The following is a 56818-nucleotide window of genomic DNA, read 5'->3' as shown; positions in this document are numbered from 1 at the left end:
GTAGCCACGCAGCCCGATCTGTAGGAACCGATCGCCCCGCACCGCCCCCGATTCGATCACCCGGCGCATCGGCAGCCCGTGCCCGTACAGCGAGCCGAACTGGATGTTGCCGGTGTCGGCGTGCGCGTCGAAGTGGATCACCGAGATTCGTCCGTAGCCGAAATGTTCGGCCATCGCTGTGATGTCGGGCTGCGCGATGGTGTGATCGCCACCCAGCACGACCGGGACCTTCCCCGCCCGGACGACGGCCAGAACCGCGTCCTGCAGGTTCGCCAACGATCGCTCGGTCTCGGTCGGGGCCATCTCGACGTCGCCGGCGTCCACGACGCCGGCCAGCGGATCGACGCGAAGCGATAGGTGCGGACGGGAGCCGGTGTGCTCGGAGTAGTCGCAACTGCGCAGGGCCATCGGGCCCATCCGGGCGCCGGCCCGGTAGGAGGTGCCCGCGTCGTAGGGGGCTCCCACGATGACGGCAACAGCGTCGGCGTAGCTCTCCGGGTCCGACAGGTCACATCGCGGCACCCCGGTGAAGGTGACATCGGGTCCGTACATCGAGCCGTACCTGGCCATGACCTCGATTCTCCCCCTGGTCGGCAGCGATGCCCGCGCACCGACCCGGCCCCGAACGAGGGCCGTCCTGGGCAGGTGCGTCACCGAACGGCATACCGGCGGCATGGGCTCGGCGGCCAGGTGGCTCCGTCCCCACGGCGCATAGAACTTGGTGCTGACGGTGCCCGCCGTCATGATCTGGGTGGGGTTGGTGACGTCCGGGTGGAAGGTACCCCCAGCATCCGCGTTCGACTGTCATGATCATGATCGTGATCGTCGAGAAGGACCGCCGGCGGCGGTGCGCCCGGGCCGGCGGGACATACAGGCAGGAGCACCGTTGACGACCTCCGCATCCGGCACCCCGGGGACCATCGCCAAGTCCAAGTGGCTCGCCCTGACCGCGATGATGTTCGCGGTCGCCATGACGTTCATCGATCAGACGATCGTCGCGATCGCCGCGCCCGAGGTGCAGAGCGAACTGTCGCTGACGGCCGGCGGCGTCACCTGGATGATCAACGCCTATATCCTCGCGCTGGCCGCCGGTTTCGCGCTCGGCGGCCGGATCGCCGACGTGTTCGGATCCCGCCTGGTGGTGCTGGTCGGGATCGTCGGATTCGCCGTCTCGTCGGGCCTGTGCGGCGCGACCCCGGCAAACTCGTTCGCCGAGACATGGATGATCGTCTTCCGGGTCACCCAGGGTCTGTCGGCAGCCCTGATGATTCCCGCCGCGCTGGCCGTGGTGGTGGCGGCCTTTCCGGTCGGCGAACGGGGCAAGGCGCTGGCCATCTTCTTCGGGGTCAGCGGCGGACTGACCGCGGTCGGACCGATCGCCGGCGGGTATCTGACCCTGTGGACCTGGCGGTCGATCTTCTGGATCAACCTGCCGATCGCAGTGATCGCGTTGGTGCTCACCGTTGCCGCCGGCATTCATTCGACGGCCCGGCGCGAACCCATCGACTGGCGCGGCGCCGCCCTGGTGGCGGCCGGCATGGCGTTGTCGGTGCTGGGTTTCGAGCAGGCGCGAAGCTGGGGCTGGGGCAGCCCCTGGACCTGGGCCTGCATCGTCGGCGGCCTGCTGGTGCTGGTGGTCTTCGTGCTGGTGGAACGGAAGATGGAGCACCCGTTGATCAAGGTGCGGATCTTCCGGGGCCGGGCCTTCGCCGTCGACAACGGGGTGCTGTTCTTTTCCATGGTCGCGTTCATCCCGATCTTCTTCTTCGCCTCCGTCTACGCCCAGGTCGCGCTCGGCTACGACGCGAACACCGCTGGTCTGTACCTACTGATGATCTTCGCCGGGTTCGCGCCCGCTGCCCAGTTCGGCGGGCGGATCCTGGACACCCGCGGTGCCCGGCCCGCGCTGATCCTCGGCAGCGCGATGTCCGCGGTTGGCTTCGTCCTCTGGGGCATGCGGGCCACCGAGCTGAGCCTCGGTGACCAGTGGTGGTGCATCGTGCTGGCCGGCGCGGGCCTGGGCCTGCTCGTCGGACCGGCCAGCACCGACGCGACCAACCGCGCCATCGACGCCTCGTACGGCGAGGTGACCGGCATTACCCAGACCGTGCGGAACTACGGCTCGGCATTGGGCCTGGCCGTTCTCGGCACGCTGCTCGGCAACGTCTTCACCAACCGGTTCACCGATTCCCTGATCGCCGCCGGGGTGCCGTCCGACCAGGCGGCCGCCATCGCGGCGAACGCGGCGAACAGCACCGGCGGCAGCGGCGGGGGGTCCGACGCGGCCGCCGGCGCACCACCGTCGATGGTCGCCCAGATCACCGAGTCGGTGCAGCATGACTTCGCCCTCGCCGTCCAGGCCGTGCTCTACGGCATGGCCGTCGCCCTGGCCATCTCGTTCGTCATCGCGCTGCTGCACCCCGGCGACCGCGTCGTCGACACCTCCGGCGCCACCGTCAAGGCCGGTCAGTGAGCATGGTCGGCAGCAGGGCACGAGACTGCCCAGCACGTCGTCATGTGCACTCATCGGCGACCGATTCCCGGCGACCGAGCCGGCGCGATCGTCACCAGGGAGAAGCGCGATGACCGAACGGAATGTGCTGGGCGGCGACCTGGAGCCGTGCGGGATCGACCCCGTCACCGGGTTCTACCGGGACGGCCGGTGCGCCACCGGTCCGGAGGACATCGGGCGACATGTCGTCTGCGCGGTGGTGACGGCGGAGTTCCTGGACCATCAGCAGGCGGTGGGCAACGACCTACGCACCCCCCGGCCGGAGTACCGGTTCCCCGGACTTCATCCGGGTGACCGGTGGTGCGTGGTCGCCGTCCGCTGGCATCAAGCCCTCGAGGACGGCGTCGCCGCGCCCGTCGTCCTGGCCGCGACCCATGAGCGGGCGCTGGACATCGTGGCCCTGGCGGACCTGCGGCGGCACGCGGTCGATGTCCCGCCGGACCTGAGTTCCCTGCTTTGACAGTGCCGGGCGTGCCCTGAGCCCGCACCGAATCAGTGGCGCGCGGCCGGCTCACTGACGCCGGTCGTGCGCCGGTCGCGCCGGGCGGTGTCGACCCGTCGACGGGTCAGAACCAGCGCTCGAGGATCTGCGCGACGGCGTCCTCGTGGTGCTGGGCGCCGACCTCGCTGACGATGGCGTGCACGTCCGGGTGCCCGTTGCCCATGCCGACGCTGAACCCGGCCCAGTGCAGCATCTCCAGGTCGTTGGGCATATCACCGAACGCGATGACGTCCTGACGGTTGATGTCCCAGCGGGCGGCGAGCTCGGCCAGCGCGGTGCCCTTGTTGACGCCGGCGGCGGCGACCTCGATGAGGCCGTCGTCCGTGGAGTAGGTGATCGACACCTCCTCGGCGCCGACGGCGCGGGCGGCCAGCGCCAGCGACCGGGAGTCCTCGCGTCCACGGACCAGCAGCTTGGCCGCCGGCTGGGCCAGCAGCTCGGCCCGGTCGGCCCGCTGGAAGTAGCCGAAGGCCCACGGGTGGTCGTAGTCGTGCTCGGCGATGCACGCCTGCAGGGTGATGCCCAGGCGTTCCACGGCCAGGGAGAACGTGTCGGTCTCCCTCTCGAGGCCGGTCACGAAGGTCTGCATGGTGTCCGGGGTCAACGGCGAGGCGGCGATGATTTCGTCAGCGGCGACGTCGTAGACCACCGCGCCGTTCATGCAGACGGCGATCCCGGTGAAGCCGGCCTCGATCACCGGCCCCAACCACCAGATCGGCCGCCCGGTGGCGATGACGACGTGCGCACCGGCCGCGGCGGCCCGGTTGAGCGCGTCCATGTTGCGTTCGCTGATCTTCATCCCGGACTCGTCCAGCAGCGTGCCGTCCAGGTCGGTGACCACCATCGCGGGCGCGTCCGGGCGCTTCGGGGCCGGCCTGGTCGGATCGGTGGAAGTGGTCACCCGGCCATTCTCCCCCGCGTTGCGGCCGCGGCCGACCGCTGCCCGGCGCCGGGACCGGCACCCCGCACCCGGCACCCGGCACCCGGCACCCGGCACCCGGCACCCGGCACCCGGCACCCGGCACCATGGTGGGCGTGGACGATCCGCCCCGCCGACCCCAACTGCGGCGGGCCGACCGGCTGGACCTGATCCTGGACCGGGACGGCCCACGGTGCGTCTGGTGCGGTCGGTCGTTCGCCGCGCTCGTTAGGCCGACCACGGATCACCTGGTGCCGCGGGTCAAGGGCGGCCCGTCCTGGCTGGAGAACGAGATCGCCGCCTGCGCCCGCTGCAACAACGAGCGGGGCCACCTGACCCCGGTGGATTGGCTCGCCGAATGTGAACGGCGGGGCTGGCAGCCCGACCGGACCGCCGTCGGCGCCGCGCTGACCCGCCTGCAGGACGCGATCGCCGAGCGGGGCGGGGCCCGCCGCGCGGCGCGGTACCTGGACGGTCAGTTGCGCCGCTGGTCGTGAGCGCGTGTGGTCTCGCCGGAAGCAGGGCCAACCCGGCCGTCGTCATTGTCCGAAGGGCGACCGGCGCCAGGCCTGCCATACCGCGTCCAGCCCGGACCGGCCGGTGTCGCCGGCGAGCACCCGGGCGATCGTCCCCGGCCCGGCCAGGTCGTAGCGGACGCCGGCCGGCAGGGCCGGCTCGGGCGGGGCGGCAGCGCCGAGCAGCAGCACCGAGTCGATGATCCGGCCGGGTCCGAGCATCCCGGGCCCGGACCGGACGCCCGGATCGGGCAGATCGAGTTCCTCGACGAGCAGGTCGGTCTCGCCCAGGCGGACTCGGGTGCTCGAGCGCAGGGCGCCGCCGGATTCGCCGGCCCGGCCGAACACCAGGGTTTCGCGCAGGCACGCGGTGGCGCCGGGCGCCAGGTCCAGCTCGGTGACCCGGTGCACGTCGGCCCCATCGGCGATGACGAATGGCTCCCCGTTCCAGGTGAGCCGGGCGCCCGGGCCGAGCCGGGCCCGCACCGTCCAGCCGGATCGGACACCCTGCGCGTCGTAGGCGACGGTGCCCGCGGTCTCCACGACGTCGAGCCAGCCGCCGGGGCCGACCCGCACGTCGAACTCGACGTGGTCGCCGCCCAGCAGCAGCGCGGTGGTGGCGACCAGCGCCACCCGGGCCCCGTCGGCGGCGACCCGCTGCACCCGCGCGGCCACCGGCCCCGGGGTATGCGTGACCCGGGCCCGGCCGGGGGCCGGGTCGACGGCGATCAGCGTCACGAGCGCGGCTGGGCCTCGTCGTGGGCGTGCCAGCGGTTCTCGTCGGCGTGGAAGTGCGGGGCCATCGGGCCGGGGTCGACCGGGACGTGGTTCCCGGAGCGGAACGAGTCCAGGGTGAAGCGGACCCAGGCGGTCAGCGCGTCGATCGACGTCCGGTCGGCTCGGGACAAACCGATCACCGGCCGTCCCTCCCGGGCAGCCTGCCCGTCGGCCACCATCTGCGGCACGTCGACGCCGACGTAGGGGCCTAGGTCGGTCTTGTTGACCACCAGCAGATCGGCCCGGCCGATGCCCGGGCCGCCCTTGCGGGCGACGTCGCCGCCGCCGGCCACGTCCAGCACGAACAGCTGCGCATCGACCAGCGCCGGGGAGAACGTGGCGGTCAGGTTGTCGCCGCCGGATTCGACGAGGACGACGTCCAGCGGCGCGAAGTCGGCTTCGAGGTCCTCGACGGCCAGCAGGTTGGCGGTGACGTCGTCGCGGATCGCGGTGTGCGGGCACGCCCCGGTCTCGACCGCCCGGATGCGTTCGGGATCGAGCACGCCGGCCGATCGCAGGAAGCGGGCGTCCTCGTCGGTGTAGATGTCATTGGTGATGACGCCGAGCTGCAGCTCGGCGGCCATCTCCCGGCAGATCAGCGCGATGATCGACGACTTGCCGGTGCCGACCGGGCCGGCAACGCCGAGCCGGAGGGTGCTGCGCGAGGTGGTGGCGTGGGGCACGGGTCAGCCTAACCCGGACCGGCTCATCCGCCGGACCCCCTTTGTGTACGGCAGGTTTCGGCTGCACCGGGGGCTGCCGGACGGGGTCGTCAGGCCCGGAACAGCCGTTGGGTGGTGATCGCGTGCACCTGCGCCCACTGCTCGATCAGCGGCGCGGCGGCGGCCGGGATGTCGGCGGCGACGGTCAGCGCGCCGACCGCCGCAGCCATCCGGTCGATGTCGCCGGCGACGCCGGCCACCCAGCCCGTGGCGACGACCGGGTCGAGCGGGTCCAGCTTGAGGGCGGCCGCGGCGACGGTCTGCGCGTCGTCGTAGCCGATCAGCCGGGCGACCTGCCCGCCGTCCAGACCGGCCAGCGCCCCGGCCACCCCGATCGCGACGGCGCGGGTGGGCCGGCGGACGGCCCGCAGCGCCTCGCTCGCGAGGGCGTCGGGCCACAGGCCGGTGACCAGCCGGGCGTATCCGCGGCCGAGCACCTCGGCGTTCTCCCGCAGCGCCGGGCTGACGGTGCGGGCCCGCCAGGCGTCGTCGACGGCGCGCAGCCCAGACGCGAGGGCTCCGACCGGATCGGCTGACACGTCCCCCGCCGCCTCGTCCCCCGCTGAACCGGCCTCCGCCGCCTCGTCCTCCCCCGCTTCGTCCTCCCCCGCTTCGTCCTCCCCCGACTCATCCCCGGCTGCCTCATCCCCCGCCGGCCCGGCCTCGGCACCGCCGACCAACCCGGCCGCCAGGTGCCGGGCCACCGCCGCCGCGCCGGCCTCGACGGCCACCACCGTGCGCAGCCGGGTCCGGATGTAGGCCGGCACGTCGGCGAGCGAGACACCGTTGCGCATCGCCGGTTCCAGCCCGGCCGACTGGGTGTGCGCACCGGTCGGCAGCCGCGCGTCGGCCAGCAGCATGAGCAGCACCTCGGACCCCCCGGTGCCGCCGCCCCCGCCACCCCCGCCGAGTGTGCGGAAGGTGCCCCTTCCCGCCCCGTTTGAGGGCACCTTCTGCACACTCGGCTCGGGATCAGACGGCATCGGGCTTGGCCTCCACCCAGACGGCCCGGCCCGATGCGACGATCTCGTCGCCGGCCAGCAGGGCGCTCGCGGTGCGCATGGACCGGTTGCCGATCGACTCCGTCCAGCCGACGGCGATGAGCCGCTCCCCCGCGACGACCGGCCGCCGCCGGTGCACGGCGAGCCGGCCGAGCAGCGCGAACCGTCCCCGCCGCACGGCCTCGGCCGGGTAGCTCGGGCAGTCCAGGGCGCCCCACACCGCGGGGGTCCGCAGTTCCCCGCGGTCGTCGCAGAATGCCTCGGGCACGACGAAAGGGCTGGCCATCATCTCGGGATGGTCGGGGATCGGACCGAAGCAGATCCGCAACCCGTCCAGCCGCTCCGCGCCGCACACGACGCAGTCGGACAGCGGCAGGTCCAGCCCGCGGAACGGGTGCGCGTCCCAGGCGGCCTGCGCCTCGCCGGGCGTGGGCCGGTAGGGCGGTTCGGCGACGAACGGCTCGGCGGGAGCCGCCTCGGCCACCACCTCGTTTCCCCGCACCTGCCGCAGCAGGAGCTCGGCGCCGCCGCCGAGGCGGGACTTCACCCCCAGCGGCACCCCGACCGGCACCGGCGAGCGCAACGTGACCTCGGCCGGGCCGTGGGGAACGAACCCGGCCAGCGCGCCGCAGGCGAAACCGCCGTTGGCGTAGCCGCGGGGCCCGTTCTCCCGCGGGTCCAGGACCAGGGTGCCGCGGCCCCAGCTCACTCCGGGCCCGCCGGCAGGACGACCACCCCGTCGTCGTCCGACCAGACGTGGTCGCCCGGGGTGAACACCGCGCCGCCGAACTCGAGCACCACGTCGCGCTCGCCGGCGCCGGTCTTGCCGCTCTTGCGCGGGTTGGTGCCGAGCGCCTTGATGCCGATCGGCAGGGTCCGCAGGGCGGCGCTGTCCCGCACCGCACCGTGCAGGATGAGCCCGGCCCAACCGTGGTCGAGCGCCAGTTGCGCGATCAGGTCACCGGTCAGCGCGGTGTGCAGCGAACCCTCGCCGTCGACGACCAGCACCCGACCCTCGCCGGGGGTGCCGAGAATGGCCTTGACGAGCGCGTTGTCCTGGAAACAGCGCACCGTGACGGCGATCCCGTCGAACTCGGACCGGCCGCCGAACTGCCGGAACTGGGTGTCGCAGGACTGCAACCGGTCGCCGTACTCGTCATACAGATCAGCCGTGCTCATGGCCGGGCATCCTCTCACGCGCCCGCCTCCCCTGAATTGATCATGAGAAACACGCCCTCAATTCGGCGGGACGGTGAGGGCGCGTTCTTCATGATCAATAGCAGGCCGGGGGGTCCGCCGGCCCGGTCAGAACAGCGAATACAGCTGGGCCAGCGGCAGGGTCTGCGCCGGGGCCGGCACGACGACCTCGCCGTCGATGGAGATCTCGAACGTGTCCGGCTTGATGACGATGTCCGGCAGGGTGTCGTTGTTGATCATCTGCGCCTTGCCGACGTCCCGGGTCGGCTTGACCGCCGACAGCGACCGCTTCAGACCCAGCCGGCCGGCCAATCCGTCCTCGATCGCGAGGGGCGAGACGAACGACAGCGACAGCTGCGCGCCGATCGCGTCGGTCAGCGCGGGCCGCATCAGCACCGGCTGCGGCGTCGGGATCGAGGCGTTCGGGTCGCCCAGCGCCCCCCACACCAGGCCGCCGCCCTTCAGCACCACGCTCGGCCGGATGCCGAAGAACTTCGGCTCCCACAGCACCAGGTCGGCCAGCTTGCCCGGCTCCACCGACCCCACCTCGTGGTCGATGCCGTGGGTGATGGCCGGGTTGATCGTGTACTTCGCGATGTACCGGCGGGCCCGGAAGTTGTCTGCGGGCAGCCCGCCCCCGATATCGCCCCGGCGGGCCTTCATCACGTGGGCGACCTGCCAGGTCCGGCAGATCACCTCGCCGATCCGGCCCATCGCCTGGGCGTCGGACGAGGTCAGGGACACCGCGCCCATGTCGTGCAGGATGTCCTCGGCCGCGATGGTGGTCGCCCGGATCCGGGACTCGGCGAAGGCCAGGTCCTCCGGCACTGCCGGGTTGAGGTGATGGCACACCATCAACATGTCCAGGTGCTCGGCGACGGTGTTGACCGTGTGCGGCAGCGTCGGGTTGGTCGACCCGGGGATGACGTTCGGCAGGCCGGCCAACGTCAGGATGTCCGGCGCGTGCCCGCCGCCGGCGCCCTCCACGTGGAACGCGCTGATCGACCGGCCGCCGATCGCCGCGATCGTGGAGGCGACATAACCGGCCTCGTTCAGCGAGTCCGAGTGCAACGCGACCTGCAGCCCCCACTCGTCGGCGCCGCGCAGCGCTGCATCGACCGCGGCCGGGGTTGAGCCCCAGTCCTCGTGCACCTTGAACCCACCGGCCCCGGCCAGGGCCTGCTCCCGCAGGCCTTCCATGGACACCGTGTTGCCCTTGCCGAGCAGCAGCAGGTTGATCGGGTACGGGTCGATCGCGCCGAGGGTGGTCAGCCCGGTCGCCAAAGCCTCGACGATCTGCGACGGCGAGATCAGGTGCACGTGGGTGTCGATGCCGCCCGCGGTGAGAATCTTGCCCTCGCCGGAGATGACGTCGGTCGATGGCCCGATCTGCAGGCCGGGGTGCACGCCGTCGGCGATGTCGGGGTTGCCGGCCCGACCGAGCGCGACGATCCGGCCGTTCCGGATGCCGACGTCGGCCCGGACGATGCCCCAGTGGTCGAGCACGATCGCGTTGGTGATGACGGTGTCCGGAGCGCCCTGCGCCCGGGTGGTCGAGCCCTGGGCCATCGACTCGCGAATCGACTTGCCGCCGCCGAACACCGCCTCCTCACCGCCGGCGGTGTAGTCCTGCTCGATCTCGATCCACAGGTCGGTGTCGCCCAACCGCACCTGATCGCCGACCGTCGGACCGTAGAGGGCGGCGTAGTCCGCGCGGGAAATCTGCACCATTGAGGGGCTCCTGTCAGTCCTCTTGCGCGGCGGGCTTGATCTGGATCCCCGGCACCCGGCGGGCACCCCGGAACGCCACCGCCGAGACCGACCGGGACGCACCGGGTTCGAACCGGCGCGAGGTACCCGACGGGATGTCCAGCCGGAATCCATGCGCCGCGGCGCGGTCGAATTCCAGCGCCGTGTTCACGTCCGCCAGGTGGATGTGCGAGCCGATCTGCACCGGGCGGTCGCCGGTGTTCAGGATCACCAGCTCGATGCGTTCGGCGTCGGTGCGGTCGGCGTTGAGCTCGATGACGCCCTCCGCGGTCCGGATCGCACCGGGACCGCTCGACGGCCCTCCGGCCATGATGTGCTCCTTCGTCAGTCGGACTCAGACGGACACTGCCGGGATCGGACCGGTCAGGCGATCGGATGGTGGATGGTGACCAGCTTGCGGCCGTCCGGGAAGGTGGCCTCGACCTGCACGTCGGGCAGCATCTCGGCGACGCCGTCCATCACCTGCTCGCGGGTCAGCACCTCGCGTCCGGTGACCATCAGCTCCTCGACCGGCTTGCCGTCGCGGGCCCGCTCGATCACCCAGGTGGTCAGCAGGGCAACGGTTTCCGGGTAGTTGAGCTTGACGCCGCGCGCCAGCCGGTCCCGAGCGACCATGCCGGCGACGGCCAGCAGCAGCTTCTCGGTGTCGGACGGGGTCAGGTGCACCACTGCCTCCTGGAAGGGTGGGTCGGGCCGGCGAGCCGCATCATGTCACGGCATCAATTCGTACGCGGGCACGGCGATGAAGTCGGTGAACCGCAGCGCGGTGGAGGCGTCGTAGAGCAGGTTCCGCGCGCCGGCCAGCAGCTCCCGGCCGCCGGGTCGCTCGGCCCACCGATCCGCCAGCCGCTCGGTCGCCTCGTCGAGTTCGGCGACCACCAGGTACCCGGTGATCCGCCGGCCGCCCTCCAACGACGCCCGGTTGCGCCGCCACTGCCAGAGCTGGCTGCGGCACAGTTCCGCGGTGGCCAGGTCCACCGGCCGGCCGTCGATCGTCACGGCGGCGCTCCCGGCCAGCCAGTTGACCAGAAATTCGAGGGCGACCTCGACGGTCGAGCGCAACCCGTCGAGAGTCACGGTCAGCGGGACCGAGCGGATGTCGAGCAGGTCCTTGCCGGTGACCGGCACGCCGCTGCCCGGCCCGCCGAGCCCGCGCCGTTCCGCGGTCGCCGCCACCAGCGCCGCGTAGGCATGCAGGAACGGGGCGCTGTCGTCCAGCGCATCCCACTGCGGCAGGACGTAGTCGGTGCCGGCCCCGCGGAACGTCTTGACCAGCGAGAAGAGATAGGCACACCGAGCGATCGGCAGGCCGACCGCCCGGTCCCTGAGCTCGTAGAGCACCTCGTCCATCTCGAAGGCGACCCAGATCGTCTCGACCGGCACCGTCACCGTCACCCAGCCGGCGGGCCGGCCCAGGGCACCCTCGACCCAGGTGAGCAGGTCGGCCCAGAGCCGGGCCTCCAGGTGCGATTCGAGCATCGGCAGCGACAGCCGGGGGTGCGGCGCGTCCGGGCCGAGCCGGGCCAGGAGCAGACCGACATCCACGAAGGTGGCCACCGCCGGGACGCCGTCGATCGTCAGGTGCTTCTCGGACAGGTGCAGGCCGCGCGGTCGCAGCAGGACAGGCTGGTCAACGGCCGACCGTTGCGCGGCCAGCAGGTTGGGCCAGGTCGGTGACGTGCCGTCGGCCAGGTCGAGCACGGGGCGGTCGGGCGGGTCCGGGGCAGGGGCGGTGACCCGCCAGCCGCCGGCCCGGATCGCCGCGGTCTCCGGCAGGAAGTCCAGCGGCTCGCCCACCGCCACCATGTCCTGCCGCCGCTGCCGCTCGGCCAGCAGATGCTCGCGACGGATGGCGAAGCGGTCGTGCAGGTCGACGACCAGGGCGAGCGCGGCCGGGGTCAGGATCTCGGCGGCGCCGTCGACCGGCGCCGCGAGCACCTTCGCCCTCCTGCCCACGCCCGAACTCCCCTCCTCGACCGACCGTCCGGTGACCGCTATTGTTTCGCCTTCCACTTCTGTGCCTCCGCGTCGGCCTCGGCGAGTTCGGCGGTCACCTCGGCCGGGTCGACGGCGGTCACCTCCCGGTTCGCGTCGTAGCCGGCGCCGCCGTGCGGGTCGGCCACGGCCTGCGCCTCCGCCTTGGCCCGCACCGAGTCGGAGTTGAGCAGCAGGTTCAGCAGGATCGCCACGATCGCCCCGGCCGAGATGCCCGAGTGGAAGATCGTCTTGAACCAGTTCGGGAAGTCGTTGTAGAAGGAGTCCCGCACGATCGGGATCATGGCCACGCCGATCGAGATGGCGACGACCAGGATGTTCTTGTTGTTGAACCTGACGGTCGACAGGGTCCGCACACCGCTGGCCGCGACCATGCCGAACAGGGCGATGCCGGCGCCGCCGAGCACCGGCAGCGGGATGCCCTCGACGATCGCGCCCATCTTCGGGGTCAGTCCGAGCAGGATCAGCACCCCACCGGCGAAGGTCGCCACGTACCGGCTGCGCACGCCGGTGATCGACACCAGGCCGACGTTCTGCGCGAACGCGGTGTACGGGAAGGTGTTGAACACGCCGCCGAGCACGGTGGAGAAGCCGTCCGCGCGCAGCCCGTCGGCCAGCCGGCGGCTGTCGATCTTGACGTCGACGATCTCACCGATGGCCAGGATGTCGCCGGTGGTCTCGGTCATGATCACCAGGGCCACGATGCACATCGAGACGACGGCGGCGACCTCGAAGGTCGGGAAGCCGAAGTGGAACGGCGTGGTCACCCCCGCCCAGGGCGCGGACCCGACCTTGTCCCAGTGCACCAGGCCCATCGGGAGCGCGACGAGCGTGCCGATGACGATGCCGAGCAGGATCGAGATACGGGCGAGCACCGGCGGGGCGAACCGCTCGATCAGCACGATCAGCCCGAGCGTGCCGGCGGCGAGGGCGACGTTCTGCATCGGCGCCCCGTCGTTGGTGATCGTGCCGCTGCCGACCCAGTTCGCGGCGACGCCCATCAGCGACAGGCCGATGATCAGAATGACGGTGCCGGTGACCAGCGGTGGAAAGAACCGGACGAGTTTGGCGAAGACGGGCGCGAGCAGCATCATGAAAATGCCCGAGGCAATGACCGAGCCGTAGATGGCCGTCACCCCGTACTGCGAACCGATGACGATCATCGGCGAGACGGCCGCAAACGTGCAGCCCTGCATGAGGGGCAATCGCACGCCGAACCACTTGAAGCCGATCGACTGGATCAACGTGGCGATGCCGGCGACGAAAAGGTCAGCCGTGACGAGGTATCCGAGATCGTCCGGGTTCAGCGTGCCGGCCGCGATCAGCGCTCCACCGACGACCAGCGGGACCGCGACCGCACCCGCGTACATCGCCAGCACGTGCTGCAGGCCGAGCGGGATCAAATGCTTCCACGGCGGCAGTTCGTCGACCGATTCCAGCAGCTTCCCGTCGGCACCCACTCTCGGACGAATGCCCATCTGAGTCCTCCCCTTGGTGGCGACCGGCACTGGTCGAGCGAACGCGATCGTGGGGGACGATCCTGCGGCGACGTTTCCGGCGCGAACGAGGGCGGTAAACGCGCGGTTAATCCCGGTGGCCGAGCATGCGCCGGCGCAAGGAGTCGTAGACGGGCGGGTTGCGCAGCAGGGTGGCGGTCAGCGTGGCGGCGAAGCAGGCGGCGAGCATCGGCACCGTCACGGTGGCGATCGTGGTCATCTCGACGATCAGCACGATGCCGGTGAAGGGGGCCCGCACCGTCGCGGCGAAGAACGCGGCCATGCCGACGAGCGCGAAGGGGATCGGTGAGGGGCCGACCCCCGGCAGCAGCGCCGCGCCGGCGTGGAACAGCACCCCCCACAGCGCGCCGAGGGCCAGCAGGGGTGCGAACAGGCCGCCCGGGGTGCCGGCGGCATAGGACAGCGGGCCGGTCACGAAGCGGACGAGGAAGTACCCGAGGACGGCCGGCAGGAGCACCACCGAGCCGTCGGTCAGCAATTGCTGGGTCAGCACGTCGCCACCACCGACGGCGAAGGGGCTGACGTACAGCGCGAGGCCGACGAGCGCGCCGAGGACCGCGGCGCGGGCGGTCGGTGGCACCCGGTGCAGCCGGTCCGCCGCCGCCAGTGCCCCGGTGACCAGCTTGTTGTAGACGACCCCGACGGCTCCGGTGAGCAGTCCGAAGACCGCGAACAGCACGATCATCGGCAGCCCGGCGGGCTCTTGAGGGGCCACCAGGAAGTCGGGATGATCGCCGACGAGCAACCGCGAGCAGCTGACCGCCACCGCGCAGGCGATCGCGGTGGTCAGCACCAGCCGCAGGCGAGCGGTCCGCGCGACCTCTTCCAGGACGAACAGCGCACCACCGACCGGCGCGTTGAACGCCACCGCCAGCCCGGCGCCGGCCAGCGCGGCCTGCAGGACCCGCACGTCGTCATCGGGCACCCGTGCCCGGACCCCGGCCGCCGCGCCGAGCGCCGCGCCCATGTGCACCGTCGGACCCTCCCGGCCGAGCACCAACCCCGATCCGATGGCGATCAGCCCGCCGAAGAACCGGGCCGGCAGCACCCGCAGCGGCGGCGGGTCAGCTTCCTTGCGCCAGACCGCTTCGACGTGCTGGATGCCGCTGCCGCCGGCCAGCGGGACGAGCGTGACCAGGGCCCGGGCGATGCCGGCCCCGGCCGCCACGATCAGGATCGGCACCAGCCAACTGGGGCCACCGGCCGCGTTGGCCCAGTCGACGACGCCGATGCGCACCCGTTCGGCCCGCTCCAGCACCCACCGGAACGCACCGCCGACGAACCCGATCGCAACACCGGCGATGGCGGCCAGCGCGGACAGCCGGACCAGACCCGAGCGGTCCGATTCGGCGATCACACGTGCCACTTCATCAGGTGCCCGGCCGCGCGGCCGGGCCGGGGTCACGCGCGGTCCTGCCGGGTGATGGGGTACCCGTCGAGATGGGCCGGCGCGCAGGTGCGACCGAACGGCCGCCGGCGGGTGGCCGTTAGCCGAGCTCGGCGGCCAGCGCCTGCCCGGCGGCGGTCAGTAGCGGCACCGCCCGCTGCACGGTCTCCGGCGTCATCCGGCCGGCCGGACCGGACACCGAGACGGCGAGGTGCGAGCGGGTACCCGGCACCGCGACGGCCACACACCGCACGCCCAGTTCCTGCTCCCCGTCGTCCATGGCGTAGCCCTGAGCGGCCGCCTCCCGCAGCTGCTGGGCGAACACGTCGGGATCGGTGATGGTGTGTTCGGTATGTCGCGGCATCCCCGTGCGGTGCAACAGATCCCGCACCTGGCCCGGCGGCATGTGGGCCATGATCGCCTTGCCGACGGCGGTGCAGTGCGGCAGCACGTGCCGGCCGACCTCGGTGAACATCCGCATGCTGTGCCGGCTGGGCACCTGGGCGATGTAGACGATCTCGTCCCCGTCGAGGGAGGCCAGATTGGCGGTCTCGCCCAGGTCGTCGACGAGCTGGGCCAGGTGCGGCCGGGCCACGCTGGAGAGCATGCTGGACGCGCTCTCGGCCAGCAGCAGGATCCGTGGACCCAGGGCGTACTGGCGCGAGGGCTCCTGCCGCATGTACCCCAGGTCGACCAGGGTGCGCACGAGCCGGTGGATCGTCGGCAGCGGCAGGCCGGACTCGGCCGCGAGCGCCGACAGGCCCATCACCCCGCCGCCGGTGGCCAGCGTCTCCAGGATGGTGAACGCGCGCTCGATCGACTGCACGCCACCGGAGCTCCGCTGCTTGCCCTTGGCCGGGGCGGCCTCGTTGTCCGGTCGAGCGTCGTCGGCCAGGGCTGTCATCGCTGCTCCTCCACCACCGGGACACTTCCGATATACGGAATTCTAAGGTCACTATGCGGGCAATCGTGACCCGGCCTACGTTGACTTGGGCGGATCACCTACTAATATCCACCATACAGAAAGTCAGTTCCGTAAGACAGAAGATGGAGGCCAACGATGGCCAGCGTGAGTCCGGGCTACTCGATCACCGTTCGTGTGCAGGCGCCGCCGACGGTCGGCGCGACCGCCGACCTCGCGGCCGCGGTGCTGTCCGCCGGTGGCGCCCTTACCGCGCTGGATGTGGTGGAGTCCAAGCCGGACGGCATCGTCGTCGACGTCACCTGCAACGCCTCCGATGCCGACCACGCCGACCAGATCAGCGATGCGATCGCCCAGCTGGCCGGCGTGACGGTGCGCAAGGTCAGCGACCGGACCTTCCTGCTGCACCTGGGCGGCAAGATCGAGATCCAGCCCAAGGTGCCGCTCAAGCACCGCGACGACCTCTCGCGGGCCTACACCCCGGGTGTCGCCCGGGTCTGCCTGGCCATCGCGAAGAACCCGGCCGACGCCCGCCGGCTGACGATCAAGCGGAACACCGTCGCCGTCGTGACGGACGGGACCGCGGTGCTCGGCCTCGGCGACATCGGTCCGGCCGCCGCGATGCCGGTGATGGAGGGAAAGGCAGCGCTGTTCAAGCACTTCGGCGGCGTGGACGCGTGGCCCGTGGTGCTGGACACCAAGGACGTCGACCAGATCGTGGAGATCGTCCGGTGCATCGCGCCCGGGTACGGCGGCATCAACCTGGAGGACATCTCGGCGCCGCGCTGCTTCGAGATCGAGCGGCGCCTCAAGGAGTTGCTCGACATCCCGGTGTTCCACGACGACCAGCACGGCACCGCCATCGTGGTGCTCGCCGCCCTGACCAACGCGTTGCGGGTGGTCGGGCGCAAGCCCGAGGACCTGCGGGTGGTGGTCAGCGGTGTGGGCGCGGCCGGGCACGCGATCATCCGGCTGCTCGCCGCCCAGGGCTTCACCGACATCATCGGCTGCGACCGGCACGGCGCGGTCGACCCGGGCAAACAGGGCATGGACGAGTTCCGCCGGTGGATCGCCGACAACACCAACCCGCGCGGCCTGCGCGGCCCGCTGGCCGAGATGATCGCCGGTGCCGACGTGTTCATCGGGGTGTCCGCGCCGAACCTGCTGACCGGCGACGACATCGCCCGGATGAACGACGGCGCCATCGTGTTCGCGCTGGCCAACCCCGATCCCGAGGTCGACCCGTTCGCCGCCGCGCAGCACGCGGCCATCGTCGCCACCGGACGGTCGGACTACCCGAATCAGATCAACAACGTGCTCGCCTTCCCCGGCTTCTTCCGCGGCATGCTCGACGCCGGCACCCATGAGATCACCGAGGCGACCATGCTCGCCGCGGCCACCGCGATCGCCAACTGCGTCTCTGCCGACGAGCTCAACCCCAGCTACATCGTGCCCTCGGTCTTCGACCCGGACGTCGCACCGGCCGTCGCCGACGCGGTGCGTAAGGCGGCCCTAGGCGGCTGACGGGAATCGAAGTTGATCATGGCGATCTCTGCCCGACACACCGACGACACGCCGGTGTACTGACAGAGATCGCCATGATCAACTCTGCTTGGTCGCACCGGTCGTACCCTCGACGACGTGCGGGTCGTCGCCGAGTTCACCACCGAACCCTTCTACGGGGAAGGCGAGCCGCCGGACCATGCCCGGCTGGCCTGGCAGGTGGTGCAGGAGGCCGGACTCAAGGGTGATTTCGGGCCGCTCGGCACCGAGATCGAGGGCGACCGGGACGCGGTGCTCGACGTCCTGCGCACGGTGATGGCGGTGGCCCTGAACGCCGGGGCCACCCGGATCACGTTGCAGTTGCACACGGAACTCTGATGGCCGGCGTTCCCACCCCGCCCGGTGACGACGGCCGTGAGCTCATCGAGGCGGTGCGGCCGCTGGTCGACCGGATCGGGGGGCGGCTGATCGAGCCCGCCGACGTCACCGCGGGCGACGTCGCACTGGCCTGGCGCGGGGCCGTGGTCGCGGCGGTCCGGCTCACCCCGGCCGGGAACGGCGGCGCCGATGCCGACGCCGAGCCCCGCGCGGACGAGGGCGGGCTGACCGGGATCCTCGCCGATGTGCAGCGTGAGTTCGCCCAGCCGCTGGACGAGCTGCCCCGCCCGGAGAAGCAACGCGCGGTCCGGCTGTTGGAGGAGGCGGGGGCGTTCTCCTACCGCAAGTCGGTCGAGACGGTCGCCACCGCGCTGGGCGTCAGCCGGTTCACCGTCTACAACTACCTCAACCGAGACCGGCCCTGACCAGCGCGGACGTCGCACCGAAGACAGCCTCAACAAAATGTTGACGTGGCCTGAGTCACGAAGTATATTTCGATCTGCGGAAGAACGCTTCCGAAATGCGCGAAGGCCCATCCGCCGCACCACAGCTCAACGGAGAGCAGGTACTGCCATGTCGATGCCGTCCAGCCGTGCCTGCCGTCCGATCGGCCCCCATCCCGACGGCTGATCCCCGACGCCCCACCCGCGCCCCACTCGATCGTTACCGGGCCGACCGCTGTCGGCCACACAATCACAATCCGTCTCCGGAGCATGACGATGCATGCTCCTCTCCCGGACCAGAGAGGCCTGAAAATGGCATCTGCACCGACGGCGAGTCCCGCCCGCACCAAATCCGTCAAACACCCGGTCGACCAAGTCCTGCCGATCCCGAAGCTGGCCGTCTACGGCATCCAGCACGTGTTGGCGTTCTACGCCGGCGCCGTGGTGGTGCCGATCCTGCTGGCCAGTGCCATCGGCCTGACCACCGAAGAGCTCATCCACCTGATCAATGCCGACCTGTTCACCTGCGGCATCGCCTCGATCATCCAGTCGGTCGGGTTCTGGAAGATCGGCGTCCGGCTGCCGTTGCTGCAGGGCGTGACCTTCACCGCCGTGTCCCCGATGATCGCCATCGCGATGGCGGTCGGAGGCGGCACCGAGGGCCTGCTCTACATCTACGGCGCCGTGATCATCGCCGGCCTGTTCACCTTCTTCATGGCGCCGTACTTCGCCAAGCTGATCCGGTTCTTCCCACCGGTGGTCACCGGCACGGTGATCACCATCATCGGCATCGCGCTCCTGCCGGTGGCCGCGCTCGACGCGGTCGGCGGCGGGGCCAACCCCGACCCGACCAGCTCCAAGAACCTGGCCTACGCCATGGGCACCCTGCTGGTCATCGTGCTGATCCAGCGGATCTTCAAGGGCTTCCTGGCCACCGTCGCCGTGCTGGCCGGCCTGGTCATCGGCACCGCCGTCGCCTTCTTCCTCGGCGACGCCAGCTTCGGCAGCGTCGGCGACTCCGCCTGGTTCGGTGTCACCACCCCGTTCTACTTCGGCATCCCCAAGTTCTCGGCGGCCGCCATCATCTCGATGATCGTGGTCATGCTGATCACCGCGGTCGAGACGACCGGTGACGTGTTCGCCACCGGCGAGATCGTGGAGAAGCGGGTCGGCGGCGATGACGTCGCCCGCGCGCTGCGGGCCGACGGTCTGGCCACCTTCCTGGGCGGTGTGCTGAACTCGTTCCCGTACACCTGTTTCGCCGAGAACGTCGGCCTGGTCCGGTTGACCCGGGTGAAGAGCCGCTACGTGGTCGCCGCGGCGGGCGTGTTCATGATCCTGATCGGCATGATTCCCAAGGCCGGCGCCCTGGTCGCCAGCATCCCGCCGCCGGTGTTGGGCGGTGCCGCGATCGCGATGTTCGCCACCGTCGCCGTCGTCGGCATCCAGACCCTGGGTCGGGTCGACTTCCACGACCACCGCAACGTGGTCATCGTGGGCACCAGCATCGGCCTGGCCATGTTCGTCACCGTGCAGCCCGATGTGGCCAAGGCGGTTCCGGAGTGGGCACAGATCATCTTCGGTTCCGGCATCACCCTGGGCAGCCTGACCGCCATCGTGCTGAACCTGGTCTTCCACCACCTGGACAAGGGCTACGGGCCCGCGGTGGCCGGCTCCCCCCGGGGCGGCGTGATCCGGCTGGACCAGGTGAACAAGATGTCTCGCGACGAGTTCGTCGCCACCTTCGGCTCCCTGTTCCAGGGCCCGAGCTGGGTCGTCGAGCGCGCCTACGACCGGCGCCCGTTCGCCGACACCCCCGCACTGCGGGCCGCGTTCCAGGACGCCCTGTTCACCGCCGACGGCGGCGAGCAGCGTGACCTGCTGGCCTTCTACCCGGATCTGGGCAGTGACTCGAGCCCCGAGACGTCCGAGGAGACGAAAAAGGACCGGGCCGCCTCCGGCCTGCTGCTGCTCAACGACGAGGACCACGAGCAGTTCTCGCACCTGACGTCGGCCTACCGGGAGCGGTTCGGCATCCCCCTGATCATGTCGGTGCGGGATGTCGAGAAGCGTGACCAGATCCTCAAGTCCGGCTGGGGACGGCTGCAGAATTCACCGGCGCAGGAACAGGCAACTGCCGTCATCGAGGTGGCCAAGATCGCCAACCACCGGTTCGACGACCTGGTCGCCGACGCCAGCCCGCTGCTGCTGCCCCGGGCCACCTTCCTGGAGGAGGTCGACCAGCTGACCACACCGGCGGCCACCCGACAGGCCTCGACCGACGACGAGTTCGCCGCCGGCACCAGGCGGTTCAACGCCCAGCCCGACGACGTGGCCCGCGCCGAGCTGCGCAGTTGCCTGGACGTGCCCCGGTGGGTGGACGCGGTGATGGCCGGCCGGCCCTACCCCTCGGCCCAACACGTGCTGCACGAGGCCCGGGCCGCGGCCGCCGACTTCTCCGACGACGAGTTGCGGGCCGCGCTCGGCAAGCATCCGCGAATCGGTGAGAAGGCCGGCGCCGGACATGATGTCGAGTTCTCCCAGCAGGAGCAGGCCTCGTTCGGCGGCGCCGATGCGGCGGTGCAGCAGGCCATCCTGGACGGGAACGTCGAGTACGAGAACAGGCCGAGGTGGTCACCCAGCTGCGGGAGATCGCGTTGACCCGTCTGGAGTCCATCCTGGCCTGACCGGACCGCGGCACCGACCGGCGGGATCGACGAACAGCACCATCGGACAGTAACGACGAACAGCGGAGTGAGATGACAACCCTTGTCCTGCAGGGCGCGCACGTCGCCACGGTCGACGGATCGGCCAACGAGTACCGCAGCGGTCACGTCGTCGTCACCGACGGCCTGATCACCGCGGTCGGCGACGGCCCGGCCCCTGAGGTGGCCGGCGCCCGCGTGGTGGACGCGAGCGGCTGCCTGATCACTCCGGGGTTCGTCAACACGCACCACCACCTGTACCAGTGGATCACCCGGGGTCTGGCGGTCGACGACACCCTGTTCGGCTGGCTCACCACGCTGTACCCGGTGTGGGAGCAGCTCGACGCCGAGCTGGTCAACGTCGCCGCCACCGGTGGGCTGTCCTGGCTGGCCGGCACCGGCTGCACCACCACCACGGATCACCACTACGTGTTCCCGCGGGATGGTGGCGACCTGCTCAAGGCCGAGATCGATGCGGCGGCGCGGGTGGGACTGCGGTTCCACCCGACCCGCGGCTCGATGGACCTGGGTCGCAGCAAGGGCGGGCTGCCGCCGGACAGCGTGGTCGAGGACATCGACGCGATCCTGGCGGCCACCGAGGAGGCGATCGACACGTACCACGACCCGTCGTTCGGCTCCATGTTGCAGATCGGGGTGGCGCCCTGCTCCCCGTTCTCGGTGACCGGAGAGCTGCTCCGGCAGACCGCGGAGCTGTCCCGCCGCAAGGGCGTGCGCATGCACACCCACCTGTGCGAGACGCTCGACGAGGAGGACTACTGCCGCGAGCATTTCGGCTGTAGCCCGGTCGAGTACATGGAATCCGTCGGCTGGCTCGGCCCGGAGGTCTGGCTGGCCCACTCGGTGTGGCTGACCGACGAGTCGATCGCGTCGCTGGCCCGCACCGGGACCTCGGTGGCGCACTGCCCCACCTCCAACGCCCGGCTCGGGTCGGGCATCGCCCGGGCCCGGGACCTGCGGGACGCCGGGGTGGCGGTGGGCCTGGGCGTCGACGGGGCCGCGTCCAACGAGGCGTGCGCCCTGCTGGAGGAGGCCCGGCACGCCCTGCTGTTCGCCCGGGCCAAGGGCGGCCCGCAGGCGCTGACCGTGCGGGACGCGTTGGACATGGCGACCATGGGCGGCGCGCGGGTGCTCGGCCGGGCCGACGAGATCGGCTCACTGGAGGTCGGCAAGCTGGCCGACGTCGCGGTCTGGCGGTTGGACACGCTGGCGCACATCGACATCGTCGACCCGATCGCCGCATTGGTGCTCGGCGCGCCGCCACCGCTGGAGCTGCTGCTGGTCGGTGGCCGGCCGATCGTCGAGCAGGGCCGGCCGGTCACGGTCGACACGGACAGCTACGCCACCGAGGTCCGCGACGCCAGCAGGGAACTGCTGCGTCGGGCCGGCCTCTAGAACAATTCCGTACTCACCCTCGCGACGGGGATATCGTCGCGGGGAGACGAGGGAGTCAACAAGATGGAACCTCATATCGTCGTCAACGGCCGCACCCGCCCGCTGGGCGAGGTGGGTGGGCACACCACGCTGCTGGAATGGTTGCGCGGCACGGGTTACACCGGCTGCAAGGAAGGGTGCGCGGAAGGCGAGTGCGGGGCGTGCGCGGTGCTCGTCGCCCGGCCCGACACCAACGGCGGCGCCGGTACCACGCGCTGGACCGCGATCAATGCCTGCCTGGTGCCGGCCGCCGGGTTCGACGCCCAGGAGGTCGTCACCTCCGAGGGACTGGGTGACCCGCAGGGGATGCACCCGGTGCAGGAGCAGATGGCCGTCCGCGGTGGCTCGCAGTGCGGTTACTGCACACCGGGTTTCATCTGCTCGATGGCCGCGGAGTACTACCGCCCGGACCGTTCGCCGGCCGATGCAACCTCGGTGGCGGCCGAGGGCGAGCCGGGCGCCGGAAACGGACACGCCCGCCCGGCGGATCCCGATGCACCCGGGCACGCCGCCGACCACGAGCACGGCCCGAACGGCTTCGACCTGCACGCGCTGAGCGGAAACCTGTGTCGCTGCACCGGGTACCGCCCGATCCGGGACGCTGCCTACGCGCTGGGGTCGCCCGACGGGTCGGATGCGCTGGCGGCCCGACGGTCGGAGCCGGCCCCCGCGCCGGCCCCGACCGTCATCACCACCGGTGGCACCGCCTACCGCCGTCCGGCCGACCTGGCCCAGGCGGTGGACCTGCTGGCCCGGCATCCGGATGCCCGGCTCGTCGCCGGATCGACCGACTGGGGCGTCGAATTGAACATCCGGCACGCCCGGGCCGACCTGACCGTCGCGCTGGATCGGGTCGCCGAGTTGCGCACGTTCTCCGTCGAGCCCGACCGGATCGAGATCGGCGCGGCCCTGACGCTGTCCGAGGTGGAGCGGCTGCTGGACGGCCGGGTGCCGCTGCTGGCCGAGATGTTCCCGCAGTTCGCCTCCCGGCTGATCCGCAACGGCGCGACGCTCGGCGGCAACCTGGGCACCGGCTCGCCGATCGGCGACAGCCCGCCCGCCCTGCTGGCGCTGGACACCTCGCTGGTGCTGGCCTCGGCATCCGGCGAGCGGACGGTGCCGCTGCGCGAGTACTTCACCGGCTACCGCAAGACGGTGAAACGCCCGGACGAGCTGATCAAGACGATCGTGGTGCCGACACCGGTCGCTCCGGTGGCCGCGTTCCATAAGATCGCCAAGCGCCGGTTCGACGACATCTCCAGCGTGGCAATCGCTTTCGCCCTCACGGTGGAGGGCGGCATGATCGCCGACATCAAGATCGGGCTCGGCGGGGTGGCCGCCATGCCGATCCGGGCGACCGCGACCGAGGCCGCGCTGATCGGCCGGTCGTGGACGCCCAAGGTGATCGCCGAGGCCTCCCGGGTGCTGGCCGGCGAGGGCACCCCGATCAGCGACCACCGGGCCAGCGCCGCCTACCGGACGGCGATGCTCGGCACGTCACTGCGCAAATTCCACGCCCAGAACGCGAAGGCAGGAGCCTCGGCATGAGCTACGCGCATGGTCCCCTGGCCGACCGGCCCAACAACCCCAAGGTCGGGTTGCCGCTATCGCACGAGGCGGCCTCGCTGCACGTCACCGGGCAGGCGTTGTACACCGACGACCTGATCCATCGGACACCGAATCTGCTGTACGCGTGGCCGTTGCAGGCGCCGCACGCGCACGCCATGGTGACCACGTTCGACGTGACCCCGGCCTACGACGTGCCCGGGGTGGTCCGGGTGCTGACGGCGCAGGACGTGCCTGGCGTCAACGACGCCGGCATCAAGCACGACGAGCCGCTGTTCCCCACCGAGGTGATGTTCTACGGGCATGCCGTCTGCTACGTGCTCGGTGAGACCGAGGATGCCGCCCGGCTCGGTGCGGAGGCGATTCTCGTCGAGTACGAGCCGCTGCCGTCGCTGATGACGATCGCCGAGGCGATCGCCGCCGAGAGCTACCAGGGCGCCGCCCGCACGGTCAGTCGCGGCGACGCCGCCGCCGGCCTGGCCGACTCGACCCACCGGTTCACCGGCGAGTTCGAGTTCGGCGGGCAGGAGCACTTCTACCTGGAGACCAACGCCGCGCTGGCCCTGGTCGACGAGGCCGGGCAGGTGTTCGTGCAGTCCAGCACGCAGCATCCGTCGGAGACCCAGGAGATCGTCGCGCACGTGCTCGGCCGGCACAGCCACGAGATCACGGTGCAGTGCCTGCGCCTGGGCGGCGGGTTCGGCGGCAAGGAGATGCAGCCGCACGGCTTCGCCGCGGTCGCCGCGCTCGGCGCAACCATCACCGGACGACCGGTGCTGCTGCGGCTCAACCGCACCCAGGACATCACCATGACCGGCAAGCGGCACCCGTTCCACGCCACGTGGGAGATCGGGTTCGACGCCGACCATCGCATCCGGGCGCTCACGGCCACCCTGGTCAGTGACGGCGGGTGGAGCCTGGACCTGTCCGAGCCGGTGCTGGCCCGGGCCCTGTGCCACATCGACAACGCCTACTGGATCCCCGATATCGAGGTGCACGGGCGCATCGGCAAGACCAACAAGACGTCCCAGACCGCGTTCCGCGGGTTCGGTGGCCCGCAGGGCATGATCGTCATCGAGGACATCCTGGGGCGCTGCGCACCGATGCTCGGCGTGACCCCGGAGGAGTTGCGGCGCAAGAACTTCTATTCGCCCGGCCAGCCCACGCCGTACGGGCAGCCGGTGCGGCACGCCGAGCGGCTGGAGGCGATCTGGTCCACCCTGGCGGACAAGGCGTCCGTGTCGGAGCGGCAGGCGGCCATCGCCGAGTTCAACGCCGGCCATGACGACGTGAAGCGAGCGCTGGCGATGACGCCGGTCAAGTTCGGCATCTCGTTCAACCTGACGGCGTTCAACCAGGCCGGTGCGCTGGTGCACGTCTACAAGGACGGGTCGGTGCTCATCAACCACGGCGGCGTGGAGATGGGGCAGGGCCTGCACACCAAGATGATCCAGGTCGCGGCGACCGCGCTGGGGGTGCCGCTGAGCTACGTGCGGCTCGCCCCGACGCGCACCGACAAGGTGCCGAACACGTCGGCGACCGCGGCGAGCTCGGGGGCCGACATCAACGGCGGTGCGGTGAAGAACGCCTGCGACCAGATCCGGGAACGCCTCGCGGGCGTGGCCGCGGGCAAGCTCGGCATCCACCCGGACGACGTCCGGTTCGTCGACGGCACCGTCACCGGAATCGGATTTCACGATCGCCAACTGGAGTGGGCGCAGCTGTGCCACGACGCGTACTTCCAGCGGGTCCAGTTGTGGGCGGCCGGGTTCTATCGCACCGCGGGGCTGCACTGGGACGCCAACCGGATGCAGGGTGAGCCGTTCAAGTACTTCGCCTACGGCGCCGCCTGCGCGGAGGTCGAGATCGACGCCTTCACCGGGATCTACCGGTTGCGCCGGGCGGACATCGTGCACGACGTCGGCGACAGCCTCTCGCCACTGATCGATGTGGGGCAGATCGAGGGCGGTTTCGTGCAGGGCACCGGGTGGCTGACCCTGGAGGAGCTGCGTTGGGACACCAGCGACGGACCGAACCGGGGCCGGCTGAACACCCAGGCGGCCAGCACGTACAAGATCCCCAGCTTCTCGGAGATGCCCGAGGAGTTCCACGTGCACCTGTTCGAGCGGGCCACCGAATCCGGTGTGGTGTACGGGAGCAAGGCGGTCGGCGAGCCCCCGCTGATGGAGGCGTTCGCGGTGCGTGAGGCGCTGCGGGCGGCGGTCGGCGCGTTCGGGCCGGCCGGCTACTCGGTCGATCTGGGTAGCCCGGCCACCCCCGAAGCCGTGTACTGGGCGGTCGATGCCGCCCGGTCCGCGGGCGGCGACGGAGGCCGCGACAGCGCCAACTCCGATCTGACGGCCGCGGAGCTGGCGGGCGTCTGATGGAGTGGCTGGACGCGCTGAGCCACCTGCGCCGGGAGGGCTCGCCGGGGGTGCTGATCACGGTCGTCTCCGTCCGCGGTCACGCCCCGCGGGACGCCGGCGCGAAAATGGTGGTCGGCTCCGAGCACAGCTGGGGCAGCGTGGGCGGCGGCAACCTGGAGGAGGCCGCCATCCGCCGCGCCCGGCGGATGATCTCGACCGGCGTGGCCGAGCCGGAAACCCAAGTGGCCCGGCTCAACGAGCACGCCCGCAACGAACACGGCCGCCAGTGCTGCGGCGGGGAGGTGACCCTGTTGCTCGAACCGATGCCGGCCCGGCCGACCGTCGCGATCTTCGGGATGGGCCACGTCGGCTACGAGCTGGCCAGGATCCTGTCCCGGCTGGAGGTCCGACTGGAACTGGCCGACTCCCGGGAGGACCAGCTGGATCCGTTCCGGTTGGCCTCGATCACCGACGGGGCCGCGGACGTCGGCGTGCACCACCTGCTGCTCGGCGAGCAACTGCTGGAGCGGCTGCCCCGCGGCGCGCACGTGCTGATCATGAGCCACGATCACGCCGAGGATTTCGCCCTGTGCGACGCGGCGCTCCGGCTTCCCGCCCTGGGCTCGATCGGGCTGATCGGGTCGTCGGCGAAATGGTCGGGCTTCCGGCGCCGGCTGGCCCAGGCCGGGCACTCCGCCGTGGAGATCGACCGGATCCGTTGCCCCATCGGGCTTCCCGACATCACCGGCAAGCAGCCGGCGGTCATCGCGGTGTCCGTCGCGGCCGCCCTGCTGCAATCCTTCCAACAATCGTCGGAGTCCGGGCCGACCGCCGAGTCGGCCCATGAGCCGAGCCGGTCGGCCCCGACCCCGAGTGGAGTGAGAACGTGACCCTGTACCACGCCACCGTCGTCGACACCCCCGGCGACCCGTTCGCCGGCGATCCCGCCGATGCCCTTCGGGTCGACGCGGACGGCGGCCTGCTGGTCCGCGACGGCGTCATCGCCGCCCGGGGGGCCTTCGCCGACCTCAAGGCCGCCCACCCGGACGAGCCCGTCGTCGAGCTGACCGGCGGGCTGCTGCTGCCCGGGTTCGTCGACACCCACGTGCACTACCCGCAGATGCGGGCGATGGGCGGCCTCGGCATGCCGCTGCTCGATTGGCTCGAGAAGTGCGCCCTGCCCGAGGAGGCCAACCTCGCCGACCCCGGGTACGCCACCGAGGTGGCCGGCGAGTTCCTCGGCGAGCTGGTGCGGGGCGGGACCACCACCGCGCTGGTGTTCGGCTCGCACTTCGAGTCGGCGATGGACATCCTGTTCGCCGCCGGGTCCGATGTGGGGCTGAACCTGACCACCGGGCTGGTGCTCTCGGACCGGATCCTGCGGGACGATCTGCTCTGCACCCCCGCCGAGGGGCTCGCCGCCTCGCGCCGGCTGATCGACCGCTGGCACGGCAAGGGCAGACTGAGATATGCGGTGACGCCACGATTCTCGCTGTCGACCTCGGACGAGATGCTCGACGTGTGCGGGCAATTATTGGGTCCGGCGGACGGCGACATCTGGTTCACCTCGCACGTCAACGAGAACCTGGCCGAGGTGCAGACCGTCGCCGACCTGTTCCCCGGGAGCGCGCACTATATCGACACCTACCACCGGCACGGCCTGGTCACCGACCGGAGCGTGTTCGCGCACAACGTGCACCCCACCGACCACGAACTGGATCTGATGGGCGAGGCCGGGGCCTGGACCGCACACTGCCCGACGAGCAACTCGGCGCTGGGCAGTGGCCTGTTTCCACTGGCCCGGCACGTCCGGCACGGGGTGGGCGTAGCGCTGGGTTGCGACGTGGGCGCGGGCACCGGCCTGTTCCTGCTGAAGGAGGGCCTGCAGGCGTACTTCATGCAGCAATTGCTCGGCGCCGAAGGACTTCCGCTCACCCCGGTGCACCTGCTGTACCTGGCGACGCACGCCGGTGCCCGGGCGCTCGGCCTGTCCTCGCGGGTCGGAGATCTGTCGGTCGGCAAGGATTTCGACGCGGTCTGGCTGCGCCCGGCGCCGTCGTCGTCGCTGGCCGTCAACCTGCGGCACGCCGCCGACCCGACCGACGCCCTCGCCCGGGTGTTCGCGCTGTCCACCGCCGCCGACGTCGCCGGTGTCTGGCTGCGCGGCGAACCCGCCTTCGCCCGCCCCTAACCCCCCGCCGCTGACCCCACCGCTGACCCCACCCCTGAACCCGGCCGCTGACCCGCGCGGATCAACTACGCCGGCGCGGATCAACTGACGCCACATGTGAACCGTGTGACGGGAGTCGATCACTTCATCCGCGCGGCCGGATTCGCTTGGCCAAGGTTTCCTGACCCGTGATCGATTTTCAGCCCGACGGATCTTGTTCGACTCGCGCCGCGACGGCGCCGCCACCGTCGTTGCCGAACCTGCAAAGTGACCGGTCGGCCTGCACCACTGCCGCTGGGCCGATCCTGAGAGGTGCCCGTTCGGGGAACACTGTCGTGGGCGGGTGGGACAGTCGTCGTCACGGCGCCGGCGAACTCGGTCGATCCGCGAACGCGACGACGGACGTCCGCAGTGCTGCACCACCATTCGCCGACCGGCTCGCGTTGCATCGTTGACCAGTTCAGATAGCATATTTCGTACATTTATGCGATACTCGGTCAGGACCAGCACGGTGATCACCCGGGACGACGCGGAACGCGTCGCCGAGACGATCACCGCTGGCCTGGACCAACTCATCGACGCCGAATTCTGGAAGTTCCCCGGCGACGACCTGCTCGCCACCGCCCACACCATCGAACGCCTCGCCCGCCGCATCTACGCCGCCCAGGTCACCGTCGCCGGCGAGATCAACCTCGCCCGCCTCGCCCAGACACACGGGCAGACCTCGACCGCGGTCCTGCTCCGCAACGCCCTGACCATCGGACCCGGCGACGCCGCCACCCGGGTCCGCACCGCCCGGCAGATCCTGCCCCAGGACGCCATCAGCGGCGGGGAAATCCCACCCCCACTCCCCGAACTCGGCCACCACCTGCACACCGGGAACCTGGGCGCCGAACAAACCGCCATCATCGTCACCACCATGAGCAAGATCCCCACCGACGTTCCCGCCGACGTCCGCGAAGACGCCGAACACACCCTCATCGGGCACGCCCGCACCATGGACCCCGTCGACCTGACCAAGGTCGCCGCCCGACTCCTGGTCACCCTCGACCCGGACGGCGACTTCGAACCCACCGACCCGACCGACCGCACCGAACTCGCACTCGGCAGCCGCGACGTCCGCACCGGCCTCACCCCGATCAGAGGGAAACTGGACGACAGCACCGTGGCCGCGTTCATCGCCGCGACCGACCCGCACGCCACACCCCGCCCCGCCCCGAAATCGACGGGATCAAGGACCACCGCTCCGCCGCCACCCGGCTGGCGCACGCACTGTCCACCGTCCTCGACGGCTACCTGACCAGCGGCGACGGACCGGTACAGGGCGGGGAACGGCCCCACGTCACCATGACCGTGCAGTACGACGCCCTCACGAACCGGCTCGGCGACGCCACCCTGACCGCCGCCGGCACCCCGATCGGCCCGGCGCTGGCCCGGCAAATCCTGTGCGACTGCACCGTCATCCCCGCCGTCCTCGACGCCCCCGGTGAACCACTGGACATCGGCCGGACCACCCGGATCTGGCCGACCGCGATCCGCCGCGCCGCGATCCTCCGCGACGGCGGATGCCTGTTCCCGGGCTGCGACCGGCCCGCCCGCTGGTCCGAGATCCACCACATCGCCTTCTGGGCGAACGGTGGCCCCACCAGCCTGAAACAACGCCGCCTGTCTCTGCCAAGCGCATCACATCCTCATCCATGGCGGCGATTGGCAGGTCCGGATGGCGAAAGACGGCCGCCCCGAAGTCATCCCACCCACCTGGATCGATCCCGAACGTCGACCCCGACGCAATGACGGGATCCGGCTGCGGCAATGACGGGATCATCGCACTCCAACCGTGCCATCGTGCACCGGGTACCGCGGCAGGCCCGTCGCACAGGGTCAAACGGTGCTTCAGCCGCACTTCTTCACGCCAAGTGCGGCACACTCACCGGGTGCCACCGCTCACCGTCCACCACTGGGGCCCGCCCAAGGCACCGCCGCTGCTGCTCCTGCACGGGCTGAGCGAGGCGGGCACCGCGTGGCCGGATGCGGTGCGGCGGTGGCAGCACGCGTATCGGGTGATCGCCGTCGACCTGCGCGGGCACGGGCGCTCACCTCGATTCGACGAAGCGGACCTGCAGAGGTGCCACGAGCTGTGGCTCAGCGACGTGCTGCAGTTGCTCCCGACCCTCGACCGGCCGCCGGTTCTGGTCGCCCATTCACTCGGCGGACTGTTCGCGTTGCGGGCGGCCGTCGCCGAACCACGCCTCGTCCGGGGCCTCGTCCTGGAAGACCCGGCCGAGCCGACCGGCCACACCGTCCCCGACCCTGCCTACGTGGCCCACCAGGAGAGATTCCTGGACTCCTTCGCCGACGGCGGCGAGAGTGAATGCGCCCGGATGCGGGTCGAGTCACGCTGGCCGGAGGACGAGATCGACGCGTGGGCCGCCTGTAAGCCGCTGGTCGATCGCCGGATGATCCGGGACGGCCTGACGCTCGGCGAGCCGGTGTGGGAACCGCTGTTCGACCGGCTGACCGTCCCGACCCTGCTGATGCTGCCGGTCAATAGCATCATGGCCCCCGACGAGGCGCGGATCGCCAACCCGTTGGTCCGCTTCCACCGGGTCGACGGTGTCGGTCACTGCGTGCGCCGTGACGACCCGGACGCCTATCACGCCGTCGTCGACCCGTTCCTCGCCGTCGTCACCAGTCGGTGACACCCTCGACGACGAGCCGGTCGTCACACCATCGGACGGGAGCCGGATCGGTCAGCTCACCGACGAAGTCCCCGTTCGCGTCCTTGTTGGCGAAGGCCAGGAACACCCAGCGATCGGCCGGGTCCCGGACGAGTTTGCCGACGTACCAACGGTCGTCAGCGAGCAGGGTGGCATTGTCCAGATCGTAGGGACCGAGCGCGGTCTCGGCGTTGGCCACCCACACCCCGCCGCGTTCGCCACGCGCGGACCGGCCGGTGGACAGCTCACCGTCGAGGCAGTTGACGACGAGGACCCACCGTCCGTCGACGTTTTCCACCTGTGGCACCTCGAGCTGACCGAAGCCGACCCCCGGCGCGGAGAGCGGCGGCTGGGTCGTCCAATTGAGCAGGTCGGCCGACCGGGCGTGGCCGATCACCCCGCGGTCGTCGAGGGCACCGCCGCTCGCTCGGGCGGTGATCAGCATGTGCCAACCGTCGCCGCCGGGGTCCCTGAAAACCCAGGGATCGCGCCAATGCTCGTCCTGCCATTCCCGCGGACCGCCCAGCTTCTCGTACCACCGACCATCGGCGCGAACCAACGGGTTCCGATCGTCCTTCGTCCAGGTGTAGAGATCGTCGGAGGTGGCCAGACCGATCTGCTGGATCAGCTGCCCCTCGTCGTTCATCGAGGTGCCGGTGTAGAACATGTGCCACCGGCCATCGTCACCCCGGACGGTCGAACCGGTCCAGGTCGCCATCTGGTCGAAGCTCGGCGGGCCACCGCGCACCAGGGCGTCCGGCACCCGCTCCCAGGTGACCAGATCGGTCGAGACCGCATGACCCACACTGGCCCGCCGGTGCCGCAGGTCGGGATGATGCAGGGCGCGGGAGGCGTACAGGAAGAAGGCGTGGTAAGTGTCGTGATCCCGGACGAGCCAGAAATCCCAGACCCAGGAATCGGGTAGTCGCAGCATTGTCTATCCCTTCACGCCGGATGAGGCGATGGAGTTGATGAAGGCGCGTTGGAAGGCGATGAACATCACCAGAACCGGGACGGTGATCATCGAGGCGTAGGCCATGATCTGCCCCCAGTTCGTGGTGAGCTGCGAGAAGTAGTCGATGCCGACGAGGACCGGCCGCAACTCCTCGGTCTGAACCGCCATCAACGGCCAGAGGTACTGGTTCCACGCCGGCAGGAACGTCAGGATCGCGACGGTCGCGATCGCGGGCCCCGACAGCGGCATGATGATCTTGCGGTAGATGGTGAACCACCCGGCGCCGTCCACCTTGGCCGCCTCGTCCAACTCCTTCGGAATGGAGTCGAAGTAGGAGTAGAACAGGTAGATCGAGAAGGCGTTGGCGATGAACGGCACGAACTGCACCTCGTAGGTGTCCAGCCAACCGATGGACCCGTCGAAGTACGGCAGGAGATTCACCCACCACAGCAGGGGCAGCGCCAGCGTCTCGAACGGCACGATCAGAGTGGCGAGGATGACTCCGAGCAGGATGCCCTGGCCGCGGAATCGCAAACGGGCCAACGCGAAGGCGCACATGCTGTTCACGATCAGGCCCAGGGTGACGGTGAGCACCGTGATCAGGATCGAGTTCATCATGAAGCGCCAGAACGGCACCCGATCGAAGACCGCCGTGTAGTTGTTCAGGGACACGTCGCCGACCGGTAGGAATGCGTTGATCGAGTCGAGATCACCGAAGATCTGGGTGTCCGGCTTGAGGGACGAGACAAGCATGAACAGCAGTGGCAATGCGAAGACCAACACCAGGAAGAACCGGATCACGTAGCGCCAGACCGTCAGGCCGACGGCGGGTCCCGCCTTGGCCGAGTCCGGTGTCGGCGTACCCAAGGCCGCGCGGGGCAACGTCTCGCTCATTTCTTCACGTCCTTGTCGCGGGTGAGGTAGCGCTGCACCAGCGAAACCGCCAGCACGAGCACGAAGAAGACCAGGGACAGTGCCGACGCATATCCCGTCTGCTGCAACGAGAATCCGATCCGCACGGACTGGTAGACGATGGTCGAGGTGGAGTCGAGCGGGCCGCCCTGGGTCATCACCTGAATCTGGGTGAACAGCGCGAACGCCTGGATGGTGATGGTGATCAGGATGAAGGTGCGCGTCTGCCGCAGCGCCGGCCAGGTGATGTAGCGGAACCGCTGCCAGTTGCCGGCGCCGTCGATCGCGCCGGCCTCGTACATGTCCTGCGGGATGGTCTGCAGGCCGGACAGCCAGATCACCATGTGGAAGCCGACGGCCTGCCAGATCGACATCACCAGCACCGCGATGAGCGCGGTGTTCGGGTTGCCCAGCCAGTCCGGCCCGTCGATGCCGAAGACGGCGAGGAACCCGTTGATCAGGCCGTCCGGCTGGTACATGAACTTCCAGAGCAGCGAGACGACCACCATCGAGGTGACGACCGGCAGGAAGTACACCGTGCGGAAGAAGTTGACCCCGCGGATCCGGACGTTGATCAGCAGTGCCAGCACCAGGGCGAGCCCGGCCTGAAACGGCACCACGAACACCGTGAACAACAGGGTGTTCCGCAGTGACTTCCAGAACAGCGCGTCCCCGAACAATCGGGTGAAGTTGTCGATCCCGACGAACTGCGGTCCGGTCGGCGAGATGAGCTTGGCGTTGGTGAAGGCCAGCGCGAAGGTCAGCACGATCGGAATGATGATGAAGACCAGCAGCAGAGCCACCGCCGGCGTCACCATCCAGGCTGCGGCGATGCGCTGGGACTGCCTGGTCCTGGTGAATCGTCGCTGGCGGTACGACAGCTTTTCGATCTGTTGCACGGAGGGCGGTTCGGGGTGGGCGGCCCCGATTGTCTGCGTCATTGCGTTCCCCAAAGAGCCTTCGGGATCGGGCGGGCGCCGAGGAAGGTGGGCGCCCGCCCGGATCAGTGGAGTGGACGGGCCGGGCTACTGGAAGTTGTTGTTGGACTGCTGATTCGCGTCGATGTCCTTGACCGCCTGGTCGAGCGCTTGTTGCGGGTCGGCCCCGTTGAGGATGTCCTGGGCGGTCTTGGTGAAGGTCGTCGCGATGAACGGGTACCCCGGGGTCACCGGCCGCACCAGCGCGAACTCCTTGGAGAACTGCCGGAAGAGGTCGTTGACCCCGCCCGGCTCGTAGCCGGGAACCATCGCGGCGGCCGCGTCGGTGGCCGGGATGGTGCCGGTCGCCTCGGACACCGACGCGACATACTTGTCCTGCAGCGCGAACTTCATGTAGTCCAGCGCTCCTTCAGGGGAAGAGCAGCCCTGGCTGACCGCCCACTGCCACGAGCCGCCGCCGATCTTCGGTCCCTGGCCCAGGTCGACCGAGGGCAGGAAGACGATGTCGTCGGCGATGGCGGACGCGCGGGCCGGCTCGGCCCCCCACGACCCGTTGTACAGGATGGCGGTCTTGCCGTTGAGGAAGTCCTGTGCGGGGTCGGCGCCGGACTTCAAGGGCATGTACCCATCGGTGGTCAGCGAGCGGAACCAGTTGGCCCATTCCACGGCCGCGGGCCCGTTGAGTTCACCGTCGGCGCTCTTGTAGTCCGCCCGGTTGATCAGGTCGCCGCCGAAGCTCTGCAGGAACGGTGAGTAGGCGTAGGGCCACCACTCGCCGGTGTTGCCGGTCTGCATGTCCAGCGCGTTCGCCCACTTGCCACTGGCCTTGATCGCGGCCAGAGCGGCGGCGAACTCATCCTTCGTCCAGGGCTGGTCGCTCGTCGGGATGCGGATCCCGTTCTCCGCCAAGGCGGACTTGCGGGCCTCCATGATCAGCGCCACGTCGTAGTAACCGACCGAGTAGTTCTTGCCGTTGTATGCGCCGACGGTACTGGGCAGGAACTTCGAGATCTGGTCGTCCATCCCGTCCAGCGGGGCCAGATATCCGGCCCAGGCCCAGTTGGGCACGTTCGGCCCGTCCACGTCCAGGATGCAGGGCAGGCTCTTGGAGGCCGCGGCCGCCGTCACCGAGGTGTTGTAGGAATCCTGGGGGAACGCTTGGACCTCGACCTTGTACTTGGCCTGGCTGCCGTTGTAGTCGCTGACGACCTGGTTGATCGCCGCCAGCTCCTTGTCGTTTCCGGCATTGTGCGTCCACAGCTTGAGCGTGGCGGTGCCGTTCGCATCGGTCTCGGCACTGTTGCCCGAGCTGCTGCCCTTGCCGCAGGCGGCGAGCGACAGCGCCAGCGCCGCCGCTAGACCGATGGTGGCGAGGCGCTTGAGGGGTGTGGATACCACGGAGCTTCTCCAACTCATTGGCGTCCGGTCGGGCCGGACGGTTGGCTTCGTCCGCGGCGCGGACGAATGTCGGATGGGTAGTTGTTCGTCGCCTCGGTCACGACCGGGGGCAGCGGGCCCATCGATGCGAGCGCACCAGGGGGCATGGGCGGGACCTCGGTTCGGGGCGTCCCCCACCCGTCGATCCCGCGGCGCACGGTGTGCACTGCCGAGCGATCCATCTCGGCGCCGGTCGGGCCGCGAGGTTGAGCGCCCGGCCGGTGCGGGACGGCCGTATGGACAGCTCGGAACGCCCGACGGTGTGCCGCACCGGCGATCTCCTCATCCGACCCTCCTCGCTGAGTGCCCAAACGTTTGTGCATGCGTGAGAAGCATGCGTGACCGATGGATCGAAGTCAAGTGTGATCTGCGGCCCGACCCGAAGATTCGGTCACGGCGATCCGGATATCGTGCCCGGAATAGCGACGACGAGACCGAAACGTTCTGGACAACATCGGTTTTGAACCGCCGAGTTCACCTCGCCAGGCCGGCCGCACGCGCGGCCCCAGTTCGGGCGAATCGGCCGGCCACGGGCCCCGCAAGCGCCGGGCGGCCACCGGGCCGGCGGCGGACAAACGTGGTGTCAGACTGGCGAATCGTTTGGATGAACACTCGACGGTCGACCTTCGAGCGGGCCGAGCCGGGCGATCAGCTGCGCGGCGGCGGACCGACCGACCCTCGGCGCACGATCGGGCACGGCATGACCTCCGACCGCAAGGAACCGTTCGCACTCCCCTCGACGGTTCGCATCAGGGCATGCACGGCCCATTGACCCATCTGGTAGTGCGGCAGCGCGACCGTGGTCAGCCCCGGTCGCAGGCTCGCGGCGATGAGCTCCTGGTTGTCGAAGCCGACGATGGACACGTCCTCCGGGATGCGCAGGCCACATTCGGCCGCGGCCTGGTAGGCGCCCATCGCCATCCGGTCGTTGAAGCAGAACAGTGCGGTCGGTCGGTCCGCCGGTTGACGGTCCAGCAGCACCCGCGCCGCCCGGAACCCGCCGTGCGCCTCGGAGATGTCCTCGACCACCAAGGCGCGAGAGAAGTGACGGTGCGCCGTCTTCAGCGCCTTCTTGAAGCCCGCCAGACGCAGGGCGGTCGCGGGAATATCGGTGATGTTGGTGACGAATCCGATCCGCCGGTGCCCGTGATCGATCAGCTCCTTCACCGCGGTCGCCGCTCCGCCCACCTCGTCCGGCACGATCGAGGAGAACCCGGCGTCGGCGGGCCGGGCGTCCAGCAGTACCGCGGGAACGCCGGCCAGGGCCGCCGGCGGGGTCAGGACCCGGTGGTACTCGGCGGCATAGATGATCCCGTCGACCTGCCGGTCCCGCAGGGCCTGGATCTCCCGGTTCTCCAGCTCCGCGTCGCTGCCGCTGTTCATCAACAGCAACAGGCAGTCGTAGTCCGCCGCCGCGTCCTGGGCACCCAGGATCGTCTGACCGGCATGCGGCGAAGTCGCGATGTGGTCGCTGATGAAGCCCAGGGTGTTGGTCCGTCGCAGGCGCAAACCCTGCGCCAACCGATTGGGGGTGTAGGCCAGTTCGGCCGCCGCGGCCCGCACCCGCTCCCGCGTCGCCTCCGGGATCCGTTTGCCCGGAACGTCGTTCAGCACGTGCGAGACCGTGGTGATGGAAAAACCGGAGCGCTCGGCGACGTCGCGCAGCGTCGCCTTCGGCACCGTCGACCCCTCCCTGCCGTGCCCAATCGTTTCGTACAGGTACGAGAATCCCACACCTCGGCCCCGGGTGGCGCCCGGCCCGTCCGGCGGCGGGTCCCGGCCACGGTCCCGACACTCGGCCCTTACAGTCGGGCGGTGCGGTACGTGGCGATCGGGGACAGCTTCACCGAGGGCGTCGGTGACGAGCGGGCGGACGGCCGCCTGCGCGGTTGGGCGGACCGGGTCGCCGAGGGCCTGGCCGACGCATCGGGCGAGCCCGTCGAGTACGCGAACCTGGCCATCCGCGGCCGCAAACTCGGGCCGATCGTCGACCAGCAACTCGAGCCGGCCCTGGCCCTCGAACCGACCCTGATCACCTACAACGGCGGGGGAAACGACATCATGCGGCGTCATGTCGACATGGCCGCCCTGAAGGCCCTGACGCGGCGGGTGGTCCGGCGGTGCCAGCAAGCGGGCGTGACGCTGATCGTGCTCGCCGGCCCCGACCCGACCTCCCGGATCCCGTTCGGCGGCGTCGTCCACCACCGCGGCGAGGCGCTGACCGCCGACATCGTGCGCCTCACCGACGAGGCCGGCTTGACCTTCGTCGACATGTGGCACGACCGGGAGATCCGGCGTCCCGGCTACTGGGCCGCCGACCGGATCCACCTCAACCCGGTCGGGCACCGCCGGGTGGCGTGGCAGGTGCTCACCGCACTCGGACGACCCCGGCCCGATGAACCCGGGCCGCTCCGGGAACCGCGGCGCAGCCTGACGGACAATCTCGTGTTCTACCGCCAGCACGTGGGCCCCTGGGTGCGCCGGCGGGTCCAGGGCCGGTCCTCGGGGGACCACCGGACGGCGAAATACCCCGGTTACGTCAGCATTTCGCCCGATCCGGGCCGTCTCGACCGGTGACCGGCCGGTCCGACCGGCGACGGGTTCGCGACGCCGGACGATAGGGTCCGGCCGTGCGCATCGTCTCCGTCAACGCCTGGGGCGGAACGATGCTGGACGAGCTCACCGGATGGCTCACCGGCTGCGGCGCCGACGTGATCTGCCTGCAGGAGGTGTGCCGGACGCCGGGCGCCACCGGATGGATCGGGTTCGACGACGGCGAACGATCGCTTCCGCAGCGAGCCGACCTGCACGGCGACCTCATCCGGGTGATGCCCGACCATCAGGCATTCTTTCTCGCCTGCGATTCCGGGCCGGTGCAAGATCGGGACGGGATCGTCCGGCGGCAGGATTTCGGGATCGGCACGTATGTCGGTCCGGCGCTGCCGGTGATCGGCTTGCAGTCCGCCTTCGTGCACGGCCGCTACCGGCTGCACGACGTATGGCCCACCTCGAATCGGCCGCGGGCGGCGCTCGCGGTCCGGGTCGTCGATCCCCGGTCCGGCCGCCCCGTCACCGTGGTGCAGGTGCACGGCCTTCGGGACCGGGCCGGCAAGCACGACACGCCGGCGCGGGACGAGCAGGCCCGCCGGCTCGCCGGGCTGGTCGAACAGGCCCGCGCCGAGGGCGGCGTCGTGGTCCTGTGTGGCGATCTCAACCTGCTTCCGGACAGCCGGACGTTCGCGGTGCTGTCCGCCGTCGGCCTGACCGATCTGGTCGGCGACGCCGACACCCGGACGTCCCGCTATACCAAGCCGGTCCGCCACGCGAGCTACCTGCTGGTCTCGGATCCGGCGGCCGTCCGATCGTTCCGCATCTCGTCGGGTCCGGAGGTCTCGGACCACCGGCCGTTGATCATCGACCTGTGAACCGGCTCCCGGGTCCCGGCGAGCAACCCGCGCTCCAGCCGCTCGATCTGGGCCGCCAGCAGCTCGACCTGGTCGCGGGTGGCCCCCTCGTGCGCCTCCTCCTCCGCACGCACCTGCTCCACCAGCCAGGACGCGATGATGGCCGTGATGGTGCCGAGCAGGGCGATGCCGCACACCATCATGGCCACCGCGATGCACCGGCCGCCGAAGGTCACCGGGTACGTATCGCCGTAGCCGACCGTCGTGACCGTCACGCACGCCCACCACACCGCCTCGCCGTACGAGGTGATCAGCGACCCGGGCGCGTATCGCTCCGCGTCGAACACCGCGAGGGACGAGACGAGGACGAGCAGGCCGGTGGTCGCTGCGGCGTACATCACCACCCGTCCCCGCAGCGCGCTGCCGGCGGCCCGTTGGAAGACGGTGAGCAGGGTGAGCAGGCGGACCAACCGCAGCGGCCTGAGCACGGGCAGGGCGACCACCAGCAACGAGAGCAGGTGACGGAGGAACCATCGGCCACGGTCGGTCGCCAGGTACAGGCGGGCAGCGTAGTCGACGACGAAGACCAGCCAGCACAGGACCGCCAGCATCTCGCACGCGAGCCCGGGCCAGCCGACCGGCTCCGCCAGCACCTGATAGGCGTAGCCGACGCCGAATATCAGGGCCACCACGATCAGCGGCCACTCCATGGCCTTGTTCCAGCCCCGGTAGGCGGCGGACTCGGCAGGCCGATCAGCGACTCCCATCGACGCAGGATCGCACACACTTCAGGGCCGTTCGAGTCCTCATCAACCTAGTGGCCCAAAGACGACTGTCGTATCGACATCACTTAGGCCGACTTGATCGACCACGGCGAGCAAACGCTTCTCCTCGTACCGGAAGTGCGTGGTCATCACCGCCTCGATGCCGTCGAGGTGTCGCCGCAGCTCGTCGACCCCGGCGCCGGCGGTCATCGCTCGGCGCAGCTCGCCGAGCAGGTGGCCGATCATCCGGTGGTCCCGGGCGAGATCGTCCAGGACGACGGCCAAGTCGGGGCGGGCCGCCCGGACCGCCGGGAACAGCCAGTGGTCCTCACCGCCATGATGGCCGTCCAGCGCGGCACAGAACGCCCAGCAGTAGGTGAGCGGCTCGAGCGCGAGGGCGACCGGCCCGCCGGCCTCGACGGATTCCCGGGCGATCACCAGCGCATCGGCCAGCCGTTGGTGCACCCGGCGCAGCTCCGTGCTCCACGCGACGACCCGGGCGCTCTCCATCGATCGCGACCCTAGCCGAACCGCGTGGATATATCCCCCGCCCTACTTCAACAAACTGTTGACACCCTTGGCGAGGCGAGGGTAACTTTCACTGCAAGAGATTCGCCTTCCACTTAGTGGAAGACCGGACTCAGCCAATCAACACCGGGAGTGTCTCGACGATGAGCCTTTCCACCCACGTGCTGGACGCCGGCCTGGGTCGCCCCGCCGAGGGGGTGCCGATTCAGCTCACCCGCAGCGACGATCAGGCGGCTGCGGCCATTCCCCTCTTCACTGCCGTCACCGATTCCGACGGCCGCCACCGCCATCAGAGCGCCGGAAAGGACGTTCCGCTCGCGGCCGGAATCTACGAATTGACCTTCGACACCGGGGCCTACTTCACTGCCTCCGGTCAGACCGGATTCTATCCGAAGGTCACCGTGACGTTCGAGATCACCGACGTCACCGCACATCACCACGTCCCACTCTTGTTGTCCCCGTTCGCATTTTCGACCTACCGAGGGAGCTAGGTGCCATGACCGTCACGCTGGGCCACAACCAGTACGGCAAGGCGGAGACCCGCGTCGTCCGTGTCTACCGCGATTCCGATCCGCACGAGATCGTCGACTACAACGTCAGCGTCGCACTGTCCGGGGATTTCGAGGAGATCCACCGCACCGGTGACAACAGCAACTGCCTGACCACCGACGCCACCAAGAACACGGTGAACGCCTTCGCGAAGGAATACAGCGAGGCCGCCCGCCAGCCGGAATCGTTCGGCATTGCGCTGGCCAAGCATTTCGTGGACGACACCGCCCCGGTCACTCGCGCTCGCATCAAGCTCGAGATGTACCCGTGGAAGCGGCTGTCCCACGACGGCACCCCGCACCCGCACGCGTTCGCCCGGGACGGCGGCTACGTCCGTACCGCCACCGTCACCTACGACGGCACCAACCTCTGGGTGGTGTCCGGCGTGCAGGACTACGTGGTGCTCAAGACCACCGATTCGGAGTTCTGGGGTTACCTGCAGGACAAGTACACGACCCTCAAACCGACCCATGACCGGGTGATGGCCACCTCGGTCACCGGCCAGTGGTGGCACACCGACACCGAGGCCGACTGGAACAAGTCCTACGACTCCGCCGTCGCCACCATGAGCAGCGTGTTCGCCGGCCATCACAGCCTGGCCCTGCAGCAGACCATGTTCGCCATGGGCGAGGCGATGATCGCCGAGCAGCCGGAGATCGGCGAGGTCCGGTTCTCCCTGCCCAACAAGCACCACTTCGTCATCGACCTGAGCCCGTACGGCCTGGAGAACCCGAACGAGGTGTTCCACGCCGACGACCGGCCCTACGGCTTTATCGAGGGCACGATTCACAACGACCTGCACAAGGACACCGCTCCCGGCAATCAGGCGTTCGATCCCGGTCAGGGCTGGTAAGCGACACCATGGCCCACAGCGAACATCAGGGAAGCGAGTTCGAGGGGCAGCAGGGCATCGAACTGCTGCCCGACGGAAAACACCCCGTCGACGAGGTGCTCAAGCCGGGGCCGATGCTGCTGTACGGCCTCCAGCACGTCATGAGCATGTACGCCGGCGTGGTGGCCGTGCCGTTCATCGTCGGGTCCGCGCTCAAGCTGCCGTTCGCCGACCTGTCCTACCTGCTCGCCGCGACCCTGCTGGTATCCGGCCTGGCCACGCTGCTGCAGACCATCGGCGTCAAGTGGATTGGCGCGAAACTACCGATCGTCCAGGGCACCTCGTTCGCCGCGGTGGCCTCGATGATTACCGTCGGGATCTCCGCCGGCGGCGGCGTCGACGGGCTTCGGGCGATCTTCGGGTCGGTGCTGATCGCCGGCCTGGCCGGGTTCCTGCTCTCCGGCGTCTTCGCCCGGTTGCTGCACTTCTTCCCGCCGGTGGTCACCGGGTCGGTCATCACCGTCATCGGCATCTCGCTGCTCCCCGTCGCGATGCGCTGGGCCGGCGGCGGCGCCGGCGCCGCGGACTTCGGGTCGATCTCCAATGTCGCGCTGGCCGCGATCACGCTGGGCATCATCCTGGTGATCTACCGGTTCCTGCCCGGCTTCTTCTCCCGGATCGCCATCATCGTCGGCCTTGTCGCCGGCGGCGTGGTCGCCGGATTGATGGGCAAGTTGGACTTCTCGAAGGTCGGGCAGGCCGAAACGTTCGCGATCTCGACCCCGTTCCATTTCGGTGCGCCGACCTTCCAGGTCGCAGCGATCATCTCGATGATCATCGTCATGCTGGTGATCATGACGGAGACCACCGCCGACCTGCTGGCCATCGGTGTGGTGGTCGGGCGCCCCGCCGACCGCAAGACCGTCGCCAACGGCCTGCGGGCGGACACCATCTCCACCGCGGTGTCCGGCGGGCTGCTGAACGGGTTCCCGGTCAGCGCGTTCGCCCAGAACGTCGGGCTGGTCGCGTTGACCGGAATCCGGAGCCGGTTCGTGGTGGCCGTCAGCGGTGGCATCCTGCTGGTGCTCGGCCTGTTCCCACAGGTCGGCGCGGTGGTCGCCGCGCTGCCGCTGCCCGTCCTCGGCGGCGCCGGCCTGGCGCTGTTCGGCACGGTGGCCGCCAGCGGCATCCGCAGCCTGGCGGCGGTGAAGTACGACGGGAACTCGAACCTGGTGATCGTCGCGCTGGCCATCGCCGCCGGCCTGGTGCCGATCGCCGTGCCCGACTTCTACCACGCATTCCCGGATTGGTTCCAGACGATCTTCGACTCCGGCATCAGCGCCTCGGCGGTGACGGCGGTGACGTTGAACATCTTCTTCAATGTGCTGGGACGCAAGGATGAAGCCGCACCGATCTTCGCCGAGTCGCCGGCGATCGGGGTGACGCCGGAAGAACACCCCGGCGGGCACGTTCCGCATGACCCGGCGGCGCCCCACCGCCGCGCCGCCGAGTGACCCACGGCGCGGGCGGAACCGGCGCAATCGCAGGGCTTTCGACCGCGTTGCGTCCGGTCGGGACGGGTTGATCCGGTCGGCCGGACCACTGGCCGGCCGAGTCACCGGGCAGACCCGGCCGGCAGCGGGAACGCTTGACGGCATGAGAGTTGATGAGATAGGTTTTCTACATCGTGAACTAGTCCTTCCACATTACGGAACTCAGAGAGGAGCGCGATGAACGGCGGCGAGACCCCGAACCCGGCCCGCCCAAGCCTGAGCGCCTCCTTCCTGGACGAACTGGATCACGATCTGGCCGCGGCCGACGCGCTGCTGGCGGACCGCTACCCCGGTGATCCCGGGACCCGCCAGCCGGTGCACACCGTTTACGTCAACGCCGACCTGGTCCGCGGCGACGTGGGCGCCGCGCTGATCGAGCGATGGGCGACCGGTGCCCGCGAGGTGCTGGCCGTCGCCGCCCCCGACCCAGCGGCCGCTGCGGCACTGGGACTTCCGGCGGTCGACGCGACGGTGCTGGATCAGGTGCGGGCCAAGCTGGACGCGGAGCCGATCGAGGACCTTCGCCTGGACTTCGAGGACGGTTACGGGAACCGGCCGGACGAGGAGGAGGACCGCGACGCGGCCCACGTGGCCGCGCTGCTACCCATCCTGCTGGCCGACCGGCACGGGCCGTTTCTGGCCGGGATCCGGTTCAAGTCGCTGGAGCGGCCCACCCGCCGCCGTGGCCTGCGCACGCTGGATCTGGTCGTCTCCGGGCTGCTGGCCGCCGGCCCGATCCCACCGGGGTTCCTGGTCACGCTGCCCAAGGTCACCTCGGTCGACCAGGTGGCGGCGATGGTCAAGGTGTGCGAGGCGCTGGAACGGGCGCACGGCCTGCCCGCCGGCGCCCTGCGGTTCGAGATCCAGATCGAGACGACGCAGGCGATTCTGGGCGCCGACGGGACGGCCACGGTGGCCGGGATGATCGGCGCCGCCGGTCCGAGATGTGTGGCCCTGCACTACGGCACGTTCGACTACAGCGCCGCCTGCGGAGTCGCCGCGTCGCAGCAGAGCCTGGCCCACCCGGTCGCCGACCATGCCAAGGCGGTCATGCAGGTCGCCGCGGCCGGCACCGGCGTGCGGCTCTCGGACGGTTCCACCAACGTCATGCCGATCGGCGCACCCGACGAGATCCGGGCCGCCGTCGCGCTGCACGCGGGACTGGTCACCCGGTCCCTGCGGGCGGCGTACTACCAGGGTTGGGACATGCATCCCGGCCATCTGGTCAGCCGGTACCTGGCCACCTACGCCTTCTACCGGGAGGGCCTGCCGGCGTCCGCCGCCCGGCTGCGGGCCTACCGCAGCAAGCAATCCGGTGGGGTCGTCGACGAACCGGCGACGGCGCAGGCGCTGGCCGCGTTCCTGATGCGCGGCGTGCACTGCGGCGCGATCGACGACGCCGAAGTGCTCGACCGGGCCGGGGTGTCCAGGGCCACCCTCGACGCGCTGGCCCGCCGCAAGCCGCTTCCGACCTGATCCAGCCCCCCGGCCACCACCTGAAGAAGGGTTTCTCCGTGTCCACCCAGTCCTCCACCGGGTCTGCGCGCTATGCAGTCAACCTGTCCATGCTGTTCACCGAACTTCCGCTGCTGGAGCGGCCGGCCGCGGCCAAGGCCGCCGGGTTCGACGCGGTCGAATTCTGGTGGCCGTTCGCATCGGCCGTGCCCGCCGATGCCGAGGTGGACGGGTTCGTCGATGCGGTCCAGGGAGCCGGGGTGCAGCTGATCGGACTGAACTTCTTCGCCGGCGACATGCCCGGGGGTGACCGGGGCCTGGTGTCCTGGCCGGCCCGGTCGGCGGAGTTCGCCGACAACGTCGATGTCGTCGTCGGCATCGGGGACCGGCTGGGCTGCAAGGCGTTCAACGCTCTGTACGGCAACCGGACCGACGAGTCGACCCCGGTCGCGCAGGACGAGATCGCCACCGAGAACCTGGCCCTGGCCGCGCGGGCGGTCGCCCGGATCGGCGGGGTCGTGCTGGTCGAGCCGGTCAGCGGCGCCCCCCGCTACCCGCTCCTCACCGCGGCCGACGTGATCCGGGTGATCGACCGGGTGGAAGCCGCAGCCGGAGTGTCGAACGTGAAGTTCCTCTGCGACCTCTACCACCTTGACGTCAACGGCGACAACGTCACGGCGGCCATCGAGGACCACTTCGATCGGATCGGCCACGTGCAGATCGCCGACAGCCCGGGCCGCGGCGAGCCGGGCACCGGCACGCTCGACATCGCCGGACATCTCGCCGCGCTGGCCGGCAAGGGCTACGACGGGTACGTAGCCCTGGAGTACAAGCCGACCGTCGGCACCGTGGAGAGCCTCGCCTGGCTCCCGCCGGCCGACCGGTCGTCGGCCGCCCGCGTCTGACCACCAACGAATGCTTCTGAAGGAGATCTCAATGACCACCGTCGCTTTCATCGGCCTGGGCATCATGGGCGGCCCGATGGCCGGCCACCTGGTGAACGCCGGGTTCGACGTCGTCGGGTACAACCGGTCCCAGCCCAAGATCGACGAGCTCGTCGCCGCCGGCGGGAAGGGCGCGAGCAGCATCGCCGATGCGGTCCGCGAGGCCGATGTCGTGGCCGTCATGGTGCCCGACTCCCCGGATGTGCGGGAGGTGCTGGCCGGCGAGGGCGGCGTGTTCGACAACGCCAAGCCGGGCACTCTGATCATCGACTTCTCCTCGATCCGACCGGATGTCACCACCGAGCTGGCCGCCCAGGCCATCCAGCGCGGCTTCCGGCTGCTGGACGCCCCGGTATCGGGCGGCGAGGCCGGCGCCAAGAACGCCGCGCTGTCCATCATGGTCGGCGGTGACAAATCCGACTTCGACGCCGCCGCAGATGTTTTCAATGCGGTCGGAAAGACCGTCGTGCTCGTCGGACCGAACGGCGCCGGCCAGACCGTCAAGGCGGCCAACCAGCTGATCGTCGCCGGCAACATCCAGCTGCTGGCCGAGGCGGTCGCCTTCGTCGAGGCCTACGGGGTCGACACCGAGGCCGCCCTGAAGGTCCTCGGCGGCGGCCTCGCCGGTAGCAAGGTGCTGGACCAGAAGGGCGCCAACATGCTCGGCCGCAGCTTCCCGCCCGGCTTCCGGATCGAGCTGCACCACAAGGATCTCGGCATCGTCACCGCCGCCGCCCGGGAGGCCGGAGTGGTCATCCCGCTCGGCGCCGTGGTCGCCCAGCTGATGGCCTCCGCCGTGGCCAACGGGGACGGTGGACTCGACCACTCGGCGCTGCTGCGCGGCGTCCTCCGGCTCTCCGGCCAGAACCCCGATTCCCCCTCAGACTCAGCCAGCTAAGGACTCCCCATCATGCCCACCATGCGTGCCGTCGATGCCGCCGTCGCCATCCTGGAGAAGGAAGGCGTCGACACCCTGTTCGGGCTGCCCGGTGCAGCCATCAACCCGTTCTACTCGGCCCTGCGCAAGCACGGCGGGATGAAGCACATCCTGGCCCGGCACGTCGAGGGCGCCTCGCACATGGCCGAGGGTTACACCCGGGCCAAGGCCGGCAACATCGGCGTGTGCGTCGGCACCTCCGGCCCGGCCGGCACCGACATGATCACCGGCCTGTACTCGGCCTCCGCGGACTCCATCCCGATCCTGTGCATCACCGGCCAGGCGCCCGTCGCGCGGCTGCACAAGGAGGACTTCCAAGCCATCAACATCTCCGACATCGCAGCGCCGCTGACCAAGATGGCGATGACCGTGCTGGAGCCGGCCCAGGTGCCCGGCGCCTTCCAGCAGGCGTTCCACCTGATGCGCTCGGGCCGGCCCGGCCCGGTGCTGATCGACCTGCCGTTCGACGTGCAGATGGCGCAGATCGAGTTCGACCCGGACACCTACGAGCCGCTGCCGGTGTACCAGCCGCGGGCCACGAAGGCCCAGGCCGCGAAGGCGCTGGACATGCTGGCCGCGAGCGAGCGTCCGGTGATCGTCGCCGGCGGCGGGATCATCAACGCCGACGCGTCCGCGAAGCTGGTCGAGCTGGCCGAGCTGCTGAACGTGCCGGTCATCCCCACCTTGATGGGCTGGGGCACCATTCCGGACGACCATCCGCTGATGGCGGGCATGGCCGGCCTGCAGACCAGCCACCAGTACGGCAACGCCACCATGCTGGCGTCCGACTTCGTGCTCGGCATCGGCAACCGGTGGGCCAACCGGCACACCGGCGGCCTGGACACCTACCGGGCCGGCCGCACGTTCGTGCACGTCGACATCGAGCCCACCCAGATCGGCCGGGTGTTCGCGCCCGACTACGGCATCGTCTCCGACGCCGGTGCCGCCCTGGAGCAGCTCATCGCGGTGGCCAAGGAGCGCCAGGCGGCCGGCGCGCCGGCCGACCGAGCGGAATGGGTCGCGTCCTGCCAGGAGCGCAAGCGCACCATGCACCGGCGCACCCACTTCGAGAACGTGCCGATCAAGCCGCAGCGGGTCTATGAGGAGATGAACAAGGCGTTCGGCCCGGACACCCGGTACGTCTCCACCATCGGCCTGTCGCAGATCGCCGCCGCCCAGTTCCTGCACGTGTACAAGCCACGGCACTGGATCAACGCCGGCCAGGCCGGCCCGCTGGGCTGGACGCTGCCGGCCACCCTGGGCGTCTGCGTGGCCGATCCGGACGCGACCGTGGTCGCGTTGTCCGGTGACTACGACTTCCAGTTCATGATGGAGGAACTGGCCGTCGGCGCGCAGTTCAACCTGCCGTACATCCACGTGCTGGTGAACAACGCCTACCTGGGCCTGATCCGGCAGTCGCAGCGCGGCTTCGACATGGACTATCACGTGCAGCTCTCGTTCGACAACATCAACACCGAGAGCACCACCGATGACGGCACCGACAACCCGCTCAAGGGCTACGGCGTCGACCACGTCAAGCTGGCCGAAGCCATGGGCGCCAAGGCGATCCGGGTGAAAGACCCCGAGGAGCTGCTGCCCGCGCTGGAAACCGCGAAGAAGATGCTGGTCGAGTTCCGGGTGCCGGTCGTCGTCGAGGTCGTGCTGGAACGGGTCACCAATATCTCGATGGGTGTCGAGATCGACAACGTGGTCGAATTCGAGGATCTGGCCCGCACCTCCGCCGACGCGCCGACCGCCGTCATCTCCATGCTCGACTGAGCTCGACCGAGCTCGACCGACCGTTTCGAAAGGCACCGACCCGATGAAGATCCTGATCGCGCCCGACAAGTTCAAGGGCTCGATGCGCGCGAGCGACGTCGCAGCTCGGGTCGCGGCCGGGATCTCGTCGGTGTCCCCGGACGCCGAGGTGATTGCCGTCCCCGTCGCCGACGGCGGGGACGGCACCCTGGACGCCGCCGTCGCCGCCGGCTTCGACCTGGTGCCGGTGACGGTCGGCGGCCCGACTGGCGAACCGGTCGACAGCGGCTACGCCCGCCGGGCCGAGTCGGCGGTGATCGAGCTGGCCGATGCCTGCGGGCTGGTCCGGCTGCCGGGCGGGGTGCTCGCCCCGCTCACCGCGTCCAGCGCCGGTTTCGGCCAGGTCATCGCGGCCGCGCTCGACGCGGGATGCCGCCGGCTCATCCTGGCCATCGGTGGCAGTGCCAGCACCGACGGCGGCGCCGGCATGCTGACCGCGTTGGGCGTCCGGGTTCGGGACGCCGACGGTGCTGATCTGGCGCCCGGCGGCGGTGGCCTGGAACAGGTCGCGTCCGTGGACCTGACCCAGCTCCACCCGGCGCTGGCCGGCGCGGAGGTGGTCCTGGCCAGCGACGTGGACAACCCGCTGCTCGGCGATCACGGGGCCGCCGCGGTCTACGGGCCGCAGAAGGGTGCGACCCCGGACGATGTGGCCCGCCTGGACGGCGCGTTGCGGGCCTGGTCGAGCGCCGTCGCCCGGGCGCTGAACGTATCCGAGCAGGACTCGGGCCATCCGGCCGCGAGCACGCCGGGCGCCGGAGCCGCCGGCGGGGTCGGGTTCGCTGCCATCGCGGTGTTGCGCGCGACGGCCCGACCCGGCATCGACCTGATGCTCGAGCTGACCGGACTGCGCGACGACCTGGCCGGCGCCGATCTGGTGGTCACCGGGGAGGGTTCGCTGGACGAGCAGACGCTGCACGGCAAAGCACCGGCGGGCGTGGCCGCCGCCGCGCGCACGGCCGGCGTTCCGGTGGTGACCGTCTCGGGCCGGAACCTGCTGTCCGACCGGCAGTTGGCGGCGGCCGGGATTCGGAAGGCCTACGCATTGACCGATATCGAGTCCGACGTACAGCGGTGCATGACCGATCCGGGGCCCCTCCTGGAATCCCTCGGCCGCGCCATCGCATCCGATTTCAACTGAACCACAGCGAGTTTCACAAGGAGGTGAAACGTCCGTGACCGAATTCGATCTTGTGCTCCGCGCGCGCCGCGCGGTCCTGCCCACCGGCGAGCAGCCGGCCAGCGTCGCGGTGACCGGCGGCCGCATCGCCGCGATCGGGGCGTTCGACGCGCCCGTGTCCGCCGCCCGCACTGTCGAACTGCGGGCCGATGAGGTACTGCTCCCCGGCATGGTCGACACGCACGTGCACGTCAACGAGCCGGGCCGCACCGAGTGGGAGGGCTTCGCGTCCGCGACCCGGGCGGCCGCGGCCGGCGGGGTCACCACGATCGTCGACATGCCGCTCAACAGCCTGCCGCCGACCGTCGACGTCCCCGCCCTGCACACCAAACGCGCCGTCGCGGCCGCGAAGGCCTACGTCGACGTCGGCTTCTGGGGTGGGGCGATTCCCGGCAACATCAACGAGCTCAAGGGACTGCACGAGGAAGGCGTGTTCGGCTTCAAGTGCTTCCTGCTCGACTCCGGCGTGCCCGAGTTCCCGCCGCTGTCCCCGGCCGACCTCGTGGAGTACCTGACCGCGATCCACGAGTTCGACGGTTTGATGATCGTGCACGCCGAAGACGCCGGCGCGATCGAGCACTCCCCCGCCGCACACGGGTCGGGTTACGAGGGCTTTCTGCGGTCGCGGCCACGCGGCGCGGAAAACACCGCCATCGCGCACGTCATCGAGGCCGCCCGGTGGACCGGCGCCCGGGTGCACATCCTGCACCTGTCCAGCAGCGATGCCCTGCCCATGATCGCCTCGGCCAAGCGGGACGGCGTCCGGCTGACCGTCGAGACCTGCCCGCACTACCTGGTTTTCGACGCCGAGGAAATCGCCGCAGGGGCAACTCAGTTCAAGTGTTGCCCGCCGATCCGGGAGCCGGAGAACCGGGACCTGCTCTGGCAGGGCCTGGCCGACGGGGTGATCGACTGCATCGTCTCCGACCACTCCCCGTGCACGCCGGAGCTCAAGCAGTTGGATACCGGTGACTTCGGGGTGGCCTGGGGTGGTATCGCCGGCCTGCAGGTCGCGCTGCCCGCCGTGTGGACCGAGGCGAAGCAACGCGGCTTCGCGCTGACCGACGTCGCCCGCTGGATGTCCGCCACCCCGGCGGCACTGGCCGGCCTGGACCACAAGGGCGGTCTGGTCGTCGGCCGGGACGCCGATCTGGCGGTCATCGCCCCGGACGAGACGTTCACCGTGGACGCCGCGCAGCTGCGACATCGCAACCCGATCACCCCATACGCGGGACGCACGTTGGCCGGGGTGGTCCGGCAAACCTGGTTGCGGGGCGAGGAACTCGTCGGCGACGAGACAAGGGGACGGCTGCTCTCCCGATCCGACGCACTCCAGCCCGCCGTCACCTGACCTGCCGCCCCCGAAAGGACTCAGCATGAACTTCAACACGTACTACGCACCCACCGGCGGACTGCCGGCGCAGACCGAGCTGACCACCAACCGAGCGGTCTTCACCGAGGCCTACGCGGTGCTGCCCCGCGGCACGATGCGGGACATCGTGACCAGCCTGTTGCCGTTCTGGACGAACACCCGGCTCTGGGTGATCGCCCGGCCGCTGTCCGGCTTTGCCGAGACGTTCTCCCAGTACATCGTCGAGGTATCGCCCGAGGGTGGGAGCGACCGGCCGGAGACGGACCCGAACGCCGAGAGCGTGCTGTTCCTGATGGAGGGTGAGCTGGTCGTCACCGTCGACGGCGACAAGCATGAGATGACCTCGGGTGGGTACGGTTTCATCGCGCCGGGGGCGGAGTGGACGATCCACCAGCGCGGTGACGCGCCCGCCCGGTTCCACTGGATCCGCAAGGCCTACCAACGCGTTGACGGGCTCGATGCGCCGACCACGTTCTTCACCTCCGACGACGAGGTGGTGGGCGTCGAGATGCCCGGGACGAACGGGGCCTGGGTCACCCAGCGCTTCGCCGACCCGACCGACGTGCGGCACGACATGCACGTGAACATCGTGACGTTCCAGCCGGGCGGCGCGATCACCTTCCCCGAGACGCACGTCATGGAACACGGGCTCTACGTGCTGGAGGGCAAGGCCGTGTACCTGCTCAACCAGGACTGGGTGGAGGTGCAGGAGGGTGACTTCATGTGGCTCCGGGCGTTCTGCCCGCAGGCCTGCTACGCCGGCGGCCCGGGGCGGTTCCGCTACCTGCTGTACAAGGACGTCAACCGGCACGCCACCCTCAGCCGGCAGTTCGCGTGAAGCGGGACCAATCGATGACCGTCGTGTACACCACCACCGCAGTATCGACCGGCAACGGCCGAAACGGCCACGCCCGGACCACCGACGGCGTGCTCGACCTCGACCTGACCTCACCCCGCCCGGGCGCCGGCCCGGGTGATCCGACCAATCCGGAGCAGCTGTTCGCCGCCGGCTACAGCGCCTGCTTTCACTCGGCGGTCAAGAACCTGGCCAAGGCCGCCGGACTGGACGTCGCCGACTCCTCGGTCAGCGTCGAGATCGGTCTCCTCAAAAACGATTCCGGCTTCAACCTGCAGGCGGCGATCACCGGCGATCTGCCCGGCATCGACCGGGACGTCGCCACTGAACTGCTCGAGTCGGCGCATCAGCGCTGCCCGTATTCGAAGGCGATCCGGGGAAACGTCGATGTCTCCCTGAAGCTCGCCTGACCTCACCGAAGGACATCTCATGACCAGCGTTCCCCTGTTCGTCAACGGCGAGGGCATGCGTGGCGGCTCGGTGCACCACAGCATCGCCGAGCACCCATTCCTGGGCGTCGCGCACACCGCCCCGATCTACCGCTTCTACTCGGTCGGTGATCGCTTCCCGGCCTTGTGGCCGGTCGCGGAGGGTGGGGTGTCCGTCGTCGGTGAGCTCTACGACGTGCCGCTCACCACCTTGCGCGAGCGATTCATCCCCGCGGAGCCCGAGGAACTGGAGCTGTCCGTCATCCAGTTGATCGACGGGTCCTCCGCCGTCGCCGTCGTGCTCCGGCCGAACTACCTGAATTCGGCCGAGCTGGTCGACATCTCCGATCAGGACGGATGGCGGGCCTACCGGAGCCAGGCCGCGGCCACCGCCGGACAGTGAACCGCGCTTCGCTGCGAGGACAACCTTTCGCCGGCCCGCGCGTCCACCCGACCATGGCCACGAACACCCTGATCGCCCCGACCGACCTCATCATCGAGACCGGCGTCCGCGCCACCGTGCTGGTCGTCCGTTTTGCCGACGAGCATTCCACCCGGGACGCCGCCCGGCTCGCCCAGCACCTGACCGGCCACCGGATGCCCGGCGTCGAGGGCGTCGACGTCGTCGACGCCGCCGGCGACGCCCGGGTCGTCATGACCTTCGACCCGCACACCATCACCCGCGGCCACCTCGAGTTGCTGGTCCAGGACGCCGCGTCGCACGTCTGACGGTCCCACCGCAGCTCAGACGAACGCGGCGATGCCCTCCCAGGCACCGTCGGGGACGGCGACGTCGTCCCGGATGATCGACGCCTCGATCAGCCCATAGGGCCGGTCGGCCGCGTAGAACACCTGATTCGGGTTGTCCAGGTCCCACTTGTCCAGGTCGACCAGGAAGTGGTGCTTGTTGGGCAGGGACAGCCGGATCTCCGCGACCTCCGGCACCGCCTCCAGCGCGCCCTTGCCCATCGCGTACAGGGTCTGCTGCAGCGACAGGCTGTGCGTGGTCGCGAAGTTCTCCAGCAGGGCGTCTCGCACCGCGGTGAACGCCGCATCCCAGTCCAGATCGGTGCTCGTGTGGAGCCAGCGGGCGGACACCGCGGTGGCCAGGATCCGGTCGTCGGTCTCGACCAGCGAGGTGTATTCGACCTCGGGAAACCCCCAGAACTCGCTGCCGGTCGACTTCAACACGACCAGGCCGGTCAGCCCGGAGATGACCGTCTCCGCGGCGCCGTCCTTGCGGATCACCGCTGTCCGGCTTTCCGCGGTGCCCTTGCTGAACGCGTGATCGTGCGGGCCGGCGGAGGTGACGATGCGGTCCCAGGAATACTGCTCGACGGCCATCCGGGCGCCGGTGACCTGCTCGTACTTGTCGACGTAGTTGCGGGCCAGGCGCAGCGCGAACTCCTCCGGCGCGCCGACCCCGCCGGTGCGGGCCATCGCGTAGACGGTGTTCTTCTGCGTGTCGGTGGCGATGACCGCGTCGTTCGCGCCGGTCAGATGGGTGTCGGTGAAGTCGCCGATGAGCTGGCTCGTGACGTTGACATCGGTGATCGTGTGCACCGGCGTGCTGCGGTCGACATAGACCATCCGCACCTCGGCCTTGCCGTACTGGTTCTTCCCGAGCACGATCGCCATCCGTCAGCTCCCCACATCGAACCGCCACGAGCCAGCCCATGCTGGCAAACCAATATGACGCGGTGATGTCCGGGGCCTTGCCCCGTCGATCAGGAGCCCAGATACGTCGAGTAGGAGTACGTGCTGGTCAGCACCGCGATGTGGTAGTGCTCGCGGTCGCCCGACAACGCGAACGAGACGCTGATCTGCGGGTAGAACATCGCGCCGTGACGCCGCTCGAAGTAGGCCGCGGTGTCCAGGGTCAGCCGGAACCGGCCGGGGGCCAGGTCGGCCCGGTTGAGCTGGAACACCCGCCCGTCGTCGTCGGTCTCCCCCCGCCCGGCCTCGGTGGCGGTGCCCGGACCGAGGCTCTCGAGCAGGGCGGGGATGCCGGCGGCGGGCCGGCCGATGGTGGTGTCCAGGACGTGGGTGCTCAGCCGGACGATCGTCATGGCGCGAGTATCCCCGCTCACCACGCCAGGGACAGCAGCTGGTCCTGCCGCAGTTCCTTGACCGCGATCCCACCGAGGCCGGCGTCGCTGAGTACCTTGCTCGACGCGCCCTTCGGCAGCCGTTCCAGCCAGTGCGCGATGGCCTGCGACAACGCCTCGGGTAGCAGCTTGCCCATCAACCGGAGCCGGGAGAAGCCACCGTCGGGATACACGTCGACCCGGACGGCGGTCACCTCGGGGTCGGCGGTCATCCGGAACCGGTTCCGGGCATCGGGCGAGATCGGGCTCTCCGGAACGATTTCCCGCCATGGCGAGGTCGCCGTGCGCTGGGCGGACAGCCGCACCCGGCCGGGCGCGTTGCCCAGGAAGTAGCCGGTGTCGATGGTGACGTACTCCAGTTCGGCCGGCCCGGCGAGAGTGACGACGATGTAGTCGTTGCCGGCCGTCCGCCGGCGGGCGGTTTCCCAGCCGTCGGCCATCGATGCCGCCACGCCCGGGTAGAGCAGGTGGCGCGCGTCGGAGTAGAACATGTCCGAGCACTCGGCGATGTCGCCGCCGTGGTGGATCGCGGCCAGGTCGATCCGGTCGCCGAGAACCCGCGGGTCGGGCACCGCCGTGCCCAGCACCCGCAGCCGGGCCACCCCGCCGTCCGGATAGATGTTGAGCCGGACGTGGCTGAACACCTGGCTGTTGTAGACGCGGTAGGTGTTCGCGGTGTCGCCGCGAGCCGCCGAGTTGGGCACGACGGTGATCCACTCGGCGGCGTCCAGCGCGGCCCGGTCCGGGGCGCCGTCCACCCAGGTCGCTTCGACCGACACCTCGGGCGGGAAGTTGCCGCGGAAGAAAGCGGTGTCGACCACGATCTCCTGCAGCACGCCGGGCACCCCGAGGGCGACGACGGCCCAGTCGTGACCGGGGGAGCGCCGGCGGCGGGTCTCCCAGCCGTCATAGATCTTGCCGTGCGGCCCGAAGGTGGTCGTGTCGTGTACCGGGTTCTCGGGGAACAACAGGGCCTCGCAGGGAGCGAAGAACTCGTCGCTGACATACCGCACCGACCCACCCAGCGCCCGGCTGGCCAGGTTGAGATCGGTCCGTTTCATGCGTGCTCCCCGCTCGTCGATCCGTCGTCCCCCGGAGACTATGCGGCGGGTGTCGCGGTCAACCCGCCACCTCCGCCGACGTGAGCCATCCGCAGGTTCCGGGCCGTTGGATTCACCCCGTCGCGAGCATGCGGTTGGCTCAAGTCGACGATGGGCGGTCCCGCACGCGCAGGCCGGTCAGCGGGGGTCGTGGCTGATCAGCCGGCCGGCGACGAGGTCGTCGGAGAGTTCGGTGCCGCGGAGCCAGCAGGCCCGCACCACGCCACGAAGGTCCCGCCCCAGGTACGGGGTGACCTTGTTCTTGTGCCTGATGTCGTCCAGCTCGACGGTGAACGTCTCGGCGTCGGCCAGGACGACGAGATCGGCGTCGGCGCCCACCTCCAGCCGGCCCTTGTGATCGAGACCGGCCAGCGACGCCGGACCGGCCGACATCCATCGCACGACATCGGCCAGCGGCACGCCACGGCGGGCGGCCGCCGCCCAGACCGCGGCGAAACCGAACTGCAGGCCGCCGATTCCGCCCCAGGCCAGACCCAGGTCGCCGACGTCGAGCAGCTTGAGCTCGGCGGTGCTGGGCGAGTGGTCGCTGACGACGATGTCGATCGTCCCGTCGGCCAGCCCGGCCCACAGCGCGTTCTGGTCCGCGCGTCCCCGGATCGGCGGGCAGCACTTGTATTGCGGCGCCCCGTCCGGGATGTCCTCGGCGTCGAAAACGAGGTAATGGGGGCAGGTCTCGGCAGTGATGGGCACGCCGTCGGCCTTGGCCCGGCGGATCATGGCGACCCCGCCGGCGCTGGACACGTGCACGATGTGGGTGCGGCAGCGGGTCTGGGCGGCCCCTTCGATACAGGCGGCGATGGCCGCGGTCTCGGCCGATTCGGGTCGGGACGCGACGAACGCCCGGTAGTCCCGGCCCTGCGGCGTCGGCGAGGTGTGCAGGACACCGGGATCCTCGGCGTGCACCAGCAACATGCCGCCGACCTCGGAAATGGACCGCATCGCAGCTCTCATCTCACCGTTGGTCACCGGCGGGAATTCGGGCACTCCGGAGTCCTGCAGGAAGCACTTGACGCCGAACACGCCGGCCGCGAACAGGTCCGGCAGGTCGGCCAGGTTGGTCGGCACGCAGCCGCCCCAGAAGCCGACGTCGACCCGGCAGCGCCCCCGCGCGGCGGCCCGCTTGGTCGCCAGGGCGGCCGCCGTCAGCGTGGGCGGCAACGAGTTCAGCGGCATGTCGATCAGCGTCGTGACGCCGGCCGCCACGGCCGCGGCGGTCGCGGTGTCGAAGCCCTCCCATTCGGTGCGGCCGGGTTCGTTGACGTGCACGTGCGTGTCGACCAGGCCGGGGATCAGGATCTCGTCGGACTCCAGGGTGGCGGCCAACCGGTGCGGCGGGGCGCTGCCCAGCGGTTCGATGCCGACGATTCGCCCCATCCGCACGGCGACGCTCACCGCCTGCTCGGTGCCGTCGATGAGCGCCCGGGGGGCGTGCACCACCAGATCGACGGGCCGGCCGGAGTCCTGATCGTCGCGCGCAGTTGACCGCATCGCAGCAGGGTAAGCCCGTTCCAGGCGGCCGGGTCAGCGCGGTCGGCTGACCGAGGCGGACGAACCGTCGGGCGGTCGATACGGGCGGCCGGGAGGCCACCGGCCACCGGCCGTCGACCCGCCCGACGCGGGCCCGCGGATCCGCTGACCTGCGCCGTCGGCCAGCGACCCGGCTGACCCGGTGTTACACCAATGGCATGGGC

At 70.1% G+C, this 56818-nt stretch carries 54 protein-coding genes and 1 pseudogene (2 of these 55 only partly in view); 30 read left to right on the top strand and 25 right to left on the bottom strand.

Going from position 1 to position 56818, the window contains the following annotated elements:
* A protein-coding gene (gene speB / locus ACILSK_RS13680; RefSeq protein ID WP_395727712.1) for an agmatinase crosses the window boundary here: on the bottom strand, positions 1-570 show its 5' portion. Its footprint begins 513 nt before the window's first position; only the first 570 of its 1083 coding nucleotides appear in the window; it begins with the start codon at positions 568-570; its stop codon lies off the left edge, out of view.
* 382 nt (positions 571-952) lie between these two features.
* Between speB and ACILSK_RS13675 the strand changes: the two genes are divergently transcribed.
* Positions 953-2473 carry an MFS transporter gene (locus tag ACILSK_RS13675; protein ID WP_395727744.1) on the top strand — a complete coding sequence of 507 codons (1521 nt, stop codon included), beginning with the start codon at positions 953-955 and terminating at the stop codon, positions 2471-2473.
* Positions 2474-2582: 109 nt separating this feature from the next.
* Positions 2583-2972, top strand: a complete 390-nt coding sequence (locus ACILSK_RS13670) for a DUF2237 family protein (RefSeq protein WP_395727711.1) — start codon at positions 2583-2585, stop codon at positions 2970-2972.
* Positions 2973-3078: 106 nt separating this feature from the next.
* Here the strand turns inward: ACILSK_RS13670 and ACILSK_RS13665 are convergent, their stop codons facing one another.
* Positions 3079-3915 (bottom strand): HAD family hydrolase, encoded by an 837-nt coding sequence (locus tag ACILSK_RS13665; RefSeq protein WP_395727710.1) that lies wholly within the window; start codon positions 3913-3915, stop codon positions 3079-3081.
* Between the two features lie 125 nt (positions 3916-4040).
* On the opposite strand from ACILSK_RS13665, the gene ACILSK_RS13660 reads away from it, so the two are divergent.
* Entirely contained in the window at positions 4041-4430 is a 390-nt protein-coding gene (locus tag ACILSK_RS13660; RefSeq protein WP_395727709.1) for an HNH endonuclease, read from the top strand.
* 42 nt (positions 4431-4472) lie between these two features.
* Here ACILSK_RS13660 and ACILSK_RS13655 read toward each other — a convergent pair whose 3' ends face one another.
* The 12 genes from ACILSK_RS13655 to ACILSK_RS13600 all read right to left on the bottom strand — a co-directional run bounded on the left by ACILSK_RS13655 (position 4473) and on the right by ACILSK_RS13600 (position 15718).
* On the bottom strand, positions 4473-5186 hold the full coding sequence (locus ACILSK_RS13655) for an urease accessory protein UreD (RefSeq protein WP_395727708.1): 714 nt from the start codon (positions 5184-5186) through the stop codon (positions 4473-4475).
* A complete protein-coding gene (ureG, locus tag ACILSK_RS13650; RefSeq protein WP_395727707.1) occupies positions 5183-5908 on the bottom strand; it encodes an urease accessory protein UreG in 726 nt (241 codons plus the stop codon). Before ureG ends, ACILSK_RS13655 begins: the two co-directional genes overlap by 4 nt.
* A gap of 89 nt (positions 5909-5997) precedes the next feature.
* Entirely contained in the window at positions 5998-6930 is a 933-nt protein-coding gene (locus tag ACILSK_RS13645) for an urease accessory protein UreF (protein WP_395727706.1), read from the bottom strand.
* Positions 6920-7657 (bottom strand): hotdog fold domain-containing protein, encoded by a 738-nt coding sequence (locus ACILSK_RS13640; protein ID WP_395727705.1) that lies wholly within the window; start codon positions 7655-7657, stop codon positions 6920-6922. The genes ACILSK_RS13645 and ACILSK_RS13640 overlap by 11 nt, the downstream gene beginning before the upstream one ends.
* Positions 7654-8127 (bottom strand): ribonuclease E activity regulator RraA, encoded by a 474-nt coding sequence (gene rraA, locus ACILSK_RS13635; protein WP_395727704.1) that lies wholly within the window; start codon positions 8125-8127, stop codon positions 7654-7656. The genes ACILSK_RS13640 and rraA overlap by 4 nt, the downstream gene beginning before the upstream one ends.
* Before the next feature lie 126 nt (positions 8128-8253).
* Positions 8254-9876, bottom strand: coding sequence for an urease subunit alpha (locus ACILSK_RS13630; RefSeq protein ID WP_395727703.1), 1623 nt, complete (start codon positions 9874-9876; stop codon positions 8254-8256).
* Positions 9877-9889: 13 nt separating this feature from the next.
* Positions 9890-10225 carry an urease subunit beta gene (gene ureB, locus ACILSK_RS13625; RefSeq protein ID WP_395727702.1) on the bottom strand — a complete coding sequence of 112 codons (336 nt, stop codon included), beginning with the start codon at positions 10223-10225 and terminating at the stop codon, positions 9890-9892.
* Positions 10226-10278: 53 nt separating this feature from the next.
* On the bottom strand, positions 10279-10581 hold the full coding sequence (locus tag ACILSK_RS13620) for an urease subunit gamma (protein ID WP_395727701.1): 303 nt from the start codon (positions 10579-10581) through the stop codon (positions 10279-10281).
* 45 nt (positions 10582-10626) lie between these two features.
* Positions 10627-11871, bottom strand: coding sequence for a hypothetical protein (locus ACILSK_RS13615; protein WP_395727700.1), 1245 nt, complete (start codon positions 11869-11871; stop codon positions 10627-10629).
* Between the two features lie 38 nt (positions 11872-11909).
* A complete protein-coding gene (locus ACILSK_RS13610) occupies positions 11910-13388 on the bottom strand; it encodes a nucleobase:cation symporter-2 family protein (RefSeq protein WP_395727699.1) in 1479 nt (492 codons plus the stop codon).
* 106 nt (positions 13389-13494) lie between these two features.
* Positions 13495-14793 (bottom strand): ClC family H(+)/Cl(-) exchange transporter, encoded by a 1299-nt coding sequence (locus ACILSK_RS13605; protein ID WP_395727698.1) that lies wholly within the window; start codon positions 14791-14793, stop codon positions 13495-13497.
* Between the two features lie 121 nt (positions 14794-14914).
* Complete coding sequence (locus ACILSK_RS13600; protein ID WP_395727697.1) at positions 14915-15718, bottom strand: IclR family transcriptional regulator; 804 nt, start codon at positions 15716-15718, stop codon at positions 14915-14917.
* Between the two features lie 156 nt (positions 15719-15874).
* Here ACILSK_RS13600 and ACILSK_RS13595 point away from each other — a divergent pair, with 156 nt between their 5' ends.
* From ACILSK_RS13595 to ACILSK_RS13545, 11 genes and pseudogenes are all read left to right on the top strand, one after another.
* Positions 15875-17260 carry an NAD-dependent malic enzyme gene (locus tag ACILSK_RS13595; RefSeq protein WP_395727696.1) on the top strand — a complete coding sequence of 462 codons (1386 nt, stop codon included), beginning with the start codon at positions 15875-15877 and terminating at the stop codon, positions 17258-17260.
* Positions 17261-17377: 117 nt separating this feature from the next.
* Positions 17378-17617 carry a thiamine-binding protein gene (locus ACILSK_RS13590; RefSeq protein ID WP_395727695.1) on the top strand — a complete coding sequence of 80 codons (240 nt, stop codon included), beginning with the start codon at positions 17378-17380 and terminating at the stop codon, positions 17615-17617.
* Complete coding sequence (locus ACILSK_RS13585) at positions 17617-18042, top strand: helix-turn-helix domain-containing protein (protein WP_395727694.1); 426 nt, start codon at positions 17617-17619, stop codon at positions 18040-18042. The genes ACILSK_RS13590 and ACILSK_RS13585 overlap by 1 nt, the downstream gene beginning before the upstream one ends.
* Positions 18043-18372: 330 nt before the next feature.
* Positions 18373-20721, top strand: coding sequence for a 2-oxo-4-hydroxy-4-carboxy-5-ureidoimidazoline decarboxylase (gene uraD, locus ACILSK_RS13580; protein WP_395727693.1), 2349 nt, complete (start codon positions 18373-18375; stop codon positions 20719-20721).
* A 98-nt stretch (positions 20722-20819) separates the two neighbouring features.
* Positions 20820-22178 (top strand): 8-oxoguanine deaminase, encoded by a 1359-nt coding sequence (locus ACILSK_RS13575; protein ID WP_395727692.1) that lies wholly within the window; start codon positions 20820-20822, stop codon positions 22176-22178.
* A gap of 63 nt (positions 22179-22241) precedes the next feature.
* Positions 22242-23765 carry a xanthine dehydrogenase small subunit gene (locus ACILSK_RS13570; RefSeq protein ID WP_395727691.1) on the top strand — a complete coding sequence of 508 codons (1524 nt, stop codon included), beginning with the start codon at positions 22242-22244 and terminating at the stop codon, positions 23763-23765.
* Positions 23762-26167, top strand: coding sequence for a xanthine dehydrogenase molybdopterin binding subunit (gene xdhB / locus ACILSK_RS13565; RefSeq protein WP_395727690.1), 2406 nt, complete (start codon positions 23762-23764; stop codon positions 26165-26167). The genes ACILSK_RS13570 and xdhB overlap by 4 nt, the downstream gene beginning before the upstream one ends.
* Positions 26167-27039, top strand: coding sequence for a xanthine dehydrogenase accessory protein XdhC (xdhC, locus tag ACILSK_RS13560; RefSeq protein ID WP_395727689.1), 873 nt, complete (start codon positions 26167-26169; stop codon positions 27037-27039). The genes xdhB and xdhC overlap by 1 nt, the downstream gene beginning before the upstream one ends.
* Positions 27036-28340 (top strand): guanine deaminase, encoded by a 1305-nt coding sequence (locus ACILSK_RS13555; RefSeq protein ID WP_395727688.1) that lies wholly within the window; start codon positions 27036-27038, stop codon positions 28338-28340. The genes xdhC and ACILSK_RS13555 overlap by 4 nt, the downstream gene beginning before the upstream one ends.
* Positions 28341-28803: 463 nt before the next feature.
* Positions 28804-30113: pseudogene (locus ACILSK_RS13550) on the top strand (DUF222 domain-containing protein).
* Between the two features lie 140 nt (positions 30114-30253).
* Complete coding sequence (locus ACILSK_RS13545; RefSeq protein WP_395727687.1) at positions 30254-31018, top strand: alpha/beta fold hydrolase; 765 nt, start codon at positions 30254-30256, stop codon at positions 31016-31018.
* On the opposite strand, the gene ACILSK_RS13540 is transcribed toward ACILSK_RS13545, so the two are convergent.
* The 5 genes from ACILSK_RS13540 to ACILSK_RS13520 all read right to left on the bottom strand — a co-directional run bounded on the left by ACILSK_RS13540 (position 31005) and on the right by ACILSK_RS13520 (position 36958).
* Entirely contained in the window at positions 31005-31970 is a 966-nt protein-coding gene (locus tag ACILSK_RS13540; protein WP_395727686.1) for a family 43 glycosylhydrolase, read from the bottom strand. The two genes, ACILSK_RS13545 and ACILSK_RS13540, sit on opposite strands and share 14 nt — an antisense overlap.
* Positions 31971-31973: 3 nt before the next feature.
* A complete protein-coding gene (locus ACILSK_RS13535; protein ID WP_395727685.1) occupies positions 31974-32885 on the bottom strand; it encodes a carbohydrate ABC transporter permease in 912 nt (303 codons plus the stop codon).
* The gene (locus ACILSK_RS13530; RefSeq protein ID WP_395727684.1) at positions 32882-33844 is read right to left on the bottom strand and encodes a carbohydrate ABC transporter permease; all 963 of its coding nucleotides are present in this window, start codon (positions 33842-33844) and stop codon (positions 32882-32884) included. Before ACILSK_RS13530 ends, ACILSK_RS13535 begins: the two co-directional genes overlap by 4 nt.
* A gap of 84 nt (positions 33845-33928) precedes the next feature.
* Entirely contained in the window at positions 33929-35239 is a 1311-nt protein-coding gene (locus ACILSK_RS13525) for an ABC transporter substrate-binding protein (protein WP_395727683.1), read from the bottom strand.
* Between the two features lie 687 nt (positions 35240-35926).
* The gene (locus ACILSK_RS13520) at positions 35927-36958 is read right to left on the bottom strand and encodes a LacI family DNA-binding transcriptional regulator (protein WP_395727682.1); all 1032 of its coding nucleotides are present in this window, start codon (positions 36956-36958) and stop codon (positions 35927-35929) included.
* Positions 36959-37093: 135 nt separating this feature from the next.
* Between ACILSK_RS13520 and ACILSK_RS13515 the strand changes: the two genes are divergently transcribed.
* A complete protein-coding gene (locus ACILSK_RS13515; RefSeq protein ID WP_395727681.1) occupies positions 37094-37855 on the top strand; it encodes an SGNH/GDSL hydrolase family protein in 762 nt (253 codons plus the stop codon).
* Between the two features lie 53 nt (positions 37856-37908).
* Complete coding sequence (locus ACILSK_RS13510) at positions 37909-38703, top strand: endonuclease/exonuclease/phosphatase family protein (protein ID WP_395727680.1); 795 nt, start codon at positions 37909-37911, stop codon at positions 38701-38703.
* On the opposite strand, the gene ACILSK_RS13505 is transcribed toward ACILSK_RS13510, so the two are convergent.
* Together ACILSK_RS13505 and ACILSK_RS13500 are read right to left on the bottom strand one after the other, a co-directional pair.
* Positions 38607-39449, bottom strand: a complete 843-nt coding sequence (locus tag ACILSK_RS13505; protein WP_395727679.1) for a potassium channel family protein — start codon at positions 39447-39449, stop codon at positions 38607-38609. The genes ACILSK_RS13510 and ACILSK_RS13505 overlap by 97 nt on opposite strands.
* A gap of 42 nt (positions 39450-39491) precedes the next feature.
* A complete protein-coding gene (locus ACILSK_RS13500) occupies positions 39492-39956 on the bottom strand; it encodes a hemerythrin domain-containing protein (RefSeq protein WP_395727678.1) in 465 nt (154 codons plus the stop codon).
* A 161-nt stretch (positions 39957-40117) separates the two neighbouring features.
* Here ACILSK_RS13500 and uraH (ACILSK_RS13495) point away from each other — a divergent pair, with 161 nt between their 5' ends.
* The 13 genes from uraH (ACILSK_RS13495) (at position 40118) to ACILSK_RS13435 (ending at position 52627) form a co-directional block, all read left to right on the top strand.
* The gene (gene uraH / locus ACILSK_RS13495) at positions 40118-40465 is read left to right on the top strand and encodes a hydroxyisourate hydrolase (RefSeq protein ID WP_395727677.1); all 348 of its coding nucleotides are present in this window, start codon (positions 40118-40120) and stop codon (positions 40463-40465) included.
* A gap of 5 nt (positions 40466-40470) precedes the next feature.
* Positions 40471-41376, top strand: a complete 906-nt coding sequence (pucL, locus tag ACILSK_RS13490) for a factor-independent urate hydroxylase (protein ID WP_395727676.1) — start codon at positions 40471-40473, stop codon at positions 41374-41376.
* 8 nt (positions 41377-41384) lie between these two features.
* Positions 41385-42869 (top strand): nucleobase:cation symporter-2 family protein, encoded by a 1485-nt coding sequence (locus ACILSK_RS13485; protein WP_395727675.1) that lies wholly within the window; start codon positions 41385-41387, stop codon positions 42867-42869.
* Between the two features lie 216 nt (positions 42870-43085).
* Positions 43086-44384, top strand: a complete 1299-nt coding sequence (locus ACILSK_RS13480; protein ID WP_395727674.1) for a DUF6986 family protein — start codon at positions 43086-43088, stop codon at positions 44382-44384.
* Positions 44385-44473: 89 nt separating this feature from the next.
* On the top strand, positions 44474-45268 hold the full coding sequence (locus ACILSK_RS13475) for a hydroxypyruvate isomerase family protein (protein WP_395727743.1): 795 nt from the start codon (positions 44474-44476) through the stop codon (positions 45266-45268).
* Between the two features lie 10 nt (positions 45269-45278).
* Positions 45279-46205, top strand: coding sequence for a 2-hydroxy-3-oxopropionate reductase (locus ACILSK_RS13470; RefSeq protein ID WP_395727673.1), 927 nt, complete (start codon positions 45279-45281; stop codon positions 46203-46205).
* 12 nt (positions 46206-46217) lie between these two features.
* The gene (gene gcl / locus ACILSK_RS13465) at positions 46218-48023 is read left to right on the top strand and encodes a glyoxylate carboligase (protein WP_395727672.1); all 1806 of its coding nucleotides are present in this window, start codon (positions 46218-46220) and stop codon (positions 48021-48023) included.
* 43 nt (positions 48024-48066) lie between these two features.
* Positions 48067-49203 carry a glycerate kinase gene (locus ACILSK_RS13460; protein WP_395727671.1) on the top strand — a complete coding sequence of 379 codons (1137 nt, stop codon included), beginning with the start codon at positions 48067-48069 and terminating at the stop codon, positions 49201-49203.
* 34 nt (positions 49204-49237) lie between these two features.
* Positions 49238-50593, top strand: coding sequence for an allantoinase AllB (gene allB / locus ACILSK_RS13455; RefSeq protein WP_395727670.1), 1356 nt, complete (start codon positions 49238-49240; stop codon positions 50591-50593).
* Positions 50594-50618: 25 nt separating this feature from the next.
* On the top strand, positions 50619-51452 hold the full coding sequence (locus tag ACILSK_RS13450) for a bifunctional allantoicase/(S)-ureidoglycine aminohydrolase (protein WP_395727669.1): 834 nt from the start codon (positions 50619-50621) through the stop codon (positions 51450-51452).
* A gap of 14 nt (positions 51453-51466) precedes the next feature.
* The gene (locus ACILSK_RS13445; RefSeq protein WP_395727668.1) at positions 51467-51880 is read left to right on the top strand and encodes an organic hydroperoxide resistance protein; all 414 of its coding nucleotides are present in this window, start codon (positions 51467-51469) and stop codon (positions 51878-51880) included.
* A 19-nt stretch (positions 51881-51899) separates the two neighbouring features.
* Complete coding sequence (locus ACILSK_RS13440) at positions 51900-52301, top strand: gamma-glutamylcyclotransferase (RefSeq protein WP_395727667.1); 402 nt, start codon at positions 51900-51902, stop codon at positions 52299-52301.
* Positions 52302-52354: 53 nt separating this feature from the next.
* Positions 52355-52627: a hypothetical protein gene (locus ACILSK_RS13435; RefSeq protein WP_395727666.1), complete on the top strand. Its 273-nt coding sequence runs from the start codon at positions 52355-52357 to the stop codon at positions 52625-52627.
* A 15-nt stretch (positions 52628-52642) separates the two neighbouring features.
* Here ACILSK_RS13435 and pucL (ACILSK_RS13430) read toward each other — a convergent pair whose 3' ends face one another.
* The 4 genes from pucL (ACILSK_RS13430) to allB (ACILSK_RS13415) form a co-directional block, all read right to left on the bottom strand.
* Positions 52643-53536 carry a factor-independent urate hydroxylase gene (pucL, locus tag ACILSK_RS13430; protein WP_395727665.1) on the bottom strand — a complete coding sequence of 298 codons (894 nt, stop codon included), beginning with the start codon at positions 53534-53536 and terminating at the stop codon, positions 52643-52645.
* A gap of 89 nt (positions 53537-53625) precedes the next feature.
* On the bottom strand, positions 53626-53967 hold the full coding sequence (gene uraH / locus ACILSK_RS13425) for a hydroxyisourate hydrolase (RefSeq protein WP_395727664.1): 342 nt from the start codon (positions 53965-53967) through the stop codon (positions 53626-53628).
* Between the two features lie 17 nt (positions 53968-53984).
* Positions 53985-55067, bottom strand: a complete 1083-nt coding sequence (alc, locus tag ACILSK_RS13420) for an allantoicase (protein WP_395727663.1) — start codon at positions 55065-55067, stop codon at positions 53985-53987.
* Between the two features lie 177 nt (positions 55068-55244).
* Positions 55245-56615: an allantoinase AllB gene (allB, locus tag ACILSK_RS13415; RefSeq protein ID WP_395727662.1), complete on the bottom strand. Its 1371-nt coding sequence runs from the start codon at positions 56613-56615 to the stop codon at positions 55245-55247.
* Between the two features lie 197 nt (positions 56616-56812).
* Here allB (ACILSK_RS13415) and ACILSK_RS13410 point away from each other — a divergent pair, with 197 nt between their 5' ends.
* A protein-coding gene (locus ACILSK_RS13410; protein ID WP_395727661.1) for a hemolysin family protein crosses the window boundary here: on the top strand, positions 56813-56818 show its beginning. 1281 nt of this gene lie beyond the right edge of the window; 6 of the gene's 1287 nt are visible here — the first part of the coding sequence; its start codon is at positions 56813-56815; its stop codon lies beyond the right edge, outside the window.

Origin of the sequence: Nakamurella sp. (genome assembly GCF_044224575.1) — a bacterium.
GTDB lineage: Bacteria > Actinomycetota > Actinomycetes > Mycobacteriales > Nakamurellaceae > Nakamurella.
This window is presented reverse-complemented; position numbering and strand designations above follow the sequence as displayed.

Excerpts from the sequence above, each read along its gene's own strand:
- ACILSK_RS13675 (WP_395727744.1), top strand. The coding sequence starts at position 953 with ATGATGTTCGCGGTCGCCATGACGTTCATCGATCAGACGATCGTCGCG.
- ACILSK_RS13670 (WP_395727711.1), top strand. The coding sequence starts at position 2,583 with ATGACCGAACGGAATGTGCTGGGCGGCGACCTGGAGCCGTGCGGGATC.
- ACILSK_RS13660 (WP_395727709.1), top strand. The coding sequence starts at position 4,041 with ATGGTGGGCGTGGACGATCCGCCCCGCCGACCCCAACTGCGGCGGGCC.
- ACILSK_RS13645 (WP_395727706.1), bottom strand. The coding sequence starts at position 6,930 with ATGCCGTCTGATCCCGAGCCGAGTGTGCAGAAGGTGCCCTCAAACGGG.
- rraA (WP_395727704.1), bottom strand. The coding sequence starts at position 8,127 with ATGAGCACGGCTGATCTGTATGACGAGTACGGCGACCGGTTGCAGTCC.
- ACILSK_RS13630 (WP_395727703.1), bottom strand. The coding sequence starts at position 9,876 with ATGGTGCAGATTTCCCGCGCGGACTACGCCGCCCTCTACGGTCCGACG.
- ureB (WP_395727702.1), bottom strand. The coding sequence starts at position 10,225 with ATGGCCGGAGGGCCGTCGAGCGGTCCCGGTGCGATCCGGACCGCGGAG.
- ACILSK_RS13610 (WP_395727699.1), bottom strand. The coding sequence starts at position 13,388 with ATGGGCATTCGTCCGAGAGTGGGTGCCGACGGGAAGCTGCTGGAATCG.
- ACILSK_RS13600 (WP_395727697.1), bottom strand. The coding sequence starts at position 15,718 with ATGACAGCCCTGGCCGACGACGCTCGACCGGACAACGAGGCCGCCCCG.
- ACILSK_RS13595 (WP_395727696.1), top strand. The coding sequence starts at position 15,875 with ATGGCCAGCGTGAGTCCGGGCTACTCGATCACCGTTCGTGTGCAGGCG.
- ACILSK_RS13585 (WP_395727694.1), top strand. The coding sequence starts at position 17,617 with ATGGCCGGCGTTCCCACCCCGCCCGGTGACGACGGCCGTGAGCTCATC.
- uraD (WP_395727693.1), top strand. The coding sequence starts at position 18,373 with ATGGCATCTGCACCGACGGCGAGTCCCGCCCGCACCAAATCCGTCAAA.
- ACILSK_RS13575 (WP_395727692.1), top strand. The coding sequence starts at position 20,820 with ATGACAACCCTTGTCCTGCAGGGCGCGCACGTCGCCACGGTCGACGGA.
- ACILSK_RS13570 (WP_395727691.1), top strand. The coding sequence starts at position 22,242 with ATGGAACCTCATATCGTCGTCAACGGCCGCACCCGCCCGCTGGGCGAG.
- xdhB (WP_395727690.1), top strand. The coding sequence starts at position 23,762 with ATGAGCTACGCGCATGGTCCCCTGGCCGACCGGCCCAACAACCCCAAG.
- xdhC (WP_395727689.1), top strand. The coding sequence starts at position 26,167 with ATGGAGTGGCTGGACGCGCTGAGCCACCTGCGCCGGGAGGGCTCGCCG.
- ACILSK_RS13540 (WP_395727686.1), bottom strand. The coding sequence starts at position 31,970 with ATGCTGCGACTACCCGATTCCTGGGTCTGGGATTTCTGGCTCGTCCGG.
- ACILSK_RS13535 (WP_395727685.1), bottom strand. The coding sequence starts at position 32,885 with ATGAGCGAGACGTTGCCCCGCGCGGCCTTGGGTACGCCGACACCGGAC.
- ACILSK_RS13530 (WP_395727684.1), bottom strand. The coding sequence starts at position 33,844 with ATGACGCAGACAATCGGGGCCGCCCACCCCGAACCGCCCTCCGTGCAA.
- ACILSK_RS13505 (WP_395727679.1), bottom strand. The coding sequence starts at position 39,449 with ATGGGAGTCGCTGATCGGCCTGCCGAGTCCGCCGCCTACCGGGGCTGG.
- ACILSK_RS13500 (WP_395727678.1), bottom strand. The coding sequence starts at position 39,956 with ATGGAGAGCGCCCGGGTCGTCGCGTGGAGCACGGAGCTGCGCCGGGTG.
- uraH (WP_395727677.1), top strand. The coding sequence starts at position 40,118 with ATGAGCCTTTCCACCCACGTGCTGGACGCCGGCCTGGGTCGCCCCGCC.
- pucL (WP_395727676.1), top strand. The coding sequence starts at position 40,471 with ATGACCGTCACGCTGGGCCACAACCAGTACGGCAAGGCGGAGACCCGC.
- ACILSK_RS13485 (WP_395727675.1), top strand. The coding sequence starts at position 41,385 with ATGGCCCACAGCGAACATCAGGGAAGCGAGTTCGAGGGGCAGCAGGGC.
- ACILSK_RS13480 (WP_395727674.1), top strand. The coding sequence starts at position 43,086 with ATGAACGGCGGCGAGACCCCGAACCCGGCCCGCCCAAGCCTGAGCGCC.
- ACILSK_RS13475 (WP_395727743.1), top strand. The coding sequence starts at position 44,474 with ATGCTGTTCACCGAACTTCCGCTGCTGGAGCGGCCGGCCGCGGCCAAG.
- ACILSK_RS13470 (WP_395727673.1), top strand. The coding sequence starts at position 45,279 with ATGCTTCTGAAGGAGATCTCAATGACCACCGTCGCTTTCATCGGCCTG.
- gcl (WP_395727672.1), top strand. The coding sequence starts at position 46,218 with ATGCCCACCATGCGTGCCGTCGATGCCGCCGTCGCCATCCTGGAGAAG.
- ACILSK_RS13460 (WP_395727671.1), top strand. The coding sequence starts at position 48,067 with ATGAAGATCCTGATCGCGCCCGACAAGTTCAAGGGCTCGATGCGCGCG.
- ACILSK_RS13450 (WP_395727669.1), top strand. The coding sequence starts at position 50,619 with ATGAACTTCAACACGTACTACGCACCCACCGGCGGACTGCCGGCGCAG.
- ACILSK_RS13445 (WP_395727668.1), top strand. The coding sequence starts at position 51,467 with ATGACCGTCGTGTACACCACCACCGCAGTATCGACCGGCAACGGCCGA.
- ACILSK_RS13440 (WP_395727667.1), top strand. The coding sequence starts at position 51,900 with ATGACCAGCGTTCCCCTGTTCGTCAACGGCGAGGGCATGCGTGGCGGC.
- ACILSK_RS13435 (WP_395727666.1), top strand. The coding sequence starts at position 52,355 with ATGGCCACGAACACCCTGATCGCCCCGACCGACCTCATCATCGAGACC.
- pucL (WP_395727665.1), bottom strand. The coding sequence starts at position 53,536 with ATGGCGATCGTGCTCGGGAAGAACCAGTACGGCAAGGCCGAGGTGCGG.
- uraH (WP_395727664.1), bottom strand. The coding sequence starts at position 53,967 with ATGACGATCGTCCGGCTGAGCACCCACGTCCTGGACACCACCATCGGC.
- alc (WP_395727663.1), bottom strand. The coding sequence starts at position 55,067 with ATGAAACGGACCGATCTCAACCTGGCCAGCCGGGCGCTGGGTGGGTCG.
- allB (WP_395727662.1), bottom strand. The coding sequence starts at position 56,615 with ATGCGGTCAACTGCGCGCGACGATCAGGACTCCGGCCGGCCCGTCGAT.